Source organism: Pseudomonas sp. QD4, from assembly GCF_049199125.1.
Taxonomy (GTDB): domain Bacteria; phylum Pseudomonadota; class Gammaproteobacteria; order Pseudomonadales; family Pseudomonadaceae; genus Aquipseudomonas.
Genome location: NZ_JBLZOM010000010.1, coordinates 1 through 57,178 on the forward strand (window position 1 = coordinate 1; position 57,178 = coordinate 57,178).

A 57,178-nucleotide genomic window follows, 5' to 3' on the forward strand; every position below is an offset into this window, starting at 1 on the left:
CTTCGATGACCTGAAGCAGCTCACTGTCGAAAACCGCGTAACTCTTTGTTTACCAAGGAGTTTTCCGTTTCGACTGCGCCGGAAGTGGGGCGAATTATAGACTTCCAGAATCTGCCGTCAACCCCTATTTTCAGCTTTATTCAGATTTGAGGGTAATTCGTGCAAATGCCTTCTTGCCGGCTTGGCAAACATGAGTCGCGCCCAGCTTATATATAAAGGTGCGATTAACCACCTCACCATCTATACGCACGCCACCCGAGCCGAGAAGATCCCGCGCCACAGCAGAGTTCTTCACCAGGCCCGCCTTATTAAGGACAGCCGCGATCGGCATATCCTCGGCTGCAACCAGTTCGACCTCTGGCAGATCATCCGGCAGCTCGCCATCCTTCATGCGATTGCCCGCGCCGCGATGAGCGCTCACCGCAGCCTCTTCGCCATGGAAGCGCGCAACGATCTCTTCCGCCAGTTTGATCTTGATATCCCGAGGATTAGCGCCCGCTTCAACGTCCGCCTTAAAGGAAAGGATCTCTTCCATCGTGCGGAAGCTGAGCAGCTCAAAGTAACGCCACATCAGCGCATCTGGAATGGAGACCAGCTTGCTGTACATAACACCCGGCGCTTCCTGGATACCGACATAGTTACCCAGCGACTTGGACATCTTCTTGACGCCATCCAGCCCCTCGAGCAACGGCATGGTCAGGATGCACTGAGCCTCCTGACCATAACCACGCTGCAGCTCACGCCCCATCAGCAGATTGAACTTCTGATCGGTACCGCCCAGTTCGACGTCGGCACGCAATGCCACCGAGTCATACCCCTGAACCAGCGGGTAGAGAAACTCGTGAATCGCAATGGGTTGATTGGTCGAGTAGCGCTTGTCGAAGTCATCGCGCTCAAGCATGCGAGCTACGGTGTACTGAGAAGTCAGGCGAATGAAATCCGCCGGCCCCATCTTGTCCATCCATGTGGAGTTGAAAGCCACTTCGGTTTTGGCCGGATCTAGAATCTTGAAGACCTGACTTTTATAAGTCTCGGCGTTATCGAGAACCTGCTCACGGGTCAAAGGAGGACGCGTTGCGCTCTTGCCACTCGGATCGCCGATCATGCCGGTGAAGTCGCCAATCAGGAAGATCACCTGGTGACCCAGATCCTGGAACTGACGCAGCTTATTAATAAGCACGGTATGACCCAAGTGCAAATCCGGCGCAGTCGGATCGAAGCCAGCTTTAATACGCAGCGGCTGACCGCGCTTGAGCTTCTCGATCAGCTCGGACTCGACCAATACTTCTTCCGCACCACGTTTGATCAGCGCTAGCTGCTCTTCAACCGACTTCATAACAGACCCGTAAGGCTCAGATTCAAAGGGAACCAACCATACAAGATCACGGACTAATTACAAGTTTTGCCCCGCGCGCGGAGGCCATTGCACGAGCAGAGTGTCCGCGAGCTTGCGTCACAGATGATTTGGTTATATTTTATACAGTTATTTCATCTTCATCATGTCATTCATCTTTTCCAATTCATCTTTTCAAAGTCAAATTACCTATGACCACAGAACCGTCTAAAGCGCCGCCGCTTTATCCGAAGACCCACCTGCTCGCAGCAAGTGGTATCGCCGCCCTCCTCAGCCTGGCTCTCCTGGTATTCCCTTCCAGTGATGTAGAAGCCAAACGAACAACCCTGAGTCTTGACCTGGAAAGTCCAGCAGAACAACTGACACAAGATCAAGACGCTGCCGACGCCGTCCAAGCCACAAATGAAGCCGTCGCTTCGCCTTTTGCACAGATTGAAAACACCGCTGAAGACACCGCGCAAACCGCTGAGGCCGAGCCCGCTCCAGTCGCGGCAGAAGAGCCGAAGGCGCCGGGCCATAGAGAAGTCATCGTTAGCAAAGGCGATACGCTTTCCACGCTGTTCGAAAAAGTAGGCCTGCCCACCTCATCGGTGCATGAACTGCTGACCAGCGACAAACAGGCCAAGCAATTCACCCAACTCAAGCACGGCCAGAAACTGGAGTTCGAACTGAGCCCAGACGGCCAGCTGAACAACCTGCACAGCAAAGTCAGTGACCTCGAAAGCATCACCCTGACCAAAGGCCCCAAGGGTTATGCCTTCAATCGCGTCATCACCAAACCGGTTGTGCGTTCGGCTTATGTACATGGCGTGATCAACAGCTCGCTGTCCCAGTCGGCGGCCCGCGCAGGCCTGTCCCACAACATGACCATGGACATGGCCAACGTGTTTGGCTACGACATCGACTTTGCCCAGGACATTCGCCAGGGCGACGAATTCGACGTGATCTATGAGCAGAAAGTGATCAACGGCAAGACGGTCGGTACCGGCAACATTCTTTCTGCTCGTTTCACCAACCGCGGCAAGACCTACACCGCAGTGCGCTACACCAACAAGCAAGGCACCAGCAGCTACTACACCGCTGATGGCAATAGCATGCGCAAAGCGTTCATCCGCACCCCAGTGGACTTCGCACGCATCAGCTCGCGCTTTTCCATGGGGCGCAAGCATCCGATCCTGAACAAGATCCGCGCTCACAAGGGCGTTGATTACGCGGCACCACGCGGCACACCAATCAAGGCCGCAGGTGATGGCAAGGTATTGCTGGCCGGTCGCCGCGGCGGCTACGGTAATACGGTGATCATCCAGCACGGCAATACCTACCGCACGCTGTACGGCCACATGCAAGGTTTCGCCAAGGGCGTGCAGACCGGCGGAAACGTCAAGCAGGGCCAAATCATTGGCTATATCGGTACTACCGGTCTATCCACTGGCCCGCACCTGCACTATGAGTTCCAGGTCAACGGTGTCCACGTCGACCCGCTGGGCCAGAAGCTGCCAATGGCCGACCCAATTGCAAAAGCAGAACGCGCGCGCTTCCTGCAACAGAGCCAGCCGCTGATGGCGCGCATGGATCAGGAACGGGCCACCATGCTGGCCTCGAGCAAACGCTAAGCCATGGTGCTCTATATAGGTGTGATGTCCGGAACCAGCCTTGATGGCCTGGACATCGCACTGATTGAACAGAGCCCGGCGATCAAACTGCTCGCCACCCATTACATCCCCATGCCTGAATCCCTGCGCGCCGAGCTCTTGGCTTTGTGCGCCAGCGGCCCCGATGAGATTGCCCGTTCAGCCATCGCCCAACAACACTGGGTCCGGCTGGCCGCACAGGGCATTCACAGTCTTCTCGAAAAGCAGCAATTGAAACCCGACAGCATTCGAGCGATTGGCAGCCATGGGCAAACCATTCGCCACGAACCCGCTCGGGGGTTTACGGTGCAGATCGGTAACCCGGCGCTGCTGACAGAGCTGACCGGGATCACCGTAGTCAGCGACTTTCGTAGCCGCGACGTGGCTGCAGGCGGGCAAGGCGCCCCGCTAGTCCCGGCCTTTCACGAAGCACTGTTCGAGCAGCGCGCCGGCCAGCGTGCGGTGCTGAATGTGGGCGGCTTCAGCAACCTGAGCCTGATAGAACGCGACAAGCCGGTGGCCGGATTCGACTGCGGCCCAGGCAACGTGCTGCTGGATGCGTGGATCCACTCCCAGCGTGGGGATAACTTTGACCGGGACGGCAGATGGGCTGCCAGCGGCAACGTCGAAGCCAGCTTGCTGAAGACGCTATTGAGCGATCCTTTCTTTGCCACCCAGGGCCCAAAAAGTACCGGCCGCGAAGTGTTCAATCTGCCATGGTTGCAACAGCATCTCGCCACATTGCCAGCCTTTGCGCCGGAAAACGTTCAAGCAACCCTGCTCGAACTCACCGCGCTGACCATCGCCGAGTCACTGCAAGCCGCCCAGCCGGCCACTCAGGAGCTGCTGGTCTGCGGCGGCGGTGCTCACAACTCCGCCCTGATGAGCCGCCTGGCCCAGTTGCTCCCTCACAGCAAGGTGGCCAGTACCGCGACCCATGGCGTAGACCCGGATTGGGTCGAGGCCATGGCTTTCGCCTGGCTGGCTCATTGCTGTCTTGAGGGTATTGCCGCCAACCGACCGAGCGTCACTGGCGCCCATGGCCTGCGAGTACTGGGCGCGATCTACCCGGCCTGATCGCCAGACAGCAAAACGCCGCAAGGCCTTGAAGCTATGCGGCGTTGAGTGAAATCTTGAATCGGATCAGATCGAGAACGATGAACCGCAACCACAGGTGGTGCTGGCATTCGGGTTCTTGATCACGAAACGCGAGCCCTCCAGACCTTCCTGGTAATCCACCTCGGCACCCGCCAGGTATTGGAAACTCATCGGATCAACCACCAGACTCACACCTTCGCGCTCGACGATGGTGTCGTCATCGGCCACTTCCTCATCGAAAGTGAAACCGTATTGAAACCCTGAACAACCGCCGCCCGTAACGAATACGCGCAGCTTCAAGCGATCATTACCCTCTTCATCGACCAGGCTCTTCACCTTGTGCGCAGCACCGTGGGTGAATTGCAAAGCCGTGGGGGTGAAGGATTCGACGCTCATGCTGACTATCTCCCGGCGTTACGCCGCCATAATGCGTGATGACGGGCATTATCCGCTTCTCCTAGAAAAGCGGTCAACTATTAGCGGAGCAGCGGCAAGCCTGCAGCTATAAGCCGACCGCCTGGATGCCCTGTGCAGTTACGGCAACATGCCGGCGTGGGACAGGCCCAAACGCTCATCCAGACCGAACATGATGTTGAGGTTCTGCACTGCCTGGCCGGATGCGCCCTTGACCAGGTTATCGATCACCGACAACACCACCACCAGGTCGCCGTCCTGCGGCCGATGCACGGCAATCCGGCAGACGTTGGCGCCGCGCACACTGCGCGTTTCCGGGTGGCTGCCCGCGGGCATCACATCCACGAAAGGCTCGCTGGCATAGCGCTTTTCGAACAGTGCCTGCAAATCGACCGACCTGTCGACCACGGTTGCATAAAGCGTGGAGTGAATGCCGCGAATCATCGGCGTCAGGTGCGGGACAAACGTCAGGCCCACATCCTGGCCTGCTGCCCGGCGCAGGCCCTGGCGAATTTCCGGCAGGTGGCGATGGCCTTTGACGGCGTAGGCTTTCATGCTTTCCGAGGTTTCTGAATACAGGGAACCAACGCTGGCGCCGCGACCGGCACCGCTGACCCCGGATTTGCAGTCGGCAATCAGGCGGGAGCTATCGGCAAGGCCGGATTCCAGCAACGGCAGGAAACCCAGCTGGGTCGCCGTCGGATAGCAACCTGGTACAGCAATCAGGCGGGCGTTCCTGATCTGCTCGCGATTGACTTCCGGCAGGCCGTAGACCGCTTCGCCCAGCAACTCAGGCGCACCGTGGGGCTGGCCGTACCACTTGGCCCACTCCTCGGCATCCTGCAGACGGAAATCGGCCGACAGATCGATGACCTTGGTCCCGGCCGCCAGCAACTCACCGGCCAGCGCGTGGGCTACGCCATGGGGCGTCGCGAAAAACACTACGTCGCAGGCGCCCAGGGTGTTGATATCCGGCACGCTGAATTCCAGGCCGTCATAGTGGCCTCGCAGGTTGGGGTACAGATCGGCTACAGCCAGCCCGGCCTCGGATCGCGAAGTAATGACTTCCACTTGCGCCTGCGGGTGCTGTGCCAATAGACGCAGCAATTCGACACCGGTGTAACCCGTGCCGCCGACGATACCGACCTTGACCATATACCTGCCCTCAACGAACCCACTGGAAAGCCGTCGATGATAGGGCGCGCCCTGCCCTGCGACAACCGTCAAGGTGACGTGCGGACGCTCTACCCTCTACTATCTCGCCTACCGTGAACCTGGGAATAACTAAAAATGCTTTATCTATGGCTCAAAGCTTTTCATATCGTCAGTGTGGTCTGCTGGTTTGCCGGCCTGTTTTATCTGCCACGACTGTTTGTCTACCACGCCCAAAGCGAGGACACCGTGAGCAAGGAGCGCTTCAGCCTCATGGAGCGCAAGCTGTATCGCGGGATCATGGGCCCGGCGATGGTCGCGACCCTGGTGTTCGGCATCTGGCTGCTGAGCCTCAACCCCAGCGCCTACTTCGGCCAGGGTGGCTGGATGCACGCCAAGTTGACCCTGGTGGTGATCCTGATCGGCTACCACCACATGTGCGGCGCGCAAGTGAAACGTTTTGCCCGTGGCGAAAACACCCGCAGCCATGTCTTTTATCGCTGGTTCAATGAAGTACCCGTTCTGATATTGCTGGCTATTGTAATTTTGGTTGTTGTACGACCGTTCTAACCTCTACAGACGTCATTAACCGGGGTACTTCCAATGTCGCTGCCTGCTCTGCTCGAACAACGCCTGCGCCTGCCTGTGGTCGTGGCGCCCATGTTCCTGATTTCCAACCCGCAATTGGTCCTGGCTTGCTGTCGTAATGGCGTGGTCGGCAGCTTTCCGGCACTGAACCAGCGTGAAAGCAGCGGGTTCAAGGCCTGGCTCGAGGAAATCGAAGCGGGGCTGGCGACACTGGAAAATCCCGCGCCCTATGCCGTCAACCTGATCGTGCATAACAGCAACCCGAGATTGCAGGCCGACCTGGAGATTTGCATCGAGCACAAGGTGCCGATCGTCATTACCAGCCTGGGCGCCGTGAAGGAATTGGTCGATGCGGTGCACAGCTATGGTGGCCTGGTGTTCCATGACGTCACCACGCGTCGCCATGCGGAGAAGGCAGCCGAGGCCGGGGTCGACGGACTCATTGCAGTGGCCGCCGGCGCGGGGGGCCACGCCGGCACCTGGAGTCCCTTCTCGCTGATCGCCGAGATCCGCCAGTTCTTCGACAAGACCCTGTTGCTCGCCGGCTGCTTGAACCACGGCCACGAGGTGCTCGCCGCACAGATGCTAGGCGCGGACCTGGCTTACTTCGGCACCCGTTTCATCGGCACCACGGAAAGCCACGCCCCGGATGCCTATAAAGAGATGCTGCTGAGCTCCCGAGCCGCCGATATCGTGCACACCGCCGCGGTGTCCGGGGTTCCCGCCAGTTTTATGCGTCAGAGCCTGGAGAATGCAGGTTTCGACCTCGCCGCTCTGCAAGGCAAGGGCGAGGTCAACTTCGGCTCCAAGCTCAAACCCGTCAGCGACGAGGCCAAAGCCTGGAAAACCGTGTGGTCTGCGGGTCAAGGGGTAGGCGAGATCCACGATCTGCCCAGTGTCGACCAATTGATTGCACGCCTGGATGCCGAGTACCGCCAGGCGCTTGAGCAGGCGAGCCAACTGCCGAAACGTTGGCCACGCTGAAATGTCTGAGGTTTGTTAGCCAGCCACGGGTAGCTGGCCTTAAACTGCTGACCTTTATGTAAGCCTTCATTTCAGATGACAAGGATGCCCCTATGAGCGAACCCCGCTTCAAGATTGTTTTCGATGGCGCCCTGTTACCCGGTGTCGAAAAAAACAGCGCTCAGCAAAAGCTCGCCGAGCTGTTCAAGAGCGACATTGCCGCAATCGAACCCCTGTTCGGCGGCCAGCCGGTGGTACTCAAGCGCGAACTGTCCCAAACCGATGCCGACCGCTACCTCGAAGCCCTGCACAACACCGGGATCGCTGCGCGCATTGAGGCTGAACAAGCCCTGGACCTGAACCTTGCGCACGTCGAACACACGCCCCCCGTTGCGGCCCCGATCGCGGCCAGCAATCCTGAATCGCCCTACGCTCCACCCCGGGCCACCGTGGGTGAAGTGCTGCCAGAGTTTTCCGAGCTCAAGGTCTTCAGCATCCAGGGCCGTATCGGCCGCCTGCGCTACCTGGCCTGGACCCTGGTACTGACCGTGGCGATGATGGTGGTGGTCGGGATCGGCGCCCTGATCGGCTTTGCCAGCCTGATGTCCGCGGAGTCTTCAGGGTTGGCCATGGGGTTTGGTGCCCTGGTCGCGATTGTGCTGTTCGTGGCCTTCGTGGTGGTCAGCATCCAGATCAGTGTTCAGCGTCTGCATGACCTGGGCTGGTCCGGCTGGCTCTGGCTGATCAACTTTGTGCCCATCGTGGGCAGCTTCTTCCCACTGGTCCTGGTCGTCAGCCCCGGTAGCAACATCGCCAACCGTTACGGCCCGCCACCACCGCCAAACACCACAGCCGTAAAAGCATTGGCGTGGATGTGGGTGGCGTTGATCGCCCTGATCATCGTTGCCGGCGTGGCAGGCGGCCTGAGTTCGCTCAGTGAGTACAGCGAAAGCAGCTCCAGCTACAGCGAAAGCCAGAACGCAACCGGCGATGAAGACGCGGCCGAAGCGGCCTCACCCGCTGTAGACTATGAAGAAGAATAAACGTACCTGAGCCTGCGACCTCTCTGTCGCGGGCCATTGGCCGTTGCGATGGAGAACTGCATGACCCGTTACGCTCTGATCACTGGCGCTTCCAGCGGCATAGGCCTGGCCTTGGCGGAAGCACTGGCCCGGCGCGGGCGCAACCTGATTCTGGTGGCCCGTCAGCGTGATCAGTTGGAAAGTATCGCCCTTGAACTGACCCAGCGCTTTGGCGTCGAGGTGCTGTTTCGCGCGTGCGACCTGGGCGAGCCACTGCGTCTCTCGGGCTTTCTGCTGGAGCTCGAAGAAGGCGATCGGCAGATCGATCTGCTGGTCAATTGCGCCGGCATGGGTACCAGCGGCCCATTCCTGGCACAGGACTGGATGACCGAACAGGACCTGATTGAAGTCAACATCCTGGCCCTGACCCGCCTGTGCCATGCCCTGGGCAACAGCATGGCCTTGCTGGGCGGCGGGCAGATTCTCAATGTCGCTTCAGTCGCCGCCTTTTATCCCGGCCCCTGGATGAGCACCTACTACGCGAGCAAGGCTTACGTCCTGCACTTTTCCGAAGGCTTGCGCGAAGAGTTGAAAAACTGCGCGGTCAAGGTTTCGGTGCTCTGCCCCGGCCCGACACGCACCGCGTTCTTTCGCACCGCCCAACTGAACGCTGAAAAGCTGCAAGCCAGCAAATTGCTGATGAGCCCCGAGGAAGTTGCACTCTATGCCGTGCGCGCCATGGAAAAGAATCGCGCGATCATCATTCCCGGCCGCCTGAACCGCTGGATGGCATTCAGCAGCCGCCTGGGCTCACGCTGGCTGACGCGCAAGCTGGTCGGCTACGCCAACAGGGCCTATTGCCCGCGCTAGGCATCACGTAAATGGCTGGGCGCACGCAGGTCGCCTGAGTACACTCAGCCCGGACCCACCCAATGGAGAAACAGCTGTGGATACTCTGTTCACCAAGATCATCAACAGAGAAATACCCGCGAAGATCATTTACGAGGACGACCAGGTCCTGGCCTTCCACGACATTGCTCCGCAAGCGCCAGTGCACTTTCTGGTGATCCCGAAGAAACCGGTGCGCACCCTCAACGACCTCACCGAGGACGATAAGGCCCTGGCCGGCCACATTCTGTTCACCGCTCAGCGCCTGGCCAAGGAGCTGGGCTGTGAAGATGGTTTCCGCGTGGTCATGAACTGCAATGAGCTGGGCGGGCAAACCGTCTATCACATTCACATGCACGTACTTGGCCAGCGCCAGATGAACTGGCCTCCGGGCTGATCGCTCTATCTGGCCGTTTTGCGGTGCACTCTCAGCCTGTTTCAGGCGAGGGTGCGCTGATCCAGCGCAGGTTTCGTCCCATCGATTGGGGTAAACTGGCCGCCGTGATTTTTCCCGGAGGTAAGCATGACTACCCAACGTCACTACTCGCCGATTGACCGTCTGCTGCTGCAAGCCGATACGGCCATGCGCACCCTGCTGCCCTTCAGTGGCCAGCCTTATCGCCCTTCGCCAGCCATTGTGCAGCCCGATGCGCAGATGACTGAAGAAGACACCCGCCACGTCGCGGGCCTGATGCGGATCAACCATACCGGCGAGGTCTGCGCCCAGGCGCTGTATCAGGGCCAGGCCCTGACCGCCAAGTTGCCCCAGGTGCGCGAGGCCATGGAGCACGCCGCCGAAGAGGAAATCGACCACCTGGCCTGGTGTGAACAACGCATTCGCCAGTTGGGCAGCCACCCCAGTGTGCTCAACCCGCTGTTCTACGGCCTTTCGTTCGGTATCGGCGCGGTCGCCGGCTTGATCAGCGACAAGGTCAGCCTGGGTTTCGTGGCTGCCACCGAAGACCAGGTGTGCAAGCACTTGAATGAACACCTGGAGCAATTGCCGGCCGAGGACGAAAAGTCCCGGGCGATCCTGCAACAAATGCGTACCGACGAAGAACACCATGCCCAAAGCGCACTGGAGGCCGGCGGTTTCCGCTTCCCGGCACCGGTAAAGTTCGGCATGAGCCTCTTGGCCAAGGTCATGACCAAGAGCACCTACCGCATCTGATGCGGTAAATCGCAGGCACAAAAAAGGGCGCTATCTCAGCGCCCTTTCTTTTGCCTGAAAATCAGCTCGGCATGTTGCGCGCGTAGAAGATTTCCAGCATTTCGTGCTTCACACGCTCTGTCACCTGGGCACGCTGCTCGGTGGACAGGTTGCTGGTGGCGTCGCCGAACAGGTAGTTATCCAGTTCGAAGTTCTTCAGCAGCATTTTGGTGTGGAACATATTCTCCTGGTACACATTCACATCGGTCATCTGGTAACCGTCGCGGGTGTCTTCGGACAAGTAGTTCTGGATCGAGTTGATCTCGTGGTCGATGAAGTGCTTCTTGCCTTCGACGTCACGGGTGAAACCCCGCACGCGGTAATCCACGGTCACGATGTCCGACTCGAACTGGTGAATGAGGAAGTTGAGGGCTTTAAGCGGTGAAATGACCCCGCAAGTCGACACATCGATATCCACACGGAAAGTTGCAATACCGTCCACCGGATGGATCTCCGGGTAGGTGTGCACCGTGATGTGGCTCTTGTCGAGGTGGGCCAGGATAATTTCAGGCAACGGGCCTGGGGACTCTTCGATCTGGCTCTCGGTAGGCGTTACCGGCTCTTCCGAGATCAGAATGGTCACGCTGGCACCTTGGGGATCGTAATCCTGACGGGCGATGTTCAGGATATTGGCACCAATGATATCGACAACTTCCGTGAGGATCTGCGTCAGGCGTTCCGCGTCGTACATCTGGTTGATGTATTCGACATAGGCCTGCTGGTCCTGCGGGGTTTCCGCATAGCAGATGTCATAGATGTTGAAGCTCAAGGTCTTTGTCAGGTTATTGAACCCATGGAGCTTGAGTTTGCTTTTCACCGTTTGAAAACTCTCTGTGTATTGCGGCACGGCCGCGTGATCAAGCATGCCCGTCAGATGCGAACGACGCAGCTGCGTAGGACGGTTAACACCTCTTCGCGATGGCGATTTTGGTTGTCTGTTCGGGCGCGTGACCTGTTGATTAACCGATCACTGCCCTGAAAAAAGTGGCGCATTATGCAGACCTCAGCCAGTGATCGCCAGAGTCTGCGCCGCTTTTATGATAGTTGAATGTCGATTCAAGCCAGCTCGACGATTTCGTAATCGTGAGTAATGGCTACGCCGGCAGCGCCAAGCATGATCGATGCCGAGCAATACTTTTCGGCCGACAGCTCGATGGCGCGCTTGACCTGGGCTTCCTTGAGCCCGCGGCCCTTGACCACAAAGTGCATGTGGATCTTGGTAAACACCTTGGGGTCTTCGGTGGCGCGCTCGGCTTCGAGGAAGGCTTCGCAGCTTTCAACGGCCTGCCGAGACTTCTTGAGAATGCTGACCACATCGAAGTTACTGCAACCGCCCACGCCGAGCAGGAGCATTTCCATAGGGCGAACGCCCAGGTTGCGGCCACCGGCTTCCGGCGGGCCATCCATTACCACCACATGCCCACTGCCCGATTCACCGAGGAACATGGCTTCGCCTGCCCATTGGATGCGTGCCTTCATGGCCAAGACTCCACTGCTAAAAAAGGGTCGCCAGCTTAGCACAGGGGCCTGAAACGGCAGCGTGCTGACGATTCATCGGCACCCGCGGCTGTCACTCGGAAATATCTTAATTTGAGCGAGATCCGTCTGTTAAGCTGGCGCCAAATCAATGGCGCATCGCCAGCTTGAAATGGCCCGGCAACAGGCCTCATAAGAAAACCAAAACACCACCGTGTAGTCTTTTCGGGATACAACCATGGTTGCTATTGCCCCCACCCCCAAGATCAAGAACCTCGACAAGCTGCTGATGCACTGTCAGCGCCGTCGCTATCAGGCCAAGAGCAATATCATTTGCGCGGGCGATGCGTCGGACACGCTGTTCTTCATCATCAAGGGCTCGGTCACCATCCTCATCGAAGACGATGACGGACGGGAAATGATCATCGCCTACCTCAACTCCGGGGATTTTTTCGGTGAGCTGGGGCTGTTCGAGCAGGCCGGACACGAGCAACAACGCAGCGCATGGGTCCGGGCCAAGGTCGAGTGCGAGGTGGCGGAAATCAGCTACGCCAAGTTCCGTGAGCTGTCCCAGGTCGACCCGGACATTCTGTACGTGCTCAGCGGGCAAATCGCCCAGCGCTTGCGCAACACCACCCGCAAGGTCGGCGACCTGGCCTTCTTCGATGTCACGGGGCGGGTTGCCCGCTGCCTGCTGGAGTTGTGCAAGCAGCCGGACGCCATGACTCACCCCGATGGCATGCAGATCAAGGTCACCCGGCAAGAGATCGGGCGCATCGTCGGCTGTTCGCGGGAGATGGTCGGTCGGGTGCTCAAGGACCTCGAAGAGCGCAACCTGGTGAGCGTCAAAGGCAAGACCATGGTGGTGTTCGGCACCCGTTAAGCGGCGAATACCTGCGCCAGCATCTGCCGATACAGGGTCTCCAGGCGCTCCATGGCCTGAGGAGCGGCAAAGGCCTCATGCAGCGCGATATGACTCTGGGCGCGACAGCGCTGCTCCAGGCCACAGGCCTGATTGAAGCAATTGACCGCGGCGACCATCGACTCACGCTCGTTATCCAGCAGCAGCGCACCATGCACCAACCCCACCGGGCGCTGCCCGCCCCGGCTCTGGCGCCAGCGTTGCGCCGTGCCCACCAGCTTGCGGCCATCCAGATTGACGTTGAAACGTCCATCGCAGAAGGCGCCGTCCACCTCCCCCAGCGAAGGCGTACCGCCCAGCTCGCTCAGCAGGTCGCAGATCGGCTGGCACAGCCGGCGGTAGGCGGTTTCGATCCGACTCTGATCCCCTTCGCTGCGCGGCGGCGCATAGACCAGGGCGATATTCACCGTCGCGGCCGATTGGGGCACCGGTTCGCCGCCGGTCTCACGCAGCAGCACCGGCCAGCCGGTGGCCGCCACCGACGTGCAGGCCTGTTCGAAATCCGCCAGTCGACTCAGACGACGGGGCATGACCAGGGCTTTATCGCTCGGCCGCCAGAACAGCAGGCCAAAATCTTCATCGCCGGCACAGATACGCGCCAGCAGGTCCTGTTCGGCTTGCAGGCCGGCTTCGACAGTCAAGGCAACGGGCTGAGTCATGGCAGTAGAACTTCCTTGGCGATGGCTATAAAAAAGCCGGCATCGCCGGCTTCTTCATGGGGTCAGGTTCAATCCAGCGTGGAGCCGGTCACCGGCAGGCCACGCTCCGGGAAGAACAGACGCTGCAACTCCGCGCCCGGGCTTTCGGCGCGCATGAACGCTTCGCCAACCAGGAACGAATAAACGTCGCTGATTTCCATCAGCTCCACATCGGCGCGGTTGAGAATGCCGCTCTCGGTGATCACCAGGCGATCGCGGGGAATACGCGGCAGCAGGTCGAGGGTGGTTTCCAGGCTGACGTCAAAGGTGTGCAGGTTGCGGTTGTTGACGCCGACCAAGGGCGTGTCGAGGGTCTTCAGCGCGCGCTCCAGTTCGTCACCGTCGTGCACTTCGACCAGTACATCCAGGCCCACGCTTTTGGCGACGGCGGCCAGTTCGGCCATTTTCCCGTCGTCCAGGGCCGCCACGATCAGCAACACGCAATCGGCGCCCAGGGCGCGGGCCTCAATGATCTGATACGGATCGATCATGAAGTCCTTACGGATTACCGGCAGCTTGCAGGCCGCACGGGCCTGCTGCAGGTAGGCATCGGCGCCCTGGAAGTAGTCGATATCGGTCAGCACCGACAAACAGGTCGCCCCGCCCTTCTCGTAGCTCTTGGCGATATCCGCCGGCACGAAGTTTTCGCGGATCACGCCCTTGCTCGGCGAGGCTTTCTTGATCTCGGCAATCACCGCTGGCTGCTTGAGCTTGGCCTGCGCCAGCAGGGCCTTGGCGAAACCACGGGGTGCATCAGCAGCCCGAGCCAGGCCTTCGAGTTCAGCCAGGCTGACCCGCGCGCTACGCTCGGCAACTTCCTGCACCTTGCGGGCAAGAATCGCTTCCAGAACCGTCGGCACACTCATCCCTCATTCTCCTGCTTGAATACCGCGGTAAAGGCACCCAGTTCCTCGAGCTTCTCCCGGGCCAGGCCGGTGTGCAACGCATCGTGGGCCAGGGCAACGCCCTCTTTGAGGCTGCTGGCATGGTCGGCGGCATACAGCGCGGCGCCGGCATTGAGCACGATCATCTCCGCTGCTTTCTGCCCATGTTCGGTCTTGCGCCGGCCGAGCGCGTCGCGGATCAACTCAAGCGACGCCGCAGGGCTTTCGACCACCAGGCCGAACAGGCTCTGGCTCTTCATGCCCAAGTCTTCGGGCTGGACCCAATACTCGGTGATGGCATCGTTTTTCAGCTCCGCGACAAAGGTCGGCGCGGCCAGGCTGAACTCATCCAGGCCATCCTGGGAATGCACCACCAGCACATGCTTGCTGCCCAGACGCTGCAAGACTTCGGCCAACGGACGGCACAAGGCCTGGCTGAACACCCCGACCACCTGGTGCTTGACCCCGGCCGGATTCGTAAGCGGGCCGAGCATATTGAACAAGGTACGCAGCCCCAGGTCGCGGCGCGGCCCGGCGGCGTGCTTCATCGCACCGTGGTGCGACTGGGCGAACATAAAGCCGATACCGACGTTATCGATGCAGCGCGCCACCTGGACCGGGGTCAGGTTCAGGTAGATCCCGGCCGCTTCCAGCAGGTCGGCACTGCCGCTCTTGCCGGAAACTGCACGATTACCGTGCTTGGCCACGGTGCAACCGGCGGCGGCGACCACAAACGAAGACGCAGTGGAGACGTTGAAGATATTCGCCCCATCGCCGCCAGTGCCGACCACGTCGACCACGCCGTCGAGGGTTTTCAGTTCGACCTTGTCTGCCAGCTCACGCATGACCGAGACCGCGCCGACAATTTCGTCGATGCTCTCGCTTTTCATGCGCATGGCCATCATGAAGGCGCCAATCTGCGCATCGGTGCATTGACCGGTCATGATTTCGCGCATGACATCGCGCATTTCGTCCGTGCTCAGGTCCAGATGGCCGACGATACGGCTCAGGGCAGTCTTGATATCCATGGAAAGTCCTTAGCGCGTGCCGCCGCTCTGTTTAAGAAAATTGGCGAACAGCTCGTGGCCCTGCTCGGTGAGAATAGACTCGGGGTGAAATTGCACACCCTCGATATTCAGCGTCTTGTGGCGCAACCCCATGATCTCGTCGACGGAGCCGTCTTCCAGCTGCGTCCAGGCAGTCAGTTCCAGGCAGTCGGGCAAGGTTTCGCGCTTGACCACCAGCGAGTGGTAGCGGGTTACGGTCAGCGGATTGTTCAGGCCGCGGAAAACACCCTGATCCTTGTGGAACACCGGGCTGGTCTTGCCGTGCATCACTTGCCGGGCCCGTACCACGTCGCCACCAAAGGCCTGGCCGATGGACTGGTGACCCAGGCACACGCCGAGAATCGGCAGCTTGCCGGCGAAATACTTGATGGCCTCGATGGACACACCGGCCTCGGTCGGCGTGCACGGGCCGGGAGATACCACGATCCGCTCAGGCTTGAGCGCTTCAATCTGCGCCACGGTCAGCTCGTCGTTGCGCACCACTTTGACTTGCGCCCCCAACTCGCCGAGGTACTGCACGACGTTATAGGTGAAGGAGTCGTAATTATCGATCATCAGCAACATAGTAAAAGCTCCTCAGGCATCGGACGCGGGGGATTGTGCAGCGAGCGCAACGGCGCGAAACATCGCGCGGCGCTTGTTCAGCGTCTCTTCCCACTCCAATGCCGGCACCGAGTCGGCGACAATGCCGCCCCCGGCTTGAACATGCAGTTCGCCGTCCTTGATCACCGCCGTGCGAATCGCAATCGCGGTGTCCATGTTGCCGTTCCAGGCGAAATAACCCACTGCGCCACCATAGACGCCACGCTTGACCGGCTCCAGTTCGTCGATGATTTCCATCGCGCGAATCTTCGGCGCCCCGGACAAGGTGCCCGCCGGCAGAATCGCCCGCAGCGCATCCATGGCGGTCAGCCCGGCTTTCAACTGGCCGGTGACGTTGGAAACAATGTGCATCACGTTGGAGTAGCGCTCGATCACCATCTTCTCGGTGAGTTTCACCGAACCGATCTCGGATACCCGACCGGTGTCGTTGCGGCCCAGGTCGATCAGCATCAGGTGCTCGGCGATTTCCTTGTCGTCAGACAGCAGGTCCTCTTCCAGCGCCAGGTCCGCCTCTTCAGTGGCGCCACGCGGGCGGGTGCCGGCAATCGGTCGCACAGTGATCAGGTTGTCTTCGACCCGCACCAGCACTTCCGGCGAACTGCCCACCACGTGGAAATCGCCGAAATTGAAGAAGTACATATAAGGCGTCGGGTTGAAGCAGCGCAGCGCGCGATACAGATCGATCGGCGCCGACGTGAAGTCGATGGACATGCGTTGCGACGGCACCACCTGCATGCAGTCACCGGCCAGGATGTATTCCTTGATGGTGTCGACCGCACGCTCGTAGTCGCCCTGGGTAAAACTGGAGCGGAACACCGGATCAGCCGCCTGTTGCTGGCTGAAGTCCAGGCCGCGACGCGGCGTGATCGGCTGACGCAATTGCGCCAGCAATTCCTGCAGGCGCGCCTGGCCCTTCTCGTAGGCATCGTCCTGGGCCGGGTCGGCCAGCACGATCGCGTGCATCTTGCCTGCCAGGTTGTCGAACACCACCACGGCATCGGAGACCATCAGCAGAATGTCCGGCACCCCCAGCGGATCCGGGTTCGGGCACTTGCCCAGACGCCGCTCCACATAGCGCACACAGTCATAACCGAAATACCCCACCAGGCCGCCGTTGAAACGCGGCAGGCCGGCGATGGTCGGCACGTTGTAGCGCGCCTTGAATTCTTCGACAAAGGCCAGCGGGTCGGCCACTTCGAGGCTTTCGATCTCGACGCCGTCGTGGGTCACGCTGACCTGGTGGTCATGCACCCGCAACACGGTGCGGCACGGCAGGCCAATGATCGAGTAACGCCCCCACTTCTCGCCGCCCTGCACCGACTCCAACAGATAGGAGTTGGGCTGGTCGGCCAGTTTCAGGTAGATCGACAGTGGTGTATCGAAGTCGGCCAGGGTTTCGCAGGCAAGCGGAATGCGGTTGTAGCCGGCAGCGGCCAAACGCAAGAATTCTTCACGGATCATGAGGTGCCTCGTGGCTTGAGGGTCTAACAGTCAGGTATGCAAACGTGCCGGCGAAGCCGGCCAGAAAAAGTCAGGCGCGCCAACGCCAGCGGGCCAGGGCCTTGATGACTTTCATCCAGAGTTTGCGAGTGACCACCACGATGGAGTTTCCAGGAGGGGATGGAACAGCGTCGGGCAACGTTATCTCAGCGGCAGGATCCAGGCAACCGGGAATTAGCTGGCGCAGGTCGTCGATCACCAGCGCTGGCGACTCTTCGGCAATCGGCCGGCCATGGTTGTAGCCGTAACTCAGGGCCACGCACTTCACCCCGGCGGCCTTGGCAGCCAGCACATCACTGCGCGAATCCCCGACAAACAGCGATTGCGACGCCGGGACGCTGGCCATTTTCATCACGAAAAACAGCGCCGCCGGGTCAGGCTTCTTCTGCGGCAAGGTATCGCCGCCGATGATCCAGCGGAAATACCGGCCGATCTTCATCTGATCCAGCAGCGGCGCGACAAAACGCTCCGGCTTGTTGGTAATGAGCGCCATCTCCACGCCCTGCTTGTGCAGCCACTTGAGGGTTTCCCGCGCGCCGGGATAGACCACGGTCAGCGCATGCCCATCCTCATAGGCCACATTGAACAGCTCCAGAGCGTGTTCGGCTTCGACGTCATCGACGCCTTCGGGATCCAGGCTGTTGGCCAGGGCCCGGCGTACCAGCATCTGCACGCCGTTGCCGACCCACTCGCGCACCGACTCGATGCCGGCGGGCGGGCGCCCCAGTTTGAGCAGCATGTCGTCCACGGCCGCCGCCAGGTCAGGCACCGAATCGACCAGGGTGCCATCGAGGTCGAACATCACCAGCCGTGGCAGGCGCCCGGGGAACAACTGCTCAAATCCGCTCATGGACGAGCCAACGCCAGTTCGGAGCGCATCTTGTCGATCACTTCCTGATAGTTCGGCGTGTTGAAGATCGCCGAGCCGGCCACAAAGGTGTCAGCGCCAGCGGCGGCGATTTCACGGATGTTATTGACGTTGACCCCGCCGTCGATCTCCAGGCGGATGTCGCGCCCGGACGCATCGATCAAGGCCCGCGCTTCGCGCAGCTTGTCGAGGGTGCCGGGGATGAACTTCTGCCCACCGAAGCCCGGGTTGACGCTCATCAGCAGGACCATGTCGACCTTGTCCATCACGTACTTGAGCGCATCCAGCGAGGTGGCCGGGTTGAACACCAGGCCCGCCTTGCAACCGCCTTCGCGGATCATTTGCAGGGAGCGGTCGATGTGCAGCGTGGCTTCCGGGTGGAAGGTGATGTAGGTCGCACCGGCCTCGATGAAGTCGCCGATGATGCGATCCACCGGGCTGACCATCAGGTGCGCATCGATCGGCGCGGTAACGCCGTACTTGCGCAGGGCGGCGCACACCATCGGACCGATCGTCAGGTTCGGCACGTAGTGGTTGTCCATGACATCGAAGTGCACGAAGTCGGCGCCGGCGGCGAGAACGTTGTCCACTTCCTCACCCAGGCGGGCGAAATCGGCGGAGAGAATCGACGGAGCAATTACGAAGGGCTGCATGACGCACCTTTTTTGAGCAGAATCACGGTGGCGCGCATTGTATACCTCATGCTTTGGGGCGCACACCGTGGCTGCGATGATCAGTAGGCTGCGCGATAGATCTTCTCGATATCGGCAGGGCTCAGTTGGCGAGGATTATTGCGCATCAGACGCTCGATGCCCGCCGCTTCCTGGGCCATGGCCGGGATCGCCTCTTGCGGCACGCCGAAGCTGCGCAACCCCAGGGGAATCTCCACCGCCGCGCACAATTGGGTCATCGCCGCCACCGCGCTCTCGGCAGCCTCCAGGGCGCTGAGGTGGGCGGTCTTCACCCCCATGGCTTCGGCGATATCCTGCATACGCTCGACACAGGCCATTTTGTTCCAGGTCATGACATAGGGCAGTAGCAAGGCGTTGCTCACGCCGTGGGGGATATTGAAGCGCCCGCCCAGTGGATAAGCCAACGCATGCACCGCACCGACCCCGGCATTGCCGAACGCCATGCCGGCCATCAGGCTGGCAGTGGCCATGTCTTCGCGGGCCTGCTGGTTGGCGGGGTTGGCGTAGGCCTTGGGCAGCGCCCTGGCGATCAGTTTGATAGCCCCCATGGCCAGGGCGTCGGTGATCGGCGACGCATTCAGCGACAGATAGGACTCGACCGCATGCACCAGCGCATCCACCCCGCTGGCGGCGGTCACGCTGCGCGGGCAGGTCAGGGTCATCTGCGGGCTGACCAGCGCCACGTCCGGCAGCAGGTAGTCACTGACGATGCCCTTCTTCAATTGCGCCGCCTTGTCGGAAAGAATCGCCACATTGGTCACTTCGGAACCGGTGCCGGCCGTGGTCGGGATCGCAATCAGCGGTGGCCCCTTGCGCGGTACCTGGTCCACGCCAAACAGGTCCGCCAGGGCGCCGTGATAACCGGCGTACGCCGCGACGCTTTTGGCGATATCAATCGCACTGCCACCGCCCAGGCCGATCAGGCCGTCGTGCCCACCCTCGCGGTAGACCCGCATGCAGTCTTCGACGATGGTGATTTCCGGGTCCGGTTGCACCCGATCGAAGATTTCGTAGCTGCGCTCACCCAATTGCGCCAGCGCCAGCTGCACCGTGCCGGACTTGACCAGTGCGGCATCGGTGACGATCAGCGGGTTATCCACATCCAGGCGGGTCAGTTCAGCGGACAACTGCTCGATGGCGCCAGCGCCGGTGAGCAGTTTGTGAGCGATTTTGAACGAGGAAAGACTCATGGGCGCAGCCTCTTATAACGATGGGAGCTGGCACAAAGAGTAGCTGGGGATCGGAGTTTGTCAGTTCGGCTCGCCCTGCTGCCGGCCCATGCCGGTAACGGGGCGAACCGCACCATCACCTAGACCGATTCGCGGGCCGCCTGGCGTTGCACCGTGGCTGCAGTGGCCGCAGGCTCGGCGGGCGCTGGCGGCGCGTCGGGGCTGTTCAGGTCCTTGCTGAAGGTCTTGTCGTTTTCGCCCTTGAAGAAGTTCTTGCCGTAGATCAGCAGGCACAGCACCACGCCAATCGCAAACCCCCAGCTGGCGCCCTTGATCGCCAGGACCGCGCCGATCACCCCGGCAATGCCCAGGTCACGCTGGCTGCGCGCTTCGAGAATCCCCAGGCGCACGCTGACATAACCCTGGATCAGCAAGGTCAAGGCCAGGGCCACGCCAAGAATCGGCTGCACCAGGGTCACCACCGGCAGCAACAGCAAGCCGGTATTGGTGCCCCAGCGGAACGAACCCATGCCGCCATAGATCGACTTCATGGCCTTGGGCCCGCCCTTGAAGCGTTCGATGACCACTACCAGCATCGCCGCCCACTTCGGGCCGCACATGGCGATGTCCGGGCCAAAAATACTCATGAAGGCGTTACGCCCACCGAAGATCAGGTGCGAGCGGTCCGGGTCATAGTCGATCTTCTCGTCCTTGCGGATCTGCTCGGCCTCGTCCAGCAGCACCTTGGCGCTGAGCACGTCGCCGAACACGATGATGTACACCGCCAGCATGGTCGGCAGCGCGGTAATGAACATCGACAGCGGCGGCATGCCCAGGCCGAACACCGTGTAGTTGCTCCACAGGCCCACGAAGTCCGGCTTGCTGAAGCCCCATTGGATAGTCGGCCACGGCGCCTCGCCAAACAGCGGCGCAATCACCACCGCCAACAGAATGATCGGCAGGATGCCGAGCTTGGCGAAGTTCCACCAGAAGCGGTTGCGTAGCTTGAGCTGGGCAAAGTGCTGGGAAAAGATCAGGTAGAAGGCAATGCCGATGGCGATGGAAATGGTCCAGGGCAGGCTGTCGAACTTGCCGCCCACCTGGAACACAGCCGTGACCGCACTGATGCCGGCGCCGACGATGATCCCCGACTTGATCGCCGAGGGCACGAACCCCACCACCTTGCGCGCCATGCCGGTAGCCCCCAGGGCAATGGAAAACACCCCGAGCATCAACTGAAAGGCAATCAAGGCATGGACACGCTCCGGGCCCATGGGGAACTGCGAGCAGTAGGCCATCAACAACGGCACCGCCGGCGTGATCCAGCCCGGCACCACGGGGTCGCCCAGCAGGTGGTGGGCCAGGTACAGCAAGCCATTGAGCATCACCACGGCCAGGGCGATTTCGAACGGCATGCCGAGAAATTCGGTCATCAACGGAATGGCCGCCAGGTCGACGGCGCACATCAACAGGCCCTGCAGGTAATCCGGCAGTTCGAACTTGTAGTGGATAAAGGGCAAACGCACCTTGAACGGGCCAAGGGGTATGTACGGCGACTCGTGCCGCGTATCGGAAGGGGTTGGCATCAACTGCACCTGTCTTATTGGTATTGGTTGCGGTGTAAAACCGCCCGCAGCGGCACGGACCGCCACGGGCGTGGGTCGATCAGTACGCGGCGCGGTAGATCTGCTCGATATCGGCGGCGCTGAGCTTGCGCGGGTTGTTGCGCATCAGACGCTCAATGCCGGCGGCTTCCTGGGCCATGGCCGGGATCGCCTCTTCGGGCACGCCGAAGCTGCGCATGCCGCTGGGGATATCGACGGCGGCGCACAACTCGGCCATCGCCTCCACTGCCAGGCTGGCCGCCTGCTGCTCGCTCAGGCCTGCCAGGGGCACGCCCATGGCGTCGGCGATATCGCGAAAGCGCTCGACGCAGGCCATTTTGTTCCAGGCCATGACATAGGGCAGCAGCAAGGCATTGCTCACGCCGTGGGCGATATTGAAACGCCCGCCCAGCGGGTAGGCCAGGGCATGCACCGCGCCGACCCCGGCATTGCCAAAGGCCATGCCGGCCATCAGGCTGGCGGTGGCCATGTCTTCCCGGGCGTGCAGGTTGGCCGGGTTGGCGTAGGCCTTGGGCAGCGCCTTGACGATCAGGCGAATCGCCCCCAGGGCCAGGGAATCGGTGATCGGCGAGGCATTCACCGACAGGTAGGACTCGATGGCATGCACCAGGGCATCCACCCCGCTGGCGGCGGTTACGCTGCGCGGGCAGCTCAAGGTCATCTGCGGGCTGACCAGGGCCACGTCCGGCAACAGATAGTCGCTGACGATGCCTTTCTTCAGTTGCGCCGCCTTGTCGGAGAGGATCGCCACATTGGTGACCTCGGAACCGGTGCCGGCCGTGGTTGGAATGGCAATCAGCGGCGGCCCCTTGCGCGGCACCTGGTCGACGCCAAACAGCGCCTCCAGCGGGCCGTCATGACCGACATAAGCCGCCACCGCCTTGGCGATATCGATGGCGCTGCCGCCGCCCACGCCGATCAGGCCATCGTGGGCTCCAGCCCGATAGGCCCGGGCACAGTCTTCGACGATGGCGATCTCGGGCTCGGGTTTGACCTCATCGAAAATCCCATATTGGCGCCCGCCCAACTGGGCCAGGGCCAGGTCGACGGTGCCGGACTTGACCAGGATCGCGTCGGTGACGATCAACGGATGGTTGATCTTGAGGCGCGTGAGTTCGCCGGCCAGCTGCTCGATGGCGCCTTGGCCGGTAATCAGTTTGTTGGCAATTTTGAACGCGGAAATACTCATCAGCTCGGCCTTGATTAATTGTTGTGGCAAGAGCCGCGCAGGGGCGGCTCTCCGAAGGGCTCGAACGCTATAGAGCGAAAGCTGTGCCAAGATGTCGCAGGCCTTGTAGATCAAGGCCTGCCGTGGTGCGAGGGGCAAATGACCGGGCACTTGCGATTGGTTTTCTAATCAACCGGGCGGCCCTTGATCAGCAATCTAATCAGAGCGCTCCCAGCGCTTCATCTTCTGCACCACCGTGGCCTGGCTCACCCCCAGCGCCTTGGCCGCCAGGCGGGTGGTCTTGTGCAGCTGCAAGGCTGAACGTATGGCCTGGCGCTCGGCGTTCTCCAGCACCTTGCGCAGCGGCAGGCGGCTGTCATCGGTGTTGCGCGCCTGCACATCGATGATTTCCTCGGGCAGGTCCAGGGCTTCGATCACGGGGTTGCTGCAGGTCACCACCAGACGCTCGACCACGTTGATCAGCTCGCGGATATTGCCCGGCCAGGCGTACTCCCCCAGCAAGTCGAGGGCTTCCAGGCTCCATTGCGCCTGGCGCTGATAGCGCTGGTTGAAGTGCTGCAGGTAGTACTCGAGCAAGGGCCCGACCTCCTCGCTGCGCTCGCGCAATGCCGGAATCATGATCGGCACCACATTCAGCCGGTAGTACAGGTCGGCGCGGAACTTGCCCTCGGCCACCCGTTGCTTGAGGTCGTGGTGGGTGGCGCTGATGATGCGCACATCGACTTCCTTGAGCTCCAGGCCGCCCACCGGGATAAAGCGGTTTTCCTCGATCACCTTGAGCAGCTTGACCTGCACCGCCAGCGGCAGGTCGCCGATTTCATCGAGAAACAGCGTGCCGTTGTGCGCCAACTCCAGCAGCCCGCGCTTGCCCTTGCTGCCGGCACCGGTAAAGGCCCCCGGGGCGTAGCCGAACAGCTCGGCCTCGATCAGGTTTTCCGGCAGGGCCCCGCAATTGAGGGCGAGGAAGGGTTCGCGGGCGCGCCCGCTGGCAGTGTGGATGTACTGCGCCACCAGGGTCTTGCCGACACCGGTCTCGCCCTGGAGCAAAACCTTCACATCGCAGTCGGCCACCTGCCGCGCCAGGGCGAACACCCGCCCGGAGACTTCCTGGTCGGCCATCAGGGGTGACTGCAGGAGGTTGTCGCGCTGGCCGGCGTGCAACCGGGCGGTGCTGTTGCGCAATTGCTTGAGCTGCTGCAACTCGTCGCGCTCGCGCTTCATGCGCAGCAGTTCGGTCATGTCCCGCACGGTGCTGACCACGTAGCGGATGCTCTGGTCGGCCGCCAGGATCGGCGTAGCACTGACCAACAGTTTTTTGCCCTGGCTCAGGCTCTGCATCACCGACGTCGGCTTGCCGTCCTGCAGCACGCGTAACGAGGCGGACTGGGAAATCAGCCCGGACTTGACCAGTTCCTGCATCTGCCGCCCGAGCAAATCGGCGCCGCTCAAGCCGGTCAGCCGTTCGTAGGCCTGGTTGACCTTGAGGGTCTTGCCCTGGCCGTCGGTGATGTAGACACCGTCATGCAGGGCATTGAGCAGCTCTTCGAAACTGGCATCGTTGAAGTTCACCCGGGACTCCGCGGTCGGCTTGTGGGACGCGAAGTTTACGGCTGATCGGCAGGCAGGTGTTGCGCGGCGGCCCCGACCTTGGTCCAAGGCCGCCGAGAGGATTCAGACTTGTGCGGTACGCAGCTTCTCACTGCGCCCGCGCAGCCATTCCAGGGTCAGCAACAGCACCACCGAGAAGGCGATCAGCAGTGTTGCCGCTGCGGCGATGGTCGGGCTGAGGTTTTCGCGGATGCCGCTGAACATCTGCCGTGGCAGGGTTGCCTGTTCCGGGCCGGCGAGAAACAGGGTCACCACCACTTCATCGAACGAGGTGGCAAAAGCGAACAGGGCTCCGCTGATCACCCCCGGCGCGATCAATGGCAAGGTCACCCGGCGAAACGCCGTCAGCGGCGACGCGCCCAGGCTGGCCGCCGCCCGCACCAAGTTGTGGTTGAACCCCTGCAAGGTGGCCGAGACGGTGATGATCACAAAGGGCACGCCCAGCACCGCATGCACCACGATCAGCGAGAAGAAGCTATTGCCCATGCCCAGCGGCGCGAAGAATAGGTAGCTGGCAACACCGATAATCACCACCGGCACCACCATCGGCGAGATCACCAGCGCCATCACCAGTGCCTTGCCCGGGAAGTCGCCGCGGGTCAGGCCGATGGCCGCCAGGGTGCCGAAGATCATCGCCAGCACCGTGGCCGCCGGGGCGACGATGATGCTGTTCTTCAGGGCGCGCATCCATTCGGCGGAGGCGAAGAAGTCCTGGTACCAGTGCAGCGAGAAGCCCTGCAACGGGTACACCAGAAAACTCCCCGAGTTGAACGACAGCGGGATGATCACCAGCACCGGCAGAATCAGGAACAGCAGGATCAGCCCGCAGAGAATGCGCAAGCTGTAGAACCAGACCCGCTCGACGGGCGACATGTAAGGGCTCAGCATTTCGATTCTCTCCTTAGCTCAGGCGCAGGCGACTGGCGCCTACCAGCCAGCTGTAAATCAGATAGAGCACGATGGTCGCCAACAGCAGCAGCCCACCCAGTGCGGTCGCCATGCCCCAGTTGATACTGGTGTTGGTGTAGAAGGCGACGAAGTAGCTGACCATTTGATCGTTCGGGCTGCCCAGCAGCGCCGGGGTGATGTAGTAGCCGATGGCCAGAATGAACACCAACAGGCAACCGGCGCCGACACCGGCATAGGTCTGCGGGAAATACACCCGCCAGAAGCTGGCGAACGGATGGCAGCCCAGGGAGATCGCCGCCCGCATGTAGGTCGGCGAGATGCCTTTCATCACGCTGTAGATCGGCAGAATCATGAACGGCAGCAGGATGTGCACCATGGAGATGTAGACCCCGGTGCGATTGAACACCAGCTCCAGCGGTTTATCGATCACGCCCATGGCCAGCAGGGCGCCATTGATCAGCCCGCCCGATTGCAGCAGCACGATCCAGGCTGCCACCCGGACCAGGATCGAGGTCCAGAACGGCAGCAGCACCAGGATCATCAACAGGTTGCTCTTGCGCGCCGGCAGGTTGGCCAGCAGGTACGCCAGGGGATAAGCCAGCACCAGGCAGATGGCGGTGATCACCAGGCCCATCCAGAAGGTGCGGGCAAAAATATCGAGGTAGATCGACTGGTCCGGGGTGGCCGGAGCCACTTCGCCAAGGTCGTCGATCCGATGGTCGACGGCCGCCAGCAGGTAATACGGCGTCAGGCTACTGGTGTTGCGGCGGATCGCCTGCCAGTAGGCCGGGTCGCCCCAACGCTCGTCCAGGGCTTCCATGGCTTCCTTGTAAGAAGCCGGCTGCTCCTTGAACGGCAAGGCGCGGGCGGTTTTGGTCAGCAGGCTGCGATAGCCGGCCAACTCCATGTTCAGGCGCTTGGACAGATCGCCCAGGGTTTGATTCTTGCGGGCCTCGGCCAGGTCTTCGCTCAAGGCTTGGTACACCGGCTCGGCCGGCAGGCCGCGACCATCCCAACTGGTCACCGCGGCCACGGTACGCGGCATGCCACCGACCACTTCCGGGTTACCGACGCTTTTGTACAGCAGCGCCACAATCGGCACCAGGAACACCAGCAGCAGAAACAGCACCAGGGGCGCGATCAGGGCCTGCGCCTTCCAGCGGTTGACCCGCTCGGCACGTGCCAGGCGCTGCTTCAAGGTGGGGCTGGTGACCTCGTTCAGGGGAACGGTGATGGCCATGACAAACTCCGCAAAACTTTAAACGATGGCGGCGTCACCCAGGGGTGACGCCGCGTTTGCACGGCGCCTTACTTGGCCGCCCAGGCGTTGAAGCGCTGTTCCAGTTGCTCGCCGTTGTCCGCCCAGAAGCTGACGTCGATTTGCACTTGGTTAGCGATGTTTTCCGGGGTGGTCGGCATGTCTTTCAGCACGTCCTTGGGCAACAACGGCACGGCTTGGGTGTTGGCCGGGCCGTAGGCGATGTTTTCCGAGTAGGTCTTCTGCTGCTGCGGCATGACCGAGAACGCGATGAATTTCTTCGCCGCTTCTGCACGGGCCTTGTCCAGGCCACGTGGAATGGCCCAGGCGTCGAAGTCGTAGATGCCGCCGTTCCACACCACTTTGAGGTTGCTTTCTTTCTGTACCGCGGCGATCCGACCGTTGTAGGCCGAGCTCATGACCACGTCACCCGAGGCCAGGTACTGCGGTGGCTGGGCACCGGCTTCCCACCATTGGATGCTCGGCTTGAGTTCGTCGAGCTTCTTGAAGGCACGGTCCTGGCCATCTTTGCCGGCCAGCACTTTGTACACGTCCTTGGGCGCCACGCCGTCGGCCATCAAGGCGAATTCCAGGGTGTACTTGGCGCCTTTACGCAGGCCACGCTTGCCCGGGAACTGCTTGGTGTCCCAGAAATCCGCCCAGCTGGTGGGCGCGGTCTTCAGCTTGTCGGCGTTGTAGGCCAGCACGGTGGACCAGACGAAGAAACCCACGCCGCACGGCTGAATCGCGCCCTTGACGTAGTCTTCAGACTTGCCGAACAGCGCCGGGTCCAGTTGCTCGAACATGTCCTCGTCGCACCCACGGGACAGTTCAGGCGACTCAACCTCGACCAGGTCCCAGGACACGCTTTTGGTGTCGACCATGGCTTTGACCTTGGCCATCTCGCCGTTGTATTCGCCCGCCACGATCTTGCCGTGACCTGCCGCTTCCCACGGGGCATAGAAGGCTTTGACCTGAGCCGCCTTGTTCGCGCCGCCAAAGGACACCACGGTCAGGTCCGGGCCTGCCGCCATCGCGTTTGCCGCACCCATCAAGCCCAGGGTCAGGGCGGTGAATTTCAGGGATCTCAACATTTATTGTGTTCTCCACGTGCAGGGTTGGTGAAGCAAGGGGGCGATCAATGCGCCTCTAGAAGTGGGTCGAGCGCACGAACGTGCTCGACTTGCCAGCCAAGCGGAACCACATCGCCCACCGCCAGCGCAGGATCGAGCTCGGCAATCGGCTGTTTCACAAAGAAGTCGGTCTTGCCACAGACTTCCAGGCGAACCCGGACGTGGTCGCCCAGATAGATGAATTCCGCCACCCTTCCCGAGAAGCGGTTAACGCAACTTTCGCTGGAACCGTTGAGGCTCACGCGCTCCGGGCGGATGGACAGGGTGACCGGACCGCCGATCTGGCCGACGTTGACCGCCAGCGCCTCGACCTTCTCGCCACGGCCCAGCTCAACCACGCAGCGATCACCGGTGTGGCTGTGCAGGCGCCCATTGAGGCGGTTGTTTTCGCCGATGAAGTTGGCGACGAAGGTGTTCTTCGGCTCTTCATAAAGCGTGCGCGGCGGGGCGATCTGCTGGATCTCGCCTTGATGGAACACCGCCACCCGGTCGGACATGGTCAGGGCTTCGCCCTGGTCATGGGTCACGTAGACCACAGTCACGCCGAGGCGCTGGTGCAGGTGCTTGATCTCCATCTGCATGTGTTCACGCAGCTGTTTGTCCAGCGCCCCCAGGGGTTCGTCCATCAGCACCAGTTGCGGCTCGAACACCAATGCCCGGGCCAGGGCCACCCGCTGTTGCTGGCCACCGGAGAGTTGCGCCGGGTAACGCTGGGCGAAGGCATCAAGCTGGACCATGCTCAGCACGCGCTTGACCCGCTCACTGACGTCGGTCTTGCTGAGGCCGCGCACCGACAGCGGGAACGCCAGGTTCTCGGCCACGGTCATGTGCGGGAACAGCGCGTAGTTCTGGAACACCATGCCGATGTCGCGCTTGTGCGGCGGCACGTTGTTGATGGAGCGACCGGCCAGCTGGATCTCGCCGGCGGTCGGGGTCTCGAAACCGGCCAGCATCATCAGGCTGGTGGTCTTGCCGGAGCCGGAAGGCCCGAGCAAGGTGAGGAATTCGCCTTTGCGAATCTCCAGGTTGAGGTCTTTGACGATCAGGTTCTCGCCGTCGTAGCTCTTTTGCACTCCACGAAAGCTGACCAGAACATCACTCGCCCCAGCGCTTGAATCGACCTCGCTCATACCCGCACCTTTGTGTTCTTCATATATAGGACTGCTGTGGACTAAGCCTAGTGGAGGCCACACGCCCCGCAAATCGGGGGGTAGGAGAGATTTGCCTCAGGTGCTTGGAAGGTTCCTTGTAGGGATTGCCCTACAAGGATGGCGGGGATAGATAAGAGCAGCGGCTAGCGACACGCTGTAAGCGGCAAGAACAGGCAAAAGCCCTGGAGTGGGAATGTCGCAAATGGGTATGTCGCCCTTTTGGGCGGTGAGGGGCTGGTCAGAGCAGTTTGTGCTCCATGGCGTATTTCACCAGCTCGGCGAGAGAGGTGATGTTGAGTTTCTGCATCAGCCGCGCTTTGTGGGTGCTGATGGTCTTGCTGCTCAGGGCCAGTTGCTGGGCGATGTCATTGACGTTGGCGCCCTGGGCCAGGCGTTCGAACACTGAAAACTCTCGCTCCGAGAGCAGCGAATGCAAGGGTCGGGAATCGGTCAGGCCAACCTCGAACACCATGCGGTCGGCCAGGTCGGGGTCGATATAACGACCGCCCGCCGCGACTTTGCGAATGGCGGTCAGCAGTAGCGCGGGATCGCTGTCCTTGGTGGCATAGCCGGCGGCGCCGACTTTGAGGGCGCGGGCCGCCATTTGCGCTTCGTCATGCATCGACAACACCAGGATCGCCGGCGGATTGTGCAACGCGCGAATCCGTGGAATCGCCTCCAGGCCGTTGACCCCGGGCATGGAGATATCCAGCAGCACCACCTCGCAGGGAACGTGGCGCAGGGTTTCGAGCAATTGCTCGCCGTTGCTTGCCTCCCCCACCACCGTCAGGTCCTTGGCCAAGCCGATCAGTTGCTTGATGCCCTCTCGCACAATGGTGTGGTCTTCGGCTACCAGTACACGGATCACTCGTTTCTCCTCTTTATTAGGGCGATCGTTGCAGGCTTCACGGCCTATGGATCCAGCGGCACCCGAACGGTGAGGGACGTGCCCTCACCCTGCTCGCTGTGCAAGTCCAGGCTGCCGCCCATGATCAACACCCGTTCACGCATACCCACCAACCCGAAGGATGTGGGGCGGCCGGAGTCGACCACGAAACCCTGGCCGTCATCACTGATGCTCATGCACAACTCGTTGCCCTCAAGCACCAGGCTCAGTTCGACAGTATGCGCCTGGGCATGGCGCATGACATTGGTCAGGGCCTCTTGCAGGATCCGAAACAAACCAATGGCCTTGGCATCGCTGAGCAAGGGCAGGTTGTCCGGCACCTGCACCAGGCACGGGATCTGGGTGCGCGCCTCGAAACGCCGGGCCTGCCATTCGATAGCCGAGGCAATCCCGGCGTCGAGGATCGGCGGGCGCAAGGCCGTGGCCACATCGCGGACCAGTTGGAACAACTGGGCGATCAGGCGCTTCATGCTGTTGAGACGCTCCTGCAGACCAGGATCGAGCTGGGCATAGGCCAGCTCGCACATCGAGGTTTCCAGCTTGAGCACCGTCAGCATCTGCCCCAGCTCGTCATGCACCTCACGGGCGATACGGGCCTTTTCCTCTTCGCGCACGCTTTCCAGGTGCGCCGACAGTTCCCGCAGTTGCTCGCGAGAGGCGGCCAGCTCCAGTTCGATGCTCTTGCTTTCGCTGATGTCCCAGACGATGCCGTCCCAGACAAAGGCGCCATCGTCGAGACGGCGGGTCACGGCCTTGATCTCGGCCCAGCGCTGCTCGCCCTGGCGCGTAAGAATCCGCCCCTGCCAGGACCAGTCGCTGTCGGTGTCCAGGGCCAGGTCCTGGGTCCGGTGGTAGCTGGCCTTGTCATCCGGATGGACCAGGCTGCGCAATCCGGTATCGCGCTGGCTGAGCACCGCTGGGGCGTAACCCACCAGGCTCTCGCTGCCTTCGCTGATGTAGGCGAAATCGATCTGCCCGGTGACCGGCGCCCGCTCCAGGCGGAACACCAGCCCCGGCACGTTGGCGGCGATGCCTTGCAGCCGCGCCTCGCTTTCCTGCAACGCGGCCAAGGCCCGACGGCGTTCGGTGACGTCGTTGAGGTACACCACCAGGTACTCGCTGTCGCGAAAGCGCAGGAAGCTCAGGGACACATCGGCCGGCAGGATGCTGCCATCGTCCCGCACGCAACGGGTTTCAAAACTCTGCGCGGCGCCCTCGCTGGCCCGAGCGCGCTTCCACAAGCCGAGCCAGCGGTCCATGTGCAGGGTGGGTTCGAAGTCGATCAGCGGGCGGTCGATGACCCCGCCTGCGGGGTAACCGAGCATGTCTTCGGCGGCCCGGTTGGCGTAGCGAACGTGGCTGTCCCAATTGACCCAGAGAATGCCCACGGTGCTCTGGTCGATGGAAAACTGGGTCAGGCGCAGCGCCTCCTCGGCCGTTTCACGCAGGGCGATATCGGCCCGGGCCGCCAGCAGGCGCTGCTCCAGTCCACGCTGTTGGCGCCGCTGCCAGAACAGTATCCCCAGGCAGGCGAAAAACAGCACCGCGAACAACAGGCTGAGGTTCTGCCAGAACCCCGGGGACTCGGCCAGCCGTGGGTATTGCGGCTGCAGCCAGCGATTGTGCAACTGCTCGATGTCCCGGGCGGGAATGGCATGCAACGCGCGCTCGATGATGCCGGCCAGCTCCGGCCAGTCACGGCGCGTGGCGACCCGCAGCAATTGCGGCAGGCCGATATCACCGACCACCGCCAGGCCGGCGAACTCCGGTTCGCTGGACAAGCGGCTGAGTTGGGCCTCATCGATCACCGCATAGCGCGCCTGCTGACTCAACAGCAGTTGCAAGGCCTGGCGCTCCAGCGGCACCCCTTGCAGATTCAGATTGGGATAAGTGGCCCGCAGGTAGTCAGCCACGGCACCGGGCATGCGTACGGCTACCCGAGATTGGGCGTCGAGTTTCTCCAGCTCCACCGCGCCGGCGCCCTGGCGTTCGCCGACCACCAATTGCGGGACTCGCATATAAGGGTCGCTGAATTGCCACAGGCGCAGGCCGGCGGGGGTCTGGGTCAGGCCTGGCGCGAGGTCCACCTCACCTTCGCGCAATGCTCTCTCCAACTGCGCCTGATCCGGAAAGTTACGCCAGCTCAGCTCGACCTGCAGCGCCCGGCCCACCCACTGCATCAACTCGACGTTGACCCCGGACAACCGCTGCAAGCGCCGGTCGTATTGGGCGAGGGGCGCCTGCAACACCACGCCAACCCGCAGCTCAGGGTGCTGGACCAGCCATTCGCGCTGTCCGGCACTCAGGTTAGCCGCAGGCACATGGGGCCCGGGAGCCGCCCAGGCCATCAAGGGAAAACTCAGCCAGCCGATAACCAACAGACAGCGAAAAAGCATCATCCGAACTCTCGCACACTGACAAATACTGACCAACCCATTAGGCTGCCGGAATTACTTCTGGCCTGGAATCTCCGATGCCCTTCGTTTACCGCTCGGCACTGAACGCATTGTGCCTGTCGCTGCTGTTGCCTTGTGCCCTTTCCGTCCAGGCTGCCGATCCGGCGCCTGCTGCCGGCGACAAGGCGGCCCAGGAAAAACCCGCCGAACGCCAACCCTTGCTGGAGCGTAGCCAGGAAGATGCGCTCGCCCTTGAGCGCCGTATTCCGCAACAGGAACAACAGCAGTTGCAGGCTGGCGGCGACACCTTCCTCGCCCTGTGGAAACCGGCCAACACCAGCGAGCCCCAGGGCGCGGTGATTATCGTCCCGGGCGCCGGCGAAACGGCTGACTGGCCGCAAGCAATCGCTCCGCTGCGCAACAAACTGCCGGATGTCGAATGGTCCAGCCTGAGCCTGACCCTGCCAGACCTGTCGAGCGAGGCCAGCACGCCACGCATCGTCGAAGCCGCCCCGACGCCGCCGACCAAGGACACCAGCAGCAAGGACGCCAGCACCGAAGCCAAGCCGATCGAACAGGCTGCTGGCGGTGAAGCCGATATCGCCGATCGCGCGGTGGCCGAGAGCACCGAAGAACAAAGCAAGGCCGATGCCGAGCGGATCTTCGCCCGGATCGACGCCGCCCTGGCCTTTGCCGAGCAGCAGAATGCCCGCAGCATCGTCCTCCTCGGACACGGCACGGGCGCCTACTGGGCCGCGCGCTACCTGAGTGAAAAGCAGCCCTCCCAGGTGCAGAAATTCGTCATGGTCGCCGCCCAGGTGCCGACCAATGCCAAGCCGCCGTTGGCCGAGCTGACCCCGACCCTGAAGCTGGCGACCGCGGACTTCTTCTATAAAGACACGCCCCTGGCGCAAAAAGCCGCACTCGAGCGACTCCAGGCCAGCAAACGGCAAAAGACGTCGACCTTTACCCAGATCGCCCTCAAGGCCTTGCCCGGCAACAGCGCGGCGCAGCAGGAGCAGCTCTTTCGCCGTGTGCGCGGCTGGCTGAGCCCGCAGCCCGTCGCCGACTGAGCCTTGCGCCATCGCGGCCCCGGCCACGATGGCGGCTGTTTCAGCGGAAGTCCCGACGTTCACGGATCAGCGTATAGGCACTGTGCAGTTCACGGGTTTTCTCCGTGGCTTCACGTACCTGAGCCGGTCCGGCGCCGCTGCCGGCAATCTTGTCCGGATGGTGGCGACTGAGGAGGCGCCGGTAAGCGCGCTTGATCTGGGCCGGCTCACTGGTGCTCGATACGCCGAGTAGCCGCAGCGCTTCCTGATACGCCCCGGCACTGCTGAGCGCAGGCTTTCTAGCCGGCTCGTAATCCGCCGCCAGTGCCTGCACCTGCTGCGGCGTCCATCCCAGCCACTTGCCCCAGAGTTGAATCAACTCGCGCTCGGCGCTGCTGGCCCGCGCGTCAGCCCAGACCATGCGCCAACAAGCTCGCAACACGCCCTCGGTGGCATGGGGCTGCGCGCTCAGGCGACGCAGGTAGCCGCGCAGGGAATCGTTGCCCGACTTGCCCCGGTTGAACGCGGCAATGGCCCGGCGCTGCGCCGACTCGTTCATGTCCAGCGCGCGCATTTCCTGGCGCGCCTGCTGGATATGGCCATCCACCACCTGACCATCGCTCTTGGCCAGACGCCCGAGCAAGACAAACAGCAGTTCATCGTTGCGCAGCGCCGGGCGCCCGCCCAGGCGCTCGCGCAGTTGCGCCCAGCTGTGCAGTTGCAGGCGCCGGTCCAGCGCCTGGCCCAACAGCGCACCCAATATGGCCCCCGGAATACTGGCTATGGCATAGCCCGCTCCGGCTCCGATCAGAGTCCCTGGCCACCACATATCAGCGACTCGCTTCTAGCAATTGTTCCACCTGTGCCAGGCGCTCGACGGTGCCGACATCGACCCAGCGGCCCTGCATGTGCTCGCCACTGACCTGACCACGAGCCATGGCCTGGCGCAGCAACGGCGCCAGCTTGAACGGACCGGGCACGCAGTCGGCGAACAGCTCGGGGTGCATCACCGAAATACCACTGAAGGTCAGGGCCTCGGCGCCGGGCGTCGCGTCATGCAGCAGGCCGTTTTCCAGGCAGAAATCACCGCCGCCCGGGTGATGGGGCGGGTTGTCCACCATCACCAGGTGAGCCAGGCCGGGACGCGGCTGGCGCAGGGTAGCGAAGTCGTAGTCCGTCCAGATGTCGCCATTGACCACCAGGAACGGCTCAGTCCCCAGCAACGGCAGGGCGCGGAAGATCCCGCCGCCGGTTTCCAGGGCCTCGGCCTCCGGCGAATAGGCAATGCTCAGCCCGAACGCCGAGCCATCGCCCAGGTGATCTTCGATCTGTTGCCCCAGCCAGGCATGGTTGATCACGACCTGGGTAAAACCTGCCGCAGCCAACGCCCGCAGGTGATATTCGATCAGCGGGACACCGGCCACGCGAATCAGGGGTTTGGGGGTGGTCAGCGTCAACGGGCGCATGCGCTCGCCTTTGCCGGCCGCAAGAATCATTGCCTTCATTGCGCGGCTCCAGGCGAACGGCCCAGGCTGGCCAACAACTGGCCCAGTTCCGCCAGTTCAGGCCGACGCGCCACCACCGCTTCTATATAAGCGAAGAAGCGCGGCACATCGGCCAGGTAGCGCGGCTTGCCATCGCGATGGCAGATCCGCGCGAAAATACCGATCACCTTGAGGTGACGCTGCACGGCCATCAGGTCGCTGGCGCGCAGGAAGTCTTCAACATCGGCGTGCACCGGGATGCCAGCACGACCGGCTTGCTGCCAATAGTCCTCGAGCCAGCCGCGTACCCGGGCCTCAGGCCAACTGAGGAAGGCGTCCTTGAACAGGCACGTGACGTCGTAGGTCACGGGGCCGTAGACCGCGTCCTGGAAGTCCAGCACGCCTGGATTTGGCTGGCTGAGCATCAGGTTGCGCGGCATATAGTCGCGATGCACCAGGACCTTGGGCTGGGCCAGGGCACTGTCGATCAGCACCTGGCTGACCCGCTGCCACTGTGCTTGCTGCTGCGGATTCAGCTCTACCGCCAGCTCGCGCCCCACGTACCATTCGGGGAACAATTGCAGCTCGCGGCGCAACAGGGCGTCATCGTAGCTGGGCAATGGCGCCTCCATCGGCAGCTGCTGAAAAGCCAGCAATGCCGCCAGCGCATCCTTGAACAAGGTGTCGGCATTCTCTTCGTTGATCACGTCCAGGTAGGTCTGATTACCCAGGTCGTTGAGCAAAAGAAAACCGCGCGGTAAATCCTCGGCATAAATTTTCGGCACATTTATGCCGGATGTGGCCAGCAAATGAGCAATATCCACGAAGGGTTTGCAGTTTTCCTGGGGCGGCGGAGCATCCATTACCACAAAGCTGCGCCCCTCCCCCTGCCAGCGGAAATACCGGCGGAAACTCGCGTCGCTGCTGGCTGCAGTCAATGTGGCCGGGGGTACGGCACCCCAGCCATGGGCGGCGTAAACGATTGCCAACTGCTCATCGAGCCAAACTTTCAGGTGTTGCAAGCGTACATCTTGGTCAGGCATTGCAAGGGTCTCCGACGGCGCTAGCCGTCAAGCGGGTCATGCTTTATTATCCAGCATCTTTTTCAGACCATCGAGAGGCGTGCGGCCCACACCGCGGGCAGATGGCACGCAGGAAGCCCGGACTAATAAGATGGCATTGAAATCCCCCGCGTTTCGTAAAAAATTTCCGTTGTTGGTTACTGGCAGTTTGCTGGCCCTGCAACCTCTAGCCACTTCATTCGTGGTCGCCGCGGAACAGTATGACTGCTCAGTCTCTGCTTCCGGTGCCTGGGACTGTGCGCCGAAAACCAACTCGGCCCAATTGCCGCCGCGGCCGGTGCATGACGCCAGCTCGGTCAGCTCCAGCAGCCCGACCCCGACAGACAGCGGCTCCACCGCAGAAGCCGGTGACAAGCCGGTGCTGGTTACCGAAGCCAAAGGCCGTGGCCTCAAGGCTCGCAGCGCCGACTACAGTCACCTCGACTGGGTACCGCGGGAGAAGCTGACCCCTGCCCAATTGGCTGAGACCGGTCCTTACTGCTCTGGTAGCTATATCGAACCAATTCGTCCTGGCATGAATGACAAGACGAATAAAAGTGACGCCCCGACCTTTATCGGCGCCAAGGCATCGCGTTATCAGCAGGATGAGCAGGTTGCCACCCTCGCCGGTGACGTGGTCATGCGCCAGGGCAGCATGCAGGCCGAGGCTGACGAAGCCAGCCTGTATCAGGCCGAGAACCGTGGCGAACTGAACGGCAACGTTCGGGTGCGCGACAACGGCGCCCTGCTGGTCGGCGATCACGCTGAAGTCCAGCTCGACACCGGTGAAGCCAAGGTCGACAACGCCGAGTACGTGCTGCACAAATCGCGGATTCGCGGTAACGCGCTGTACGCCAAGCGTGCGGAAAACGCCATCATCCGCCTCAAGGATGGTACGTACACAACGTGCGAGCCGAACAGCAACGCCTGGCAGCTCAAGGGCAACAACATCACCTTGAACCCGGCCACCGGCTTCGGCACCGCGACCAACGTGACCCTGCGCGTCAGAGACATCCCGGTCCTGTACACGCCGTACATCTACTTCCCGATCGATGACCGTCGCCAGTCCGGCTTCCTGCCGCCAAGCTTCAGCAGCGGTGGCGAAAGCGGATTTACCCTGGTCACACCGTACTACTTCAACCTGGCACCCAACTACGATGCCACGTTGTACCCGCGCTACATGAGCAAGCGCGGCATGTTGATGGAAGGCGAGTTCCGCTACCTGACCAAGTCCAGCGAAGGACAGTTCGGTGGTGCCTACCTCAACGACGACAACAACGAGCGCAGCCGTCAGTCCGATTACGAGAAGACGCGCTACATGCTCAACTGGCAGCACAAGGGTGGCCTGGACTCTCGCGTCCTGACCGAGGTCGATTACACCAAGATCAGCGATCCTTATTACTTCCAGGATCTGCAGACCGACCAGATCGGCGTCGAAAGTCAAAGCTTCGTGAACCAGCAGGGCGCAGTGACCTACCGCGGCGATAACTACACCGCGCGTGTCAATGCCCAGGCTTATGAACTGGCCACCGTTTCCGAGATCACCCCCTACAATCGCCTGCCGCAAATCACCTTCAATGGTGCGCTGCCTTACCACCCAGGCGGGGTGAACTTCGCTTATGAAACTGAAGCGGTCCGGTTTGAACGGGATCTGCAAAATGGCATGTTCACCGACGAGGGCGGCCTCTCCACTCGCCGCCTGGATACCTATGTCACGGGCCTGACTCGCGCCAACGGTACTCGTTTGAATGCCGCTCCTAGCGTCGAACTGCCGCTGAACTGGACCTACGGCTATGTCACGCCGAAGCTCAAGTACGAGTACACCAAGTACGATCTTGACCTCGATGGCACCGGCAAGTCGCAAATGGCCACCGCGGGCCAGAAATTCAAAAGCTCCCAAGACCGTGCGATTCCGATCGCCAGTGTCGACAGCGGCCTTTATTTCGACCGCAACACCCAGCTGTTCGGCAAGACCTACAACCAGACCCTGGAGCCACGCCTGTTCTATCTCTATGTTCCCGAGAAGGATCAGGACGATATTCCGGTGTTCGACACCAGCGAATACAGCTTCAACTACGCCTCGCTGTTTCGTGACAATCGCTTCTCCGGCTCCGACCGTGTCGGCGACGAGAACAAACTGTCGCTGGGCGTGACCAGCCGCTGGATCGAAGAAAACGGTTTCGAACGTCAACGGGTATCCGTCGGCCAGGCGCTGTACTTCAAGGACCGCGAAGTTCAATTGCCGGGTGTGGTCGCCAAGGACCGCTCCGACGCGCAGTCCAATGTGTCGCCTATCGCCATGGACTACGAGTTCCGCTTCAACCGCGACTGGCGCGCAACCGCCGACTACAACTGGGATCCGGACAGCCACAGCCCACGCTCGGGCAGCGCGATGTTCCACTACCAGCCTGAAGACAACCCGAACAAGGTCATCAACGCCGGCTATCGCTATCGCAACGACCAGGTGGTCTACAACCAGTTGACCGGCAAATGGCAATTCGGTGGCGACTACGGTACCCCGGGTGACGAGAACTTCGTGAAGGACTACTACAAGATCCAGCAACATGACTTCTCCGTCATGTGGCCGATCGTTCCGCAGTGGAACCTCATCAGCCGCTGGCAGTACGACTACGCCCGCAACCGTACCCTGGAAGCCTTCGGTGGTTTCGAGTACGACAACTGCTGCTGGAAACTGCGCCTGATCAATCGCTACTGGGTTTCCAACGACGAATACACGCAGATCGCTCCTCTCAATGAAAAAGGCGACCACGGCCTCTTCCTGCAAATTGTCCTCAAAGGGCTGGGCGGGCTGACTGGTACCAAGGTAGAGAGCTTCCTCGACAAAGGCATCCAAGGTTATCGTGAACGTGAAGACCAAGCTTTCTGATTGTCTGCGCCCGCTGATGCTGGGCGCGCTGTTCCTGGGTACCGCGGCCAACGCCGCGGTGCAATCCATCGACAAGGTCGTGGCCATCGTTGATAACGACGTGGTCATGCAAAGCCAGCTGGACCAGCGGGTTCATGAAGTGCAGCAGACCATCGCCAAGCGTGGCGCCGGCCTGCCGCCGACCAGCGTATTGGAACAGCAGGTACTGGAACGCCTGATCGTCGAAAACCTGCAACTGCAGATCGGCGAACGTTCCGGCATCCGCATTACCGATGAAGAGCTGAACCAGGCCATCGGCACCATCGCCCAACGTAACAACATGACGATCGATCAGTTCCGCGCCGCACTGGCTCACGATGGCTTGTCTTATGAAGACGCCCGTGACCAGGTCCGTCGCGAAATGATCATCAGCCGTGTTCGTCAGCGCCGGGTAGCCGAGCGCATCCAGGTTTCCGAACAGGAAGTGAAAAACTTCCTGGCATCGGACTTGGGCAAGATGCAACTCTCCGAAGAGCTGCACTTGGCCAATATCCTGATTGCGACCCCGGAAAGCGCCAACTCTGAAGCCATTCAGAATGCTGCGCGCCAGGCGATGGACGTTTATCAGCAACTCAAGCAAGGTGCGGACTTCGCCCAATTGGCAATTGCCAAATCCGGCAGCGACAACGCTCTGGAAGGCGGCGACATGGGCTGGCGCAAGGCGGCGCAACTGCCGCCTCCGTTCGACCGTGAGCTGAGCAGCATGGCTGTTGGCGACATCACCCAACCAGCGCGCACACCTGGCGGCTTCATTATCCTGAAGCTCCTGGAGAAACGCGGTGGCGGCAATCAGGTGCGCGATGAAGTGCACGTGCGTCACATCCTGATCAAGCCAAGCGAAATTCGTAGCGAAGAAGAGACCAAGCGCCTCGCGCAGAAGCTCTACGAGCGGATCGAAGCCGGTGAAGACTTCGCCGAACTGGCAAAAAGCTATTCGGAAGACCCGGGATCGGCACTCAACGGCGGCGATCTGAACTGGATCGACCCGAACGCCCTGGTTCCAGAGTTCCGCGAAGTGATGGCCAAGACCCCACAAGGTCAGCTTTCGAAGCCGTTCAAGAGCCCATATGGCTGGCACGTACTGGAAGTCCTTGGCCGTCGCGCCACCGACAGCACCAGCCAGGCCCGTGAGCAGCAAGCGATGACCGTACTGCGCAACCGCAAATACGACGAAGAGCTGCAGACCTGGTTGCGTCAGATCCGTGACGAAGCCTACGTCGAGATCAAACTCCCTGGCGCCGACCAGGCTGCACAGTGAAACCCCAGCGTTTCGCTGTGACACCCGGCGAGCCGGCCGGCATTGGTCCTGACCTGTGCCTGCTGCTCGCCTCGCAACCCCAGCCGCACCCCCTGATCGCCATTACCAGCCGCGACCTGCTCCTTGAGCGGGCCGCGCAGCTGGGTGTGGCTGTCGACCTGTTGCCGGTCACCCTGGCGAACCTGCCGGATGCTCCTGCGCCGGCCAACAGCCTGTATGTCTGGGACACGCCACTGCAAAACAAGGTCGTTGCCGGTCAACTGGATCAGGCCAACGCCGCGTTCGTCCTGGAGACCCTGACCCGCGCCGGCCAAGGCTGCTTGGATGGACATTTTGCCGGGATGATCACCGCCCCCGTACACAAAGGCGTGATCAACGACTCCGGCATTGCGTTTTCCGGGCATACCGAGTTCCTGGCCGACCTGACCCACACCGAACAAGTGGTGATGATGCTTGCGACCCACGGCCTGCGCGTAGCCTTGGTGACCACCCATCTGCCGCTGCGCGAGATTGCCGACGCCATCACCAGCGAACGCCTGGAACGTGTCACCCGAATTCTGCATGCCGACTTGCGCAACAAGTTTGGCATCGCCCAGCCACGCATCCTTGTCTGCGGGCTCAACCCTCATGCCGGCGAAGGCGGGCATCTGGGCCATGAAGAAATAGACATTATCGAACCCACCTTAGAGCGCTTGCGCACCGAAGGCATGGACCTGCGTGGTCCGTTGCCCGCCGACACTCTGTTTACCCCCAAATATCTGGAGCATTGCGACGCAGTGCTGGCGATGTACCACGACCAGGGCCTGCCCGTACTGAAGTACAAAGGCTTCGGCGCGGCGGTCAATGTGACCCTCGGCTTGCCGATCATCCGCACCTCGGTCGACCACGGCACCGCCCTGGACCTGGCCGGCAGCGGCAGGATCGACACCGGCAGCCTGCAGGTCGCCCTGGAAACCGCCTACCAGATGGCCGAGACCCGTATATGACCGAGCATTACCAACACCGAGCGCGCAAGCGTTTCGGCCAGAACTTCCTGCACGACGCCGGCGTCATCGATCGCATTCTGCGTTCGATTCATGCCAAGCCCGATGACCGCCTGCTGGAAATCGGCCCGGGCCAAGGGGCACTGACCGAAGGCCTGCTCAACAGCGGCGCACAACTGGACGTGGTTGAACTGGACAAGGACCTGATCCCGATCCTCAACCAGCAATTCGCCGGCAAGAGCAATTTCAGCCTGCATCAGGGCGATGCCCTGAAGTTCGACTTCAAGTCCCTGGGCGCCGAGTCGAATAGCCTGCGGGTGGTCGGCAACCTGCCCTACAACATCTCCACCCCGCTGATCTTCCACCTGCTGCAGAACGCCAGCCTGATTCGCGACATGCACTTCATGCTGCAAAAAGAAGTGGTGGAGCGCCTCGCTGCCGGTCCGGGTGGCGGTGATTGGGGGCGGCTGTCGATCATGGTGCAGTACCACTGCCGCGTGGAGCACCTGTTCAACGTCGGTCCGGGCGCGTTCAACCCGCCACCGAAAGTCGACTCGGCCATTGTGCGCCTGGTACCTCACGCCGTGCTGCCGCACCCGGCCAAGGATCACCGCCTGCTGGAGCGCATCGTCCGCGAAGCCTTCAACCAACGCCGCAAAACCTTGCGCAACACCCTCAAGGCCCTGCTGACCAGCGCCGAAATCGAAGCCGCCGGCGTCGACGGCAGCCTGCGTCCGGAGCAGCTCGACCTGGCCGCGTTCGTACGCCTGGCCGACAAGCTCAGCGAGCAGCCTGTGGATAACCCAAGCGCCAGCTGACACGCCATGAGCGTTATCGGGTAGGACGCCAGGCGCGATGTCTGGTTTACTACCCGATACTTGGCCTAGACTGAGTCTCATCCGTCTTGTCCCGCGCCCCGCTTGCTTTTAAGGCCTCTTGCATGTCCGATCCTCGCTATCAGGTCGACGTCAGCGTCGTCACCCGCTTTCTGGCAGAACAATCCCAACCCGAGCAAAATCGCTTTGCCTTCGCCTATACCATCACCGTCGAGAACCATGGGCTGCTGGCAGCCAAGCTGCTCTCGCGGCACTGGGTCATCACTGATGGCGACGGTCATGTCGAGGAAGTTCGCGGCGCCGGCGTCGTCGGCCAGCAGCCGCTGATCGCCCCGGGCCAAAGCCACACCTACAGCAGTGGCACAGTGATGACCACCCGAGTCGGCGCCATGCAGGGCACCTATCAAATGCTCGCCGACGACGGGCAGCACTTTGATGCCGTCATCGCCCCCTTTCGCCTGGCGGTGCCCGGAGCCTTGCACTGATGGCGACTTACGCCGTCGGCGACCTGCAAGGCTGCCTCGAACCGCTGAAATGCCTGCTTGAACAGGTGGCCTTCGACCCAACCCGGGATCGCCTGTGGCTAGTGGGAGACCTGGTCAACCGTGGTCCGCAGTCCCTGGAAACCCTGCGCTTTCTGTATGGCATGCGGGAGTCGCTGGTCTGTGTACTGGGCAATCACGACCTGCATTTACTGGCGGCGTGGCGCAATATCGAGCGCCTGAAAAAATCCGACACCCTGCGTCCGATCCTCGAAGCTCCCGATTGCCCGGAGCTGATGCAGTGGCTGCGCCAGCAAAAGCTGATGCACTACGACGAACAGCGCAACATTGTCCTGGTCCACGCAGGCATTGCGCCACAGTGGTCAATCAAGAAAGCCCTCAAGTGCGCCGCAGAAGTCGAAGAAGCACTACGTGACGACAATCTGTTCCAGCCTTATCTGGATGGCATGTACGGCAACGAGCCGGCGAAATGGGACAGTGACCTGCAAGGCGTGACCCGGCTGCGGGTGATCACCAACTACTTCACCCGCATGCGTTTCTGCACCAGCGAGGGCAAGCTCGACCTCAAAGGCAAGGAAGGCGTGGATACCGCGCCTCCCGGCTACGCCCCCTGGTTCAGCTATAAAGAGCGCAAAAGCAAAGACGCGAAGATTATTTTCGGACACTGGGCAGCCCTGGAGGGCAGATGCGACGAGCCCGGCATCTTTGCCCTCGACACCGGTTGCGTCTGGGGCGGCGCCATGACGCTGCTCAATGTCGACACCGGTGTCCGCCTGCAATGCGCCTGCGATGCCCAGGGCCATGCCAGCCAGCAGCCCTCACCCCCCAACCCGATAGCGCCACAGCCGGTCACGACCAAGCACTAGACCGCGCCTTTATTCAGGCCCCAGGAGCCCGCCATGAGTGAATTCAAACGCATCCCCCCCGATCAGGCCCAGTCGCTGCGCGAACAGGGCGCGGTCGTGGTCGATATCCGCGATCCGCAGACCTACGCCCTGAGCCACATCAGTGGCTCACAGCACCTGGATAACCACTCCATCAGTGACTTTATCCGTGGCGCCGATCTCGACGCCCCGCTGGTCGTGGTCTGCTATCACGGCAACTCCAGCCAAAGCGCGGCAGCCTACCTGGTCAGCCAGGGTTTCTCCGACGTCTACAGCCTGGACGGCGGCTTCGAACTGTGGCGCACCACCTACCCGGCCGAAACCGCCCAAGGCCAAGCCGAATAAATTTTTTCCAGGCTCTAGCCCGCGTGCTACGCGGGCTGGGCAGCGGCAGACGAACGGTCAGTCGCAACTAATTACTCATCTCGCCTTTACCTCTCGGATTCCGAACTATCCTTAGCCTCAGGCCATCCAAATCAGGGGAGAGCCGGTACACCGGCGCACGGGTCATCGGTACTAGCTTTCAAGGTAGATAGCTTTGAAAGTGTTCTGGGGGGTAAACAGCAACTGGACTTTCAGTTGCATGCCAGCACTTGACTGACTGATCCGGCGACGGCTCCACGTATCGAGCGAGGTGACGTCATGAGTATTTTTAGCCACTTCCAACAACGCTTCGAATCCACACGCCAGGAAGAGTTCTCGCTGCAGGAATACCTGGAGCTATGCAAAAAGGACCGAAGCGCCTATGCCTCCGCCGCCGAGCGCCTGCTATTGGCCATTGGCGAGCCCGAACTGCTCGACACGTCGACCAATTCGAGGTTATCGAGGATCTTTTCCAACAAGGTGATCCGCCGCTATCCGGCCTTTGAAGACTTCCATGGAATGGAAGAATGCATCGATCAGATCGTCTCCTACTTCCGCCATGCCGCTCAGGGCCTGGAAGAGAAGAAACAGATCCTCTACCTCCTCGGCCCGGTGGGCGGCGGCAAGTCGTCCCTGGCGGAAAAACTCAAACAACTGATCGAGAAGGTGCCCTTCTACGCGATCAAGGGCTCACCAGTCTTCGAGTCGCCCCTGGGGCTGTTCAACGCCACTGAAGACGGCGCCATCCTCGAAGAAGACTTCGGCATTCCTCGGCGCTACCTCAATACCATCATGTCGCCCTGGGCCACCAAGCGGCTCTCCGAGTTCGGTGGTGATATCAGCCAGTTCCGGGTGGTCAAGCTCTATCCGTCGATCCTCAACCAGATCGCCGTGGCCAAGACCGAGCCGGGTGATGAAAACAACCAGGACATCTCCGCGCTGGTGGGCAAGGTCGATATCCGCAAGCTGGAAGAGTTCCCGCAGAACGACGCCGACGCCTACAGCTACTCTGGCGCCTTGTGCCGGGCCAACCAGGGCCTGATGGAGTTCGTGGAGATGTTCAAGGCACCGATCAAGGTGCTGCACCCACTGCTGACCGCCACCCAGGAAGGCAACTACAACAGTACCGAAGGCCTGGGAGCGATCCCGTTCACCGGGATCCTGCTGGCCCACTCCAACGAATCGGAGTGGCACACCTTCCGCAACAACAAGAACAACGAAGCCTTCATCGACCGTATCTACATCGTCAAGGTGCCGTACTGCCTGCGGGTCAGCGATGAAATCAAGATCTACGACAAACTGCTGTTCAACAGCTCCCTGGCCAAGGCCCATTGCGCGCCTGACACCTTGAAGATGCTGGCGCAGTTCACTGTGCTTTCGCGGCTCAAGGAGCCGGAAAACTCCAACATCTACTCCAAAATGCGGGTCTACGACGGGGAAAACCTCAAGGACACCGATCCCAAGGCCAAGTCGATTCAGGAATACCGGGATAACGCCGGGGTGGATGAAGGGATGAACGGGCTCTCGACCCGCTTCGCCTTCAAGATCCTGTCCAAGGTGTTCAACTTCGACCCCCATGAAATCGCCGCCAACCCGGTGCACCTGTTGTACGTGCTGGAACAGCAGATCGAACAGGAGCAATTCCAGGCCGAAACCCGGGAACGCTACCTGCGCTTCCTCAAGGAATACCTGGCGCCGCGCTACATTGAATTCATCGGCAAGGAAATCCAGACCGCCTACCTCGAGTCCTACAGCGAGTACGGACAGAACATCTTCGACCGCTATGTGCTCTACGCCGATTTCTGGATCCAGGACCAGGAATACCGCGACCCGGAAACCGGCGAGATCCTCAATCGCGTGGCACTGAACGAAGAACTGGAAAAAATCGAAAAACCGGCCGGCATCAGCAATCCGAAGGATTTCCGCAACGAGATCGTCAATTTCGTGCTGCGCGCCCGTGCCAACAACAATGGCAAAAACCCGACCTGGCTCAGCTACGAAAAACTGCGGGTGGTTATCGAGAAGAAAATGTTCTCCAACACCGAAGACCTGCTCCCAGTCATCAGTTTCAACGCCAAGGCCAGCAAAGAGGACCAGCAGAAACACAACGACTTCGTCACACGCATGGTCGAACGCGGCTACACCGACAAACAGGTACGGCTTCTTTCCGAATGGTACCTACGGGTCCGGAAGTCGCAGTGACGCAGCTGCAAGCTTCTAGCTACAAGCTGTAAGAAAGAAGTGTGTGAACCGGAAATCCGGGTAGTCGCTTCTGCTTGCAGCTTGCAGCTCACAACTTGAAGCTGCCCGGAGGGCCACCATGAGCTATGTGATCGACCGACGTCTCAATGGCAAGAACAAGAGCACGGTAAACCGCCAGCGTTTCCTGCGGCGCTACCGTGACCACATCAAAAAGGCCGTCGAAGAGGCCGTCAGCCGCCGCTCCATTACCGACATGGAGCATGGCGAACAAATCAGCATTCCCGGTCGCGATATCGACGAGCCGGTGCTTCACCATGGCCGCGGCGGCAAACAGACCGTGGTGCATCCCGGCAACAAGGAGTTCACCAGCGGCGAGCATATCGCCCGCCCGCAAGGGGGCGGCGGCGGCAAAGGTCTGGGCAAGGCCGGCAACTCCGGCGAAGGCATGGACGAGTTCGTGTTCCAGATCACCCAGGAGGAGTTCCTCGAATTCATGTTCGAGGACCTTGAACTGCCCAACCTGGTCAAACGCAACCTGACCGGCACTGATACCTTCAAGACCGTACGCGCCGGCATCAGCAACGAAGGCAACCCGTCGCGCATCAACATCATCCGCACCCTGCGCTCGGCCCACGCACGGCGCATCGCCCTGTCCGGCAGCAGCCGCGCCAAGCTACGGGAAGCAAAAGAGGAGTTGGCCCGATTAAAGCGGGAAGAACCGGACAACTTCGGCGATATCCAGGAACTGGAAGCAGAAATCGAGAAACTCAGCGCGCGCATCCATCGCGTGCCCTTCCTCGACACCTTCGACTTGAAGTACAACCTGCTGGTCAAGCAACCCAACCCCAGTTCCAAGGCTGTCATGTTCTGCCTGATGGACGTCTCAGGCTCCATGACCCAGGCGACCAAGGACATCGCCAAGCGCTTTTTCATCCTGCTGTACCTGTTCCTCAAGCGCAATTACGACAAGATCGATGTCGTCTTCATTCGTCACCACACCAGCGCCAGGGAAGTCGACGAGGAGGAGTTCTTCTACTCCCGGGAAACCGGCGGCACTATCGTCTCCAGCGCCCTGAAGCTGATGCAGGAGATCATGGCCGAGCGTTATCCGAGCAACGAATGGAACATCTACGCAGCCCAGGCGTCGGACGGTGATAACTGGAACGACGACTCACCGATCTGCCGGGACATCCTGATCAATCAGATCATGCCCTTCGTGCAGTACTACACCTACGTGGAAATAACCCCACGTGAACACCAGGCCTTGTGGTTCGAATACGAGCGAATCGCCGACGCCTTTTCTGACACCTTCGCCCAGCAGCAATTGGTCTCGGCCGGAGATATCTATCCGGTCTTCCGTGAACTCTTCCAGCGCAGGTTAGTGACATGACCGCCAGAGAGCAGAAACGCCAGCCCATCTCTACCGGCTCGGAATGGACATTCGAGCTGATCCAGGCCTACGACCGCGAAATCAGCCGTATCGCGGACCGCTACGCCCTGGATACCTACCCCAACCAGATCGAGGTCATTACCGCCGAGCAGATGATGGACGCCTACGCGTCAGTCGGCATGCCCCTGGGTTATCACCATTGGTCCTACGGCAAACACTTCCTCAGCACCGAAAAATCCTACAGCCGCGGCCAGATGGGGCTGGCCTACGAGATCGTGATCAACTCGGACCCATGCATTGCCTACCTGATGGAAGAAAACACCATCTGCATGCAAGCCCTGGTGGTGGCTCACGCCTGCTATGGCCACAACAGCTTTTTCAAGGGTAACTACCTGTTCCGCACCTGGACCGACGCCAGTTCGATCATCGATTACCTGGTGTTCGCCAAGCAGTACATCATGCAGTGCGAGGAGCGGCACGGCATCGACGCGGTGGAAGACCTGCTGGACTCCTGCCACGCCCTGATGAATTACGGCGTCGATCGCTACAAACGCCCATACCCGATTTCGGCCGAAGAAGAACGGCGGCGGCAGAAGGACCGCGAAGAACACCTGCAGAAGCAGATCAACGACCTGTGGCGCACCATTCCCAAAGGCGCGGACAAATACAGCGACAAGGACAATGCGCGCTTCCCCGCCGAACCTCAGGAAAACATCCTCTATTTCATCGAAAAACATGCGCCGCTGCTGGAGCCTTGGCAGCGTGAAATCGTGCGGATCGTGCGCAAGATCGCCCAGTATTTCTACCCACAACGCCAGACCCAGGTGATGAACGAAGGCTGGGCGACCTTCTGGCACTACACCTTGATGAACGACCTGTATGACGAAGGCCTGGTGACCGACGGTTTCATGATGGAGTTTCTGACCTCGCACACCAGCGTGGTCATGCAGCCCGGCTTCGACAGCCCCTACTACAGCGGCATCAACCCCTACGCCCTGGGCTTCGCCATGTATCGCGATATTCGTCGTATGTGCGAAGAACCCACCGACGAGGACCGCCACTGGTTCCCGGACTTGGCCGGGACAGATTGGCTGTCGAGCATCAAGTTCGCCATGAGCAGCTTCAAGGACGAAAGCTTTATCCTGCAGTACCTGTCACCGAAGGTGATCCGTGACCTGAAACTGTTCAGCATCCTCGATGATGACCAGAAGGATGACCTACTGGTGCCAGCCATTCACGATGAAGGGGGCTATCGGACCATCCGCGAAACCCTGGCTGCGCAATACAACCTGGGGAATCGCGAACCCAACGTGCAGATCTGGAGCATCGACCGCCGCGGCGACCGCTCGCTGACCCTGCGTCACCAGCAACATGACCGCAAGCCCCTGGGCGACTCCACGGATGAGGTGCTCAAGCATCTGCACCGCCTCTGGGGGTTCGACATTCACCTGGAAACCCTGCAGGGCGACCAGATCATGAAAACCCACCACGTGCCGCCCAAGGGCGAGCACAGCGAAGGTGACTACGGCCGCCTGGACTTGGCCGTCATCCATCTTTAAGCCGAGATCAGACCTCCGGAAGTTCGACGCAAGGGTTATCCTGTCGGGCTAACGGAGGTTTTTTATGCAGATTTACAAGGTCGGCGGCGCAGTGCGCGATCGCTTGCTCGGCCAGCCGGTCACTGATATCGACTGGGTGGTGGTAGGCGCAACAACCGAAGAAATGCTGGCCCAGGGCTTTCGCCCGGTCGGGGCCGACTTCCCGGTATTCCTGCACCCTAAAAGCGGCGAAGAGTATGCCCTCGCGCGCACCGAGCGCAAAAGCCGCCGAGGCTACGGCGGCTTTACCTTTCATGCCAGCCCCGAGGTCACTCTCGAAGAAGACCTGATCCGGCGAGACCTGACAATCAATGCCATGGCAGAGGATGCCCAGGGCGTGCTGACCGACCCCTATCATGGCCAACAGGATCTTGAAGCCCGCCTGCTCCGCCATGTTTCCTCCGCGTTCGCCGAAGATCCCCTCAGGGTATTGCGAGTTGCCCGCTTCGCTGCGCGCTATGCCGATCTGGGTTTCACCGTCGCGCCAGAGACTCTGGAACTGATGCGCCAACTGAGCGCCTCAGGCGAGCTGGAAGCCCTGACCGCCGAACGCAGCTGGAAGGAAATCTCCCGCGCCCTGATGGAAAACCAGCCTCAGGTATTTATCCAGGTGTTGCGCGATTGCAACGCCCTCAAGGTGCTGATGCCCGAGGTCGACGCCCTGTTCGGCGTTCCTCAGCCTGCAGCGCATCACCCGGAAATCGACACCGGCGTGCATACCTTGAGCGTGCTGCAACAGGCCGCGCAACATCAGCAGCCGCTGACGGTGCGCTGGGCCTGCCTGCTGCACGACCTGGGCAAAGGACTTACGGCGCAGGATGAGTGGCCGCAGCACATCGCCCATGAGCAAAAGGGGCTGGCGCCGATCAAGGCCATCAATGAACGCTTCAAGGTGCCGCGGGACTGCCAGGAACTGGCGCTATTGGTCGGCCAATATCACACCCATGGTCATCGCGCCCTTGAACTGCGGGCCTCGACTCTGCTGGAACTGCTGCAAAGCTTCGACATCTACCGCCGCCCGCAGCGCTTCGAGGAGTTTATCGCCGCCTGCGAGATGGACGCCCGAGGGCGCCTTGGCCTGGAATCACGCACCTACCCGCAGGCCGACTACCTGCGAGGCGCCGCCAATGCTGCACGCGCGGTCGCGGTACAACCGCTGCTGGAACAAGGGTTCAAGGGGCCAAAGCTGGGGGAAGCCCTGAGGCTGGAACGCCTCAAAGCACTGAAAGCCTACAAGGAACAACACGCCCCCTGAGCACAGGTCCGGCAGGCCTGCCCGTCAGCAGGTCCGCCACCGCCAAGCCAGGCGCGATCAGAGCCCCGGCGGCGTCAGCTGCACACCGCGCCACTCAAAGGCCACGGGCGCCAGCACCTGATTGATCTGCGACTCTCGCCAAAGCGTGCCCAAGCTCTGCCCGGCAACCGGATGCAGGCGCTCGGGCGCCATCAGCGACAACGGCCAGAGCACGAATGCATTTTTCAGGATTTCTGCACGGGGCAGGATCAGGCCATCGAAATTGCCAACCAGATCGCCATACAGCAGCACGTCTATATCCAGCGGCAGGCCTATGCGATCGGGGGCATAACGGCCGTTATCCGCCTCGATGAATTTCAAACGACGATCCAGCTCGTTCAACGGCAAATCCGTGAAGGCCGACACCACCAGGTTGAAAAACGGGCCACTCTTGATCCCCACCGGCTGGCTCTCGAACACCGCCGAGCAGCGCATGTCCTGCAGAAACGCGGCCAAGGCTTCGAGCCCGGCCTGCAAATGGGTTTCGCGCTCGATATTGCTGCCGAGCCCCAGAAAAACCTGAGTTAGCGACATCCGCGCTCGATCTCCACGCCAACACCGGTGGCGGCGGGAACTGCGCCGGGCTTGGTCAGCTTGAGGCGCAGCCAAGGAATATGAAACTCGCTCATCAACACCTCGGCCAGACGCTCGGCAAAGGTTTCGACCAGTTGGAACTGCGCCTGCTCGGCGAAGGCTTGAATGCGCGACGAGACGCTTGCGTAATCGAGCGCGAGGGTCAGATCATCACCTGCAGCTGCCGGGCGGTTATCCCAGGCAAAGCTCAGGTCCAGACGCAGGCACTGACGGATGCCGCGCTCCCAGTCATAGGCACCGATCACGGTGTCGACTTCCAGGCCTTCGATAAACACTCTGTCCAAGCACTCTTCTCCGCAGCACGACAAGGGCGCAATGCGCCGTTAGAATCAGGGCGTCCTCGCCCGGAATAGTTAGCATGTTTTGGTTACTGGCGTTCCTCGCCTACCTGCTCGGCTCTCTGTCCTTCGCCATTTTGCTCAGCCGCCTGACGGGTAATCCCGATCCGCGAATGAGTGGCTCGGGCAATGCCGGTGCCACCAACATGCTGCGTCTGGCCGGCAAGAAACTCGCCGTCCTGACCTTGCTCGGCGACCTGTGCAAAGGGCTCTTGCCCGTCCTGATCGCCGCCGTGGCAGGCCTTTCACTGCAACAACAAGCCTGGATCGGCCTGTGCGCCGTTCTCGGCCACTTGTTCCCGTTGTACTTTCGCTTCCGCGGCGGCAAAGGTGTCGCCACCGCCGCCGGCATGCTGCTCGGGCTTTACCCGCCAGCCGCCCTGCTGGCCATGGCCGCGTGGGTCCTGGCGTTCTACCTGACCCGCACCAGCTCGCTGGCCGCACTGATCGCCACGCCCCTGACCTTGCCGCTACTGGCCTGGCAGGAACCGGAAGCGCTACTGCCGATGAGCGTGCTCACGCTGCTGATCGTCTGGCGCCACCGGGGCAATTTACGCGACCTGTTTGCCGGGCGCGAACGGCATTTCTGAATCGTCCGGTGAAAACCGTTCAAGCTCGCTGACCAGAAACACCCCTAACGCCCTACAAGGGCGTCAGTTGCTCCATGGGCCAGCGCGCCTGCACGCTGATCGCCAAGCTTTCCTGCTGCCCGGCTTGCAAGCGCTGACAGCCGGCAAAAGCGATCATCGCGCCGTTATCGGTGCAAAACTCGGGGCGGGCGTAATACACATGGCCCTTCATATCCCCGAGCATTTTTTCCAGCGACACACGCAGGGCTTTGTTGGCGCTCACGCCGCCGGCGATCACCAGACGCTTGAAACCGGTCTGCTTCAACGCACGCTTGCACTTGATGGTCAAAGTTTCCACCACCGCCTGCTGGAACGCGAGCGCGATGTCGCAACGGGTTTGCTCGCCGTCGTCCCCAGCACTGACGCGTTGCTGCCAGGTATTGAGTGCCGAGGTTTTCAAGCCACTGAAGCTGAACTCCAGGCCCGGACGGTCGGTCATCGGCCGCGGAAAGACAAAGCGCCCGGCCACGCCCTGATTCGCCAGGCGAGCAATCTCCGGACCACCCGGATAATTGAGCCCCATCATCTTTGCCGTCTTGTCGAAAGCTTCGCCTGCGGCATCGTCCAGGGTCTCGCCCAGCAGTTCGTATTGGCCGATCCCATCGACCCGAACCAGCTGCGTATGCCCACCAGAAACCAACAAAGCGACGAACGGAAACTCCGGCGGCTGTTCTTCCAGCATCGGTGCCAGCAAATGGCCTTCCATGTGATGCACACCCAGGGCCGGAATGCCCCAGGCAAACGCCAGGGCCTGAGCACAGGAAGCCCCGACCAGCAAGGCTCCGACCAGTCCCGGGCCGGCGGTGTAGGCAATGGCGTCGATCTCGGTCGGCACGCAGTCGGCTTCCGCCAACACCTGGCGAATCAACGGCAGCATGCGTTTGACGTGATCACGCGAGGCCAGCTCCGGCACCACGCCGCCGTAGGCGCGATGCAGGTCGATCTGACTGAACAGTGCATCGGCCAAAAGCCCGCGTTCACTGTCGTAGAGCGCGACGCCGGTCTCGTCGCAGGAGGTTTCTAATCCCAGTACTAGCATGGGTTTGCGCCTTGTAGAGGCTAAATTCGAAGGCGCGCATAATAGTCGCCACTCCCGCGCCCGACCAGCGGTTTTCGATCAGAGGCTTTGCATTCCGAGCGATGAGGGGTTAACATCCGCAACCCTTAAAAACCGACGACCTCAGCCGTGATTTTTGCGACGAGAACGTTGACCCCGGTAATGAATGAAGGTAGCTCTGGATGCCAGCCGTCAAAGTTAAAGAGAACGAACCCTTCGACGTAGCTCTGCGTCGTTTCAAGCGCTCCTGCGAAAAAGCCGGTGTTCTGGCTGAAGTTCGTAGCCGCGAATTTTACGAGAAGCCGACTTCTGAGCGTAAGCGTAAAGCAGCAGCCGCTGTTAAGCGTCACGCCAAGAAAGTTCAGCGCGAACAGCGCCGCGCCGTTCGTCTGTACTAATACACAGACGTTCGCTGCAAGCTTCTGCCAAGCCCGGCCCTCAGCCGGGCTAATGGCATTTGCGGATATCGCTTGATGCTTCACTGTCAAAGCCGCCCATGCGACCGAGACAACCTGCTTCACCACGTCAGACCTGGCTTATCGCCAGCGGTGCACGTCTCTTCTGACGAGCCTTCCAAGGCTACTGACGAGCACACTTTTTCTGATTTCCTACAGACGATCAGCCCAAGGCGCCCTTCTCCAGCGCCCGCTTATGAGCTATCCGAGGCCTCCCACGGGCCGCAGTCGGACTCAGAGCAACATCTTCGAATAGTCGATTACTGATTGGAACTAACGTCAGTGAACCTTCGGCAGATACACTTCCCGACAGCGATCAAGCCGACGACAGATGGTCGAGCCGCACTGCGTTTGCGCCTCATGACGCCCCTGTTTCGACGCCTTCGCGCCGGTTCAATTCACGCTTGCGCGCAGTGATGACGAGAACGCCATGGCCGGGCTAATTCCCCAGAGCTTTATTGACGACCTTCTGAACCGCACCGACATCGTCGATGTTGTCAGCTCGCGCGTGCAAATGAAAAAAGCAGGCAAGAATTACACGGCCTGCTGCCCGTTCCACAAAGAAAAAACCCCGTCCTTCAGCGTCAGCCCCGACAAGCAGTTCTACTACTGCTTCGGCTGCGGCGCCGGCGGCAATGCCCTCGGCTTCATCATGGACCACGACAACCTGGACTTTCCCCAGGCTGTCGAAGAACTGGCCAAAGCCGCCGGCATGGAAATCCCCCGCGAGGAAAGCGGTCGGCCGCACAAACCGCGGCAACCGACTGACTCGCCGCTGTACCCGCTGCTCACCGCAGCCGCTGATTTTTATCGCCAGGCACTCAAAAGCCACCCCGCGCGCAAGGCTGCCGTCGACTACCTGAAAGGCCGCGGCCTGACCGGCGAGATCGCCCGCGATTTTGGCCTTGGTTTCGCCCCGCCCGGCTGGGACAACCTGTTCAAGCACCTGAGCAGCGACACCTTGCAGCAGAAGGCCATGATCGATGCCGGGCTGCTGATCGAAAACGCTGAAACCGGCAAGCGCTATGACCGCTTCCGCGACCGGGTAATGTTTCCGATCCGCGACAGCCGTGGCCGGATCATCGCCTTCGGCGGCCGAGTGCTGGGCGATGACAAACCGAAGTACCTGAACTCGCCGGAAACCCCGGTCTTCCACAAGGGACAGGAACTCTACGGCCTGTTCGAAGCCCGCAAGAACAACCGCAACCTTGACGAAATCATTGTCGTCGAGGGCTATATGGACGTGATTGCACTGGCCCAGCAGGGGTTGCGCAATGCCGTTGCCACCCTGGGCACCGCCACCAGCGAAGAACACCTCAAGCGTCTGTTTCGCGTGGTGCCGAGTGTTCTGTTCTGCTTCGACGGCGACCAGGCCGGGCGCAAGGCCGCCTGGCGCGCACTCGAAGCGGCGCTGCCGTGCCTGCAGGATGGGCGTCGTGCCCGCTTTCTGTTCCTGCCCGAAGGCGAAGATCCGGACACCCTGGTGCGCTCCGAGGGCACTGATGCCTTCCGCGCCCGCATCAATCAGCACGCCCAGCCGCTGGCCGATTATTTCTTCCAGCAGCTGATCGATGAAGCCGATCCGCGCTCGCTTGAAGGCAAGGCCCATATGGCCACCCTGGCGTCACCGTTGATCGACAAGGTTCCCGGGGCCAACCTGCGCACCCTGATGCGCCAGCGCCTCAGCGAAATCACCGGCCTCAACAACGAGGCCATGAGCCAATTGGTACATAGCGCGCCGCAAGAAGCGCCGCCTGCCTATGACGCCGGCATCAATTACGACGCCATGCCCGATTACGCCGATTACCACGAACCGCAGGAGGCCTATGCGCCCCAGCAGGAGTGGACGCCGAAGAAGAGTGGCGGCGGCAAGAAGTGGGAAAACAAGCCCTGGGACAAGAATGCCAAGGGCAAACGCCAGGGCGATCGCGACCAGCCTCGCGGCCCGCGCATCCCGGCCGCAGTCGAGCCGCCGACCCTTTCCGCCCTGCGTACGCTGCTGCATCACCCGCAACTGGCGGAAAAAGTTGAAGATGCCGGACATTTTGCCGATGACAACAACACCAACACTCAGTTGTTGGTGGCGCTGATCGAAGCCGTACAGAAAAATCCTAAGCTACGCTCTATACATCAACTCATGGCGCGCTGGCACGGCACCGAACAGGGTCGCCTGCTCAAGGCGCTGGCAGAAAAGGAGTGGTTGATTGACGGCGATAACCTTGAACAACAGTTTTTCGACACCATTAACAGTTTATCGGTGCGTCAACGCGAACGTGTTTTAGAGCAACTTCTAAGGAAATCGCGTCAAAGTGACTTGAGTGGCGAGGAGAAAGTCCAACTACTTGAGCTTTTAAGACGCAATGTTCCCGCATCAAGCCCGACCTCAACTGGCGCGTGAGGTCATAGCTCAGGTATAATCCTCGGCTTGTTTTTTGCCCGCCAAGACCTTCAGTGGATAGGGTGTTATGTCCGGAAAAGCGCAACAGCAGTCTCGTATCAAAGAGTTGATCACCCTGGGTCGTGAGCAGAAGTATCTGACTTACGCAGAGGTCAACGACCACCTGCCTGAGGATATTTCAGATCCAGAGCAGGTGGAAGACATCATCCGCATGATCAATGACATGGGGATCCCCGTACACGAGAGTGCTCCGGATGCGGACGCCCTTATGTTGGCCGACGCCGATACCGACGAAGCCGCAGCTGAAGAAGCTGCTGCCGCGTTGGCAGCGGTTGAGACCGACATTGGTCGCACTACTGACCCTGTGCGCATGTATATGCGTGAAATGGGTACGGTAGAGCTGCTCACACGTGAAGGCGAAATTGAAATCGCCAAGCGTATCGAAGAGGGTATCCGTGAAGTGATGGGCGCGATTGCGCACTTCCCTGGCACGGTTGATCACATTCTCTCCGAGTACACTCGCGTCACCACCGAAGGTGGCCGCCTGTCCGACGTCCTCAGTGGTTATATCGACCCGGACGACGGCATCGCGCCGCCTGCTGCAGAAGTGCCACCGCCTGTCGATGCCAAGGCCGCGAAAGCGGACGATGACACCGAAGAAGAGGACGCCGAAGCCAGTGACGACGAAGAAGAAACCGAAAGCGGTCCTGATCCGGTCATCGCTGCACAGCGCTTTGGCGCCGTGGCCGACCAGATGGAAATCACCCGCAAGGCGCTGAAAAAGCACGGCCGCGCAAACAAGCAGGCAATTGCCGAGATGTTGGCCCTGGCTGAGCTGTTCATGCCGATCAAACTGGTTCCGAAGCAATTCGAAGGCCTGGTCGAGCGTGTTCGTAGTGCCCTGGATCGTCTGCGTCAACAAGAGCGCGCGATCATGCAACTGTGCGTTCGTGATGCACGCATGCCGCGTGCCGACTTCCTGCGCCAGTTCCCGGGCAACGAAGTTGATGAAAGCTGGACCGACGCGCTGGCCAAAGGCAAAAGCAAATACGCCGAAGCCATTGGTCGCCTGCAGCCCGATATCATTCGCTGCCAGCAGAAGCTGACTGCGCTTGAGACCGAAACCGGTCTGACGATTGCCGAGATCAAGGACATCAACCGTCGCATGTCGATCGGTGAGGCCAAGGCCCGCCGCGCGAAGAAAGAGATGGTTGAAGCGAACTTGCGTCTGGTGATCTCCATCGCCAAGAAGTACACCAACCGTGGCCTGCAATTCCTCGATCTGATCCAGGAAGGCAACATCGGCTTGATGAAGGCTGTGGACAAGTTCGAATACCGTCGCGGCTACAAGTTCTCGACTTATGCCACCTGGTGGATCCGTCAGGCGATCACTCGCTCGATCGCCGACCAGGCCCGCACCATCCGTATTCCGGTGCACATGATCGAGACCATCAACAAGCTCAACCGTATTTCCCGGCAGATGCTGCAGGAAATGGGT

The 57,178-nt window shown here is 61.0% G+C and carries 53 protein-coding genes (1 of these 53 cut by a window edge); 25 read left to right on the plus strand and 28 right to left on the minus strand.

Annotated elements, in window-relative coordinates; translation table 11 throughout:
* Positions 1–136 precede the first annotated feature (136 nt).
* Positions 137–1,336 (minus strand): tyrosine--tRNA ligase, encoded by a 1,200-nt coding sequence (gene tyrS, locus ACOZJV_RS32365; protein ID WP_421549382.1) that lies wholly within the window; start codon positions 1,334–1,336, stop codon positions 137–139.
* Positions 1,337–1,545: 209 nt separating this feature from the next.
* Here tyrS and ACOZJV_RS32370 point away from each other — a divergent pair, with 209 nt between their 5' ends.
* Positions 1,546–2,967 (plus strand): peptidoglycan DD-metalloendopeptidase family protein, encoded by a 1,422-nt coding sequence (locus ACOZJV_RS32370; protein ID WP_421549435.1) that lies wholly within the window; start codon positions 1,546–1,548, stop codon positions 2,965–2,967.
* Positions 2,968–2,970: 3 nt separating this feature from the next.
* Positions 2,971–4,062: an anhydro-N-acetylmuramic acid kinase gene (locus ACOZJV_RS32375; protein ID WP_421549383.1), complete on the plus strand. Its 1,092-nt coding sequence runs from the start codon at positions 2,971–2,973 to the stop codon at positions 4,060–4,062.
* 66 nt (positions 4,063–4,128) lie between these two features.
* Here the strand turns inward: ACOZJV_RS32375 and erpA are convergent, their stop codons facing one another.
* Together erpA and argC are read right to left on the minus strand one after the other, a co-directional pair.
* Positions 4,129–4,479 carry an iron-sulfur cluster insertion protein ErpA gene (gene erpA / locus ACOZJV_RS32380; protein ID WP_007947969.1) on the minus strand — a complete coding sequence of 117 codons (351 nt, stop codon included), beginning with the start codon at positions 4,477–4,479 and terminating at the stop codon, positions 4,129–4,131.
* Between the two features lie 138 nt (positions 4,480–4,617).
* On the minus strand, positions 4,618–5,652 hold the full coding sequence (gene argC, locus ACOZJV_RS32385; RefSeq protein WP_421549384.1) for an N-acetyl-gamma-glutamyl-phosphate reductase: 1,035 nt from the start codon (positions 5,650–5,652) through the stop codon (positions 4,618–4,620).
* 135 nt (positions 5,653–5,787) lie between these two features.
* Between argC and hemJ the strand changes: the two genes are divergently transcribed.
* From hemJ to coq7, 6 genes are all read left to right on the plus strand, one after another.
* Complete coding sequence (gene hemJ / locus ACOZJV_RS32390; protein WP_078472898.1) at positions 5,788–6,219, plus strand: protoporphyrinogen oxidase HemJ; 432 nt, start codon at positions 5,788–5,790, stop codon at positions 6,217–6,219.
* 33 nt (positions 6,220–6,252) lie between these two features.
* Positions 6,253–7,221 (plus strand): NAD(P)H-dependent flavin oxidoreductase, encoded by a 969-nt coding sequence (locus tag ACOZJV_RS32395; RefSeq protein WP_201128258.1) that lies wholly within the window; start codon positions 6,253–6,255, stop codon positions 7,219–7,221.
* A gap of 92 nt (positions 7,222–7,313) precedes the next feature.
* Positions 7,314–8,243 (plus strand): DUF805 domain-containing protein, encoded by a 930-nt coding sequence (locus tag ACOZJV_RS32400; protein WP_421549385.1) that lies wholly within the window; start codon positions 7,314–7,316, stop codon positions 8,241–8,243.
* A gap of 60 nt (positions 8,244–8,303) precedes the next feature.
* On the plus strand, positions 8,304–9,092 hold the full coding sequence (locus tag ACOZJV_RS32405; protein WP_020295496.1) for an SDR family NAD(P)-dependent oxidoreductase: 789 nt from the start codon (positions 8,304–8,306) through the stop codon (positions 9,090–9,092).
* A 76-nt stretch (positions 9,093–9,168) separates the two neighbouring features.
* Positions 9,169–9,507, plus strand: a complete 339-nt coding sequence (locus ACOZJV_RS32410; RefSeq protein WP_020295495.1) for a histidine triad nucleotide-binding protein — start codon at positions 9,169–9,171, stop codon at positions 9,505–9,507.
* A gap of 126 nt (positions 9,508–9,633) precedes the next feature.
* Positions 9,634–10,281 carry a 2-polyprenyl-3-methyl-6-methoxy-1,4-benzoquinone monooxygenase gene (coq7, locus tag ACOZJV_RS32415; RefSeq protein ID WP_078472895.1) on the plus strand — a complete coding sequence of 216 codons (648 nt, stop codon included), beginning with the start codon at positions 9,634–9,636 and terminating at the stop codon, positions 10,279–10,281.
* A gap of 61 nt (positions 10,282–10,342) precedes the next feature.
* Here the strand turns inward: coq7 and speD are convergent, their stop codons facing one another.
* Positions 10,343–11,137 (minus strand): adenosylmethionine decarboxylase, encoded by a 795-nt coding sequence (gene speD / locus ACOZJV_RS32420; RefSeq protein WP_020295493.1) that lies wholly within the window; start codon positions 11,135–11,137, stop codon positions 10,343–10,345.
* A 239-nt stretch (positions 11,138–11,376) separates the two neighbouring features.
* Positions 11,377–11,799, minus strand: coding sequence for an OsmC family protein (locus ACOZJV_RS32425; RefSeq protein WP_421549386.1), 423 nt, complete (start codon positions 11,797–11,799; stop codon positions 11,377–11,379).
* Positions 11,800–12,034: 235 nt separating this feature from the next.
* On the opposite strand from ACOZJV_RS32425, the gene crp reads away from it, so the two are divergent.
* Complete coding sequence (gene crp, locus ACOZJV_RS32430; protein WP_020295491.1) at positions 12,035–12,679, plus strand: cAMP-activated global transcriptional regulator CRP; 645 nt, start codon at positions 12,035–12,037, stop codon at positions 12,677–12,679.
* On the opposite strand, the gene ACOZJV_RS32435 is transcribed toward crp, so the two are convergent.
* The 17 genes from ACOZJV_RS32435 to ACOZJV_RS32515 all read right to left on the minus strand — a co-directional run bounded on the left by ACOZJV_RS32435 (position 12,676) and on the right by ACOZJV_RS32515 (position 32,378).
* Positions 12,676–13,377 carry a lipoate--protein ligase family protein gene (locus tag ACOZJV_RS32435; protein WP_421549387.1) on the minus strand — a complete coding sequence of 234 codons (702 nt, stop codon included), beginning with the start codon at positions 13,375–13,377 and terminating at the stop codon, positions 12,676–12,678. The genes crp and ACOZJV_RS32435 overlap by 4 nt on opposite strands.
* A 68-nt stretch (positions 13,378–13,445) precedes the next feature.
* The gene (gene trpC / locus ACOZJV_RS32440; RefSeq protein ID WP_078472893.1) at positions 13,446–14,282 is read right to left on the minus strand and encodes an indole-3-glycerol phosphate synthase TrpC; all 837 of its coding nucleotides are present in this window, start codon (positions 14,280–14,282) and stop codon (positions 13,446–13,448) included.
* The gene (gene trpD, locus ACOZJV_RS32445) at positions 14,279–15,328 is read right to left on the minus strand and encodes an anthranilate phosphoribosyltransferase (protein ID WP_020295488.1); all 1,050 of its coding nucleotides are present in this window, start codon (positions 15,326–15,328) and stop codon (positions 14,279–14,281) included. Before trpD ends, trpC begins: the two co-directional genes overlap by 4 nt.
* A gap of 9 nt (positions 15,329–15,337) precedes the next feature.
* Positions 15,338–15,931: an aminodeoxychorismate/anthranilate synthase component II gene (locus ACOZJV_RS32450; protein WP_020295487.1), complete on the minus strand. Its 594-nt coding sequence runs from the start codon at positions 15,929–15,931 to the stop codon at positions 15,338–15,340.
* A gap of 12 nt (positions 15,932–15,943) precedes the next feature.
* A complete protein-coding gene (gene trpE / locus ACOZJV_RS32455) occupies positions 15,944–17,431 on the minus strand; it encodes an anthranilate synthase component I (protein WP_078472892.1) in 1,488 nt (495 codons plus the stop codon).
* A 70-nt stretch (positions 17,432–17,501) separates the two neighbouring features.
* Positions 17,502–18,320 (minus strand): phosphoglycolate phosphatase, encoded by an 819-nt coding sequence (locus ACOZJV_RS32460; protein WP_078472891.1) that lies wholly within the window; start codon positions 18,318–18,320, stop codon positions 17,502–17,504.
* A complete protein-coding gene (gene rpe, locus ACOZJV_RS32465) occupies positions 18,317–18,991 on the minus strand; it encodes a ribulose-phosphate 3-epimerase (RefSeq protein WP_078472890.1) in 675 nt (224 codons plus the stop codon). The genes ACOZJV_RS32460 and rpe overlap by 4 nt, the downstream gene beginning before the upstream one ends.
* Before the next feature lie 80 nt (positions 18,992–19,071).
* Positions 19,072–20,220, minus strand: a complete 1,149-nt coding sequence (locus ACOZJV_RS32470) for an iron-containing alcohol dehydrogenase (RefSeq protein WP_201128264.1) — start codon at positions 20,218–20,220, stop codon at positions 19,072–19,074.
* A gap of 119 nt (positions 20,221–20,339) precedes the next feature.
* The gene (locus tag ACOZJV_RS32475) at positions 20,340–21,785 is read right to left on the minus strand and encodes a hypothetical protein (RefSeq protein ID WP_421549388.1); all 1,446 of its coding nucleotides are present in this window, start codon (positions 21,783–21,785) and stop codon (positions 20,340–20,342) included.
* Between the two features lie 79 nt (positions 21,786–21,864).
* Complete coding sequence (locus tag ACOZJV_RS32480) at positions 21,865–23,013, minus strand: iron-containing alcohol dehydrogenase (RefSeq protein WP_421549389.1); 1,149 nt, start codon at positions 23,011–23,013, stop codon at positions 21,865–21,867.
* 195 nt (positions 23,014–23,208) lie between these two features.
* Positions 23,209–24,582, minus strand: coding sequence for a sigma-54 interaction domain-containing protein (locus ACOZJV_RS32485; RefSeq protein WP_421549390.1), 1,374 nt, complete (start codon positions 24,580–24,582; stop codon positions 23,209–23,211).
* A 102-nt stretch (positions 24,583–24,684) separates the two neighbouring features.
* Entirely contained in the window at positions 24,685–25,509 is an 825-nt protein-coding gene (locus tag ACOZJV_RS32490; RefSeq protein ID WP_020295479.1) for an ABC transporter permease, read from the minus strand.
* Between the two features lie 13 nt (positions 25,510–25,522).
* Entirely contained in the window at positions 25,523–26,770 is a 1,248-nt protein-coding gene (locus ACOZJV_RS32495) for an ABC transporter permease (protein ID WP_078472885.1), read from the minus strand.
* 68 nt (positions 26,771–26,838) lie between these two features.
* Positions 26,839–27,882, minus strand: coding sequence for an ABC transporter substrate-binding protein (locus tag ACOZJV_RS32500; protein ID WP_020295477.1), 1,044 nt, complete (start codon positions 27,880–27,882; stop codon positions 26,839–26,841).
* Between the two features lie 44 nt (positions 27,883–27,926).
* A complete protein-coding gene (locus ACOZJV_RS32505) occupies positions 27,927–29,051 on the minus strand; it encodes an ABC transporter ATP-binding protein (RefSeq protein WP_020295476.1) in 1,125 nt (374 codons plus the stop codon).
* A 259-nt stretch (positions 29,052–29,310) separates the two neighbouring features.
* Positions 29,311–29,940 (minus strand): response regulator, encoded by a 630-nt coding sequence (locus ACOZJV_RS32510; RefSeq protein ID WP_020295475.1) that lies wholly within the window; start codon positions 29,938–29,940, stop codon positions 29,311–29,313.
* A 44-nt stretch (positions 29,941–29,984) separates the two neighbouring features.
* Complete coding sequence (locus tag ACOZJV_RS32515; RefSeq protein ID WP_421549391.1) at positions 29,985–32,378, minus strand: PAS domain-containing sensor histidine kinase; 2,394 nt, start codon at positions 32,376–32,378, stop codon at positions 29,985–29,987.
* A gap of 74 nt (positions 32,379–32,452) precedes the next feature.
* On the opposite strand from ACOZJV_RS32515, the gene ACOZJV_RS32520 reads away from it, so the two are divergent.
* Positions 32,453–33,448 carry an alpha/beta hydrolase family protein gene (locus ACOZJV_RS32520; protein ID WP_421549392.1) on the plus strand — a complete coding sequence of 332 codons (996 nt, stop codon included), beginning with the start codon at positions 32,453–32,455 and terminating at the stop codon, positions 33,446–33,448.
* A gap of 40 nt (positions 33,449–33,488) precedes the next feature.
* Here ACOZJV_RS32520 and ACOZJV_RS32525 read toward each other — a convergent pair whose 3' ends face one another.
* The 3 genes from ACOZJV_RS32525 to ACOZJV_RS32535 are packed head-to-tail and all read right to left on the minus strand — an operon-like array spanning position 33,489 to position 35,954.
* Positions 33,489–34,256 carry a TerB family tellurite resistance protein gene (locus ACOZJV_RS32525; protein WP_078472881.1) on the minus strand — a complete coding sequence of 256 codons (768 nt, stop codon included), beginning with the start codon at positions 34,254–34,256 and terminating at the stop codon, positions 33,489–33,491.
* A 1-nt stretch (position 34,257) separates the two neighbouring features.
* Positions 34,258–34,932: an N-acetylmuramate alpha-1-phosphate uridylyltransferase MurU gene (murU, locus tag ACOZJV_RS32530; RefSeq protein ID WP_078472880.1), complete on the minus strand. Its 675-nt coding sequence runs from the start codon at positions 34,930–34,932 to the stop codon at positions 34,258–34,260.
* Positions 34,929–35,954, minus strand: a complete 1,026-nt coding sequence (locus ACOZJV_RS32535) for an aminoglycoside phosphotransferase family protein (RefSeq protein ID WP_421549393.1) — start codon at positions 35,952–35,954, stop codon at positions 34,929–34,931. The genes murU and ACOZJV_RS32535 overlap by 4 nt, the downstream gene beginning before the upstream one ends.
* A 130-nt stretch (positions 35,955–36,084) precedes the next feature.
* On the opposite strand from ACOZJV_RS32535, the gene ACOZJV_RS32540 reads away from it, so the two are divergent.
* From ACOZJV_RS32540 to ACOZJV_RS32590, 11 genes are all read left to right on the plus strand, one after another.
* Positions 36,085–38,859, plus strand: coding sequence for an LPS-assembly protein LptD (locus tag ACOZJV_RS32540; RefSeq protein WP_421549394.1), 2,775 nt, complete (start codon positions 36,085–36,087; stop codon positions 38,857–38,859).
* Positions 38,840–40,156, plus strand: a complete 1,317-nt coding sequence (surA, locus tag ACOZJV_RS32545; protein ID WP_020295468.1) for a peptidylprolyl isomerase SurA — start codon at positions 38,840–38,842, stop codon at positions 40,154–40,156. The genes ACOZJV_RS32540 and surA overlap by 20 nt, the downstream gene beginning before the upstream one ends.
* Positions 40,153–41,142, plus strand: coding sequence for a 4-hydroxythreonine-4-phosphate dehydrogenase PdxA (gene pdxA / locus ACOZJV_RS32550; protein WP_078472877.1), 990 nt, complete (start codon positions 40,153–40,155; stop codon positions 41,140–41,142). The genes surA and pdxA overlap by 4 nt, the downstream gene beginning before the upstream one ends.
* Complete coding sequence (rsmA, locus tag ACOZJV_RS32555; RefSeq protein ID WP_421549395.1) at positions 41,139–41,957, plus strand: 16S rRNA (adenine(1518)-N(6)/adenine(1519)-N(6))-dimethyltransferase RsmA; 819 nt, start codon at positions 41,139–41,141, stop codon at positions 41,955–41,957. Before pdxA ends, rsmA begins: the two co-directional genes overlap by 4 nt.
* Positions 41,958–42,079: 122 nt before the next feature.
* A complete protein-coding gene (apaG, locus tag ACOZJV_RS32560) occupies positions 42,080–42,460 on the plus strand; it encodes a Co2+/Mg2+ efflux protein ApaG (RefSeq protein WP_020295465.1) in 381 nt (126 codons plus the stop codon).
* Complete coding sequence (locus tag ACOZJV_RS32565; RefSeq protein WP_421549396.1) at positions 42,460–43,344, plus strand: symmetrical bis(5'-nucleosyl)-tetraphosphatase; 885 nt, start codon at positions 42,460–42,462, stop codon at positions 43,342–43,344. The genes apaG and ACOZJV_RS32565 overlap by 1 nt, the downstream gene beginning before the upstream one ends.
* Before the next feature lie 33 nt (positions 43,345–43,377).
* On the plus strand, positions 43,378–43,707 hold the full coding sequence (gene glpE / locus ACOZJV_RS32570; protein ID WP_078472874.1) for a thiosulfate sulfurtransferase GlpE: 330 nt from the start codon (positions 43,378–43,380) through the stop codon (positions 43,705–43,707).
* 297 nt (positions 43,708–44,004) lie between these two features.
* Positions 44,005–45,927, plus strand: coding sequence for a PrkA family serine protein kinase (locus tag ACOZJV_RS32575; RefSeq protein WP_078472873.1), 1,923 nt, complete (start codon positions 44,005–44,007; stop codon positions 45,925–45,927).
* A gap of 118 nt (positions 45,928–46,045) precedes the next feature.
* Entirely contained in the window at positions 46,046–47,317 is a 1,272-nt protein-coding gene (locus tag ACOZJV_RS32580; protein ID WP_421549397.1) for a YeaH/YhbH family protein, read from the plus strand.
* The gene (locus ACOZJV_RS32585; RefSeq protein WP_421549398.1) at positions 47,314–48,876 is read left to right on the plus strand and encodes a SpoVR family protein; all 1,563 of its coding nucleotides are present in this window, start codon (positions 47,314–47,316) and stop codon (positions 48,874–48,876) included. The genes ACOZJV_RS32580 and ACOZJV_RS32585 overlap by 4 nt, the downstream gene beginning before the upstream one ends.
* A 64-nt stretch (positions 48,877–48,940) precedes the next feature.
* Entirely contained in the window at positions 48,941–50,170 is a 1,230-nt protein-coding gene (locus tag ACOZJV_RS32590) for a multifunctional CCA addition/repair protein (protein ID WP_421549399.1), read from the plus strand.
* Positions 50,171–50,227: 57 nt separating this feature from the next.
* Here ACOZJV_RS32590 and folK read toward each other — a convergent pair whose 3' ends face one another.
* Both folK and folB read right to left on the minus strand, forming a co-directional pair.
* Entirely contained in the window at positions 50,228–50,743 is a 516-nt protein-coding gene (folK, locus tag ACOZJV_RS32595) for a 2-amino-4-hydroxy-6-hydroxymethyldihydropteridine diphosphokinase (protein WP_078472870.1), read from the minus strand.
* Entirely contained in the window at positions 50,734–51,087 is a 354-nt protein-coding gene (gene folB / locus ACOZJV_RS32600) for a dihydroneopterin aldolase (protein WP_020295457.1), read from the minus strand. Before folB ends, folK begins: the two co-directional genes overlap by 10 nt.
* A 74-nt stretch (positions 51,088–51,161) precedes the next feature.
* Here folB and plsY point away from each other — a divergent pair, with 74 nt between their 5' ends.
* Positions 51,162–51,731 (plus strand): glycerol-3-phosphate 1-O-acyltransferase PlsY, encoded by a 570-nt coding sequence (plsY, locus tag ACOZJV_RS32605; protein ID WP_421549400.1) that lies wholly within the window; start codon positions 51,162–51,164, stop codon positions 51,729–51,731.
* A 52-nt stretch (positions 51,732–51,783) separates the two neighbouring features.
* Here the strand turns inward: plsY and tsaD are convergent, their stop codons facing one another.
* Positions 51,784–52,809, minus strand: a complete 1,026-nt coding sequence (gene tsaD, locus ACOZJV_RS32610) for a tRNA (adenosine(37)-N6)-threonylcarbamoyltransferase complex transferase subunit TsaD (RefSeq protein WP_078472867.1) — start codon at positions 52,807–52,809, stop codon at positions 51,784–51,786.
* A gap of 200 nt (positions 52,810–53,009) precedes the next feature.
* Between tsaD and rpsU the strand changes: the two genes are divergently transcribed.
* The 3 genes from rpsU to rpoD form a co-directional block, all read left to right on the plus strand.
* Positions 53,010–53,225: a 30S ribosomal protein S21 gene (gene rpsU, locus ACOZJV_RS32615; protein WP_002551877.1), complete on the plus strand. Its 216-nt coding sequence runs from the start codon at positions 53,010–53,012 to the stop codon at positions 53,223–53,225.
* A 487-nt stretch (positions 53,226–53,712) separates the two neighbouring features.
* Positions 53,713–55,680 (plus strand): DNA primase, encoded by a 1,968-nt coding sequence (gene dnaG / locus ACOZJV_RS32620; protein WP_201128280.1) that lies wholly within the window; start codon positions 53,713–53,715, stop codon positions 55,678–55,680.
* A 67-nt stretch (positions 55,681–55,747) separates the two neighbouring features.
* Positions 55,748–57,178 carry the 5' portion of an RNA polymerase sigma factor RpoD gene (gene rpoD / locus ACOZJV_RS32625; RefSeq protein WP_078472865.1) on the plus strand. 417 nt of this gene lie beyond the right edge of the window, so the window shows 1,431 of its 1,848 coding nt (coding positions 1–1,431); its start codon is at positions 55,748–55,750; its stop codon lies beyond the right edge, outside the window.

Excerpts from the sequence above, each read along its gene's own strand:
- rsmA (WP_421549395.1), top strand. The coding sequence starts at position 41,139 with ATGACCGAGCATTACCAACACCGAGCGCGCAAGCGTTTCGGCCAGAAC.
- plsY (WP_421549400.1), top strand. The coding sequence starts at position 51,162 with ATGTTTTGGTTACTGGCGTTCCTCGCCTACCTGCTCGGCTCTCTGTCC.
- tsaD (WP_078472867.1), bottom strand. The coding sequence starts at position 52,809 with ATGCTAGTACTGGGATTAGAAACCTCCTGCGACGAGACCGGCGTCGCG.
- ACOZJV_RS32585 (WP_421549398.1), top strand. The coding sequence starts at position 47,314 with ATGACCGCCAGAGAGCAGAAACGCCAGCCCATCTCTACCGGCTCGGAA.
- trpC (WP_078472893.1), bottom strand. The coding sequence starts at position 14,282 with ATGAGTGTGCCGACGGTTCTGGAAGCGATTCTTGCCCGCAAGGTGCAG.
- ACOZJV_RS32475 (WP_421549388.1), bottom strand. The coding sequence starts at position 21,785 with ATGCCAACCCCTTCCGATACGCGGCACGAGTCGCCGTACATACCCCTT.
- murU (WP_078472880.1), bottom strand. The coding sequence starts at position 34,932 with ATGAAGGCAATGATTCTTGCGGCCGGCAAAGGCGAGCGCATGCGCCCG.
- apaG (WP_020295465.1), top strand. The coding sequence starts at position 42,080 with ATGTCCGATCCTCGCTATCAGGTCGACGTCAGCGTCGTCACCCGCTTT.
- trpE (WP_078472892.1), bottom strand. The coding sequence starts at position 17,431 with ATGATCCGTGAAGAATTCTTGCGTTTGGCCGCTGCCGGCTACAACCGC.
- ACOZJV_RS32590 (WP_421549399.1), top strand. The coding sequence starts at position 48,941 with ATGCAGATTTACAAGGTCGGCGGCGCAGTGCGCGATCGCTTGCTCGGC.
- ACOZJV_RS32425 (WP_421549386.1), bottom strand. The coding sequence starts at position 11,799 with ATGAAGGCACGCATCCAATGGGCAGGCGAAGCCATGTTCCTCGGTGAA.
- ACOZJV_RS32370 (WP_421549435.1), top strand. The coding sequence starts at position 1,546 with ATGACCACAGAACCGTCTAAAGCGCCGCCGCTTTATCCGAAGACCCAC.
- ACOZJV_RS32400 (WP_421549385.1), top strand. The coding sequence starts at position 7,314 with ATGAGCGAACCCCGCTTCAAGATTGTTTTCGATGGCGCCCTGTTACCC.
- ACOZJV_RS32565 (WP_421549396.1), top strand. The coding sequence starts at position 42,460 with ATGGCGACTTACGCCGTCGGCGACCTGCAAGGCTGCCTCGAACCGCTG.
- dnaG (WP_201128280.1), top strand. The coding sequence starts at position 53,713 with ATGGCCGGGCTAATTCCCCAGAGCTTTATTGACGACCTTCTGAACCGC.
- ACOZJV_RS32540 (WP_421549394.1), top strand. The coding sequence starts at position 36,085 with ATGGCATTGAAATCCCCCGCGTTTCGTAAAAAATTTCCGTTGTTGGTT.
- ACOZJV_RS32375 (WP_421549383.1), top strand. The coding sequence starts at position 2,971 with ATGGTGCTCTATATAGGTGTGATGTCCGGAACCAGCCTTGATGGCCTG.
- trpD (WP_020295488.1), bottom strand. The coding sequence starts at position 15,328 with ATGGATATCAAGACTGCCCTGAGCCGTATCGTCGGCCATCTGGACCTG.
- ACOZJV_RS32535 (WP_421549393.1), bottom strand. The coding sequence starts at position 35,954 with ATGCCTGACCAAGATGTACGCTTGCAACACCTGAAAGTTTGGCTCGAT.
- ACOZJV_RS32495 (WP_078472885.1), bottom strand. The coding sequence starts at position 26,770 with ATGGCCATCACCGTTCCCCTGAACGAGGTCACCAGCCCCACCTTGAAG.
- hemJ (WP_078472898.1), top strand. The coding sequence starts at position 5,788 with ATGCTTTATCTATGGCTCAAAGCTTTTCATATCGTCAGTGTGGTCTGC.
- ACOZJV_RS32450 (WP_020295487.1), bottom strand. The coding sequence starts at position 15,931 with ATGTTGCTGATGATCGATAATTACGACTCCTTCACCTATAACGTCGTG.
- erpA (WP_007947969.1), bottom strand. The coding sequence starts at position 4,479 with ATGAGCGTCGAATCCTTCACCCCCACGGCTTTGCAATTCACCCACGGT.
- crp (WP_020295491.1), top strand. The coding sequence starts at position 12,035 with ATGGTTGCTATTGCCCCCACCCCCAAGATCAAGAACCTCGACAAGCTG.
- ACOZJV_RS32395 (WP_201128258.1), top strand. The coding sequence starts at position 6,253 with ATGTCGCTGCCTGCTCTGCTCGAACAACGCCTGCGCCTGCCTGTGGTC.
- ACOZJV_RS32515 (WP_421549391.1), bottom strand. The coding sequence starts at position 32,378 with ATGATGCTTTTTCGCTGTCTGTTGGTTATCGGCTGGCTGAGTTTTCCC.
- tyrS (WP_421549382.1), bottom strand. The coding sequence starts at position 1,336 with ATGAAGTCGGTTGAAGAGCAGCTAGCGCTGATCAAACGTGGTGCGGAA.
- ACOZJV_RS32470 (WP_201128264.1), bottom strand. The coding sequence starts at position 20,220 with ATGAGTCTTTCCTCGTTCAAAATCGCTCACAAACTGCTCACCGGCGCT.
- ACOZJV_RS32525 (WP_078472881.1), bottom strand. The coding sequence starts at position 34,256 with ATGTGGTGGCCAGGGACTCTGATCGGAGCCGGAGCGGGCTATGCCATA.
- coq7 (WP_078472895.1), top strand. The coding sequence starts at position 9,634 with ATGACTACCCAACGTCACTACTCGCCGATTGACCGTCTGCTGCTGCAA.
- ACOZJV_RS32460 (WP_078472891.1), bottom strand. The coding sequence starts at position 18,320 with ATGAGCGGATTTGAGCAGTTGTTCCCCGGGCGCCTGCCACGGCTGGTG.
- ACOZJV_RS32505 (WP_020295476.1), bottom strand. The coding sequence starts at position 29,051 with ATGAGCGAGGTCGATTCAAGCGCTGGGGCGAGTGATGTTCTGGTCAGC.
- ACOZJV_RS32520 (WP_421549392.1), top strand. The coding sequence starts at position 32,453 with ATGCCCTTCGTTTACCGCTCGGCACTGAACGCATTGTGCCTGTCGCTG.
- ACOZJV_RS32580 (WP_421549397.1), top strand. The coding sequence starts at position 46,046 with ATGAGCTATGTGATCGACCGACGTCTCAATGGCAAGAACAAGAGCACG.
- ACOZJV_RS32575 (WP_078472873.1), top strand. The coding sequence starts at position 44,005 with ATGAGTATTTTTAGCCACTTCCAACAACGCTTCGAATCCACACGCCAG.
- rpe (WP_078472890.1), bottom strand. The coding sequence starts at position 18,991 with ATGCAGCCCTTCGTAATTGCTCCGTCGATTCTCTCCGCCGATTTCGCC.
- glpE (WP_078472874.1), top strand. The coding sequence starts at position 43,378 with ATGAGTGAATTCAAACGCATCCCCCCCGATCAGGCCCAGTCGCTGCGC.
- folK (WP_078472870.1), bottom strand. The coding sequence starts at position 50,743 with ATGTCGCTAACTCAGGTTTTTCTGGGGCTCGGCAGCAATATCGAGCGC.
- ACOZJV_RS32435 (WP_421549387.1), bottom strand. The coding sequence starts at position 13,377 with ATGACTCAGCCCGTTGCCTTGACTGTCGAAGCCGGCCTGCAAGCCGAA.
- argC (WP_421549384.1), bottom strand. The coding sequence starts at position 5,652 with ATGGTCAAGGTCGGTATCGTCGGCGGCACGGGTTACACCGGTGTCGAA.
- ACOZJV_RS32480 (WP_421549389.1), bottom strand. The coding sequence starts at position 23,013 with ATGAGTATTTCCGCGTTCAAAATTGCCAACAAACTGATTACCGGCCAA.
- ACOZJV_RS32490 (WP_020295479.1), bottom strand. The coding sequence starts at position 25,509 with ATGCTGAGCCCTTACATGTCGCCCGTCGAGCGGGTCTGGTTCTACAGC.
- ACOZJV_RS32500 (WP_020295477.1), bottom strand. The coding sequence starts at position 27,882 with ATGTTGAGATCCCTGAAATTCACCGCCCTGACCCTGGGCTTGATGGGT.
- ACOZJV_RS32405 (WP_020295496.1), top strand. The coding sequence starts at position 8,304 with ATGACCCGTTACGCTCTGATCACTGGCGCTTCCAGCGGCATAGGCCTG.
- rpsU (WP_002551877.1), top strand. The coding sequence starts at position 53,010 with ATGCCAGCCGTCAAAGTTAAAGAGAACGAACCCTTCGACGTAGCTCTG.